At 65.5% G+C, this 57,671-nt stretch carries 48 protein-coding genes (2 of these 48 cut by a window edge); 22 read left to right on the forward strand and 26 right to left on the reverse strand.

Annotated features, from left to right (window positions below; translation table 11 throughout):
- Both IQ16_RS27155 and IQ16_RS27160 read right to left on the reverse strand, forming a co-directional pair.
- On the reverse strand, nt 1–229 hold the start of the coding sequence (locus IQ16_RS27155) for an outer membrane protein (protein ID WP_018640865.1). It extends 530 nt beyond the left edge of the window; only the first 229 of its 759 coding nucleotides appear in the window; its start codon is at nt 227–229; its stop codon lies beyond the left edge, outside the window.
- A 161-nt stretch (nt 230–390) separates the two neighbouring features.
- Nucleotides 391–657 (reverse strand): hypothetical protein, encoded by a 267-nt coding sequence (locus tag IQ16_RS27160; RefSeq protein ID WP_018640867.1) that lies wholly within the window; start codon nt 655–657, stop codon nt 391–393.
- A gap of 214 nt (nt 658–871) precedes the next feature.
- On the opposite strand from IQ16_RS27160, the gene IQ16_RS27165 reads away from it, so the two are divergent.
- Nucleotides 872–1,369, forward strand: a complete 498-nt coding sequence (locus IQ16_RS27165; protein ID WP_018640869.1) for a GNAT family N-acetyltransferase — start codon at nt 872–874, stop codon at nt 1,367–1,369.
- A 145-nt stretch (nt 1,370–1,514) separates the two neighbouring features.
- On the opposite strand, the gene IQ16_RS27170 is transcribed toward IQ16_RS27165, so the two are convergent.
- The gene (locus tag IQ16_RS27170) at nt 1,515–1,886 is read right to left on the reverse strand and encodes a cupin domain-containing protein (RefSeq protein WP_018640870.1); all 372 of its coding nucleotides are present in this window, start codon (nt 1,884–1,886) and stop codon (nt 1,515–1,517) included.
- Nucleotides 1,887–2,209: 323 nt separating this feature from the next.
- Between IQ16_RS27170 and IQ16_RS27175 the strand changes: the two genes are divergently transcribed.
- Nucleotides 2,210–2,443: a hypothetical protein gene (locus IQ16_RS27175; protein WP_026311679.1), complete on the forward strand. Its 234-nt coding sequence runs from the start codon at nt 2,210–2,212 to the stop codon at nt 2,441–2,443.
- Nucleotides 2,444–2,607: 164 nt separating this feature from the next.
- On the opposite strand, the gene IQ16_RS27180 is transcribed toward IQ16_RS27175, so the two are convergent.
- From IQ16_RS27180 to IQ16_RS27200, 5 genes are all read right to left on the reverse strand, one after another.
- On the reverse strand, nt 2,608–2,835 hold the full coding sequence (locus IQ16_RS27180) for a hypothetical protein (protein ID WP_018640872.1): 228 nt from the start codon (nt 2,833–2,835) through the stop codon (nt 2,608–2,610).
- Between the two features lie 321 nt (nt 2,836–3,156).
- Nucleotides 3,157–3,402 (reverse strand): hypothetical protein, encoded by a 246-nt coding sequence (locus tag IQ16_RS27185; protein ID WP_018640873.1) that lies wholly within the window; start codon nt 3,400–3,402, stop codon nt 3,157–3,159.
- A 40-nt stretch (nt 3,403–3,442) separates the two neighbouring features.
- Complete coding sequence (locus IQ16_RS27190) at nt 3,443–4,567, reverse strand: DUF2336 domain-containing protein (protein WP_018640874.1); 1,125 nt, start codon at nt 4,565–4,567, stop codon at nt 3,443–3,445.
- Between the two features lie 287 nt (nt 4,568–4,854).
- The gene (locus IQ16_RS27195) at nt 4,855–8,511 is read right to left on the reverse strand and encodes an AsmA family protein (RefSeq protein WP_145831846.1); all 3,657 of its coding nucleotides are present in this window, start codon (nt 8,509–8,511) and stop codon (nt 4,855–4,857) included.
- Nucleotides 8,512–8,665: 154 nt separating this feature from the next.
- Nucleotides 8,666–9,898, reverse strand: coding sequence for a cytochrome P450 (locus tag IQ16_RS27200; protein WP_026311680.1), 1,233 nt, complete (start codon nt 9,896–9,898; stop codon nt 8,666–8,668).
- A gap of 128 nt (nt 9,899–10,026) precedes the next feature.
- Here IQ16_RS27200 and IQ16_RS27205 point away from each other — a divergent pair, with 128 nt between their 5' ends.
- From IQ16_RS27205 to IQ16_RS27220, 4 genes are all read left to right on the forward strand, one after another.
- The gene (locus tag IQ16_RS27205) at nt 10,027–10,638 is read left to right on the forward strand and encodes a TetR/AcrR family transcriptional regulator (protein WP_018640877.1); all 612 of its coding nucleotides are present in this window, start codon (nt 10,027–10,029) and stop codon (nt 10,636–10,638) included.
- Nucleotides 10,639–10,903: 265 nt separating this feature from the next.
- Nucleotides 10,904–11,314 (forward strand): hypothetical protein, encoded by a 411-nt coding sequence (locus tag IQ16_RS27210; protein ID WP_018640878.1) that lies wholly within the window; start codon nt 10,904–10,906, stop codon nt 11,312–11,314.
- A 159-nt stretch (nt 11,315–11,473) separates the two neighbouring features.
- Nucleotides 11,474–13,285: a peptidoglycan-binding protein gene (locus IQ16_RS27215; RefSeq protein ID WP_145831847.1), complete on the forward strand. Its 1,812-nt coding sequence runs from the start codon at nt 11,474–11,476 to the stop codon at nt 13,283–13,285.
- Between the two features lie 351 nt (nt 13,286–13,636).
- Entirely contained in the window at nt 13,637–14,272 is a 636-nt protein-coding gene (locus IQ16_RS27220; protein WP_018640880.1) for a response regulator transcription factor, read from the forward strand.
- A 132-nt stretch (nt 14,273–14,404) separates the two neighbouring features.
- Here the strand turns inward: IQ16_RS27220 and IQ16_RS27225 are convergent, their stop codons facing one another.
- The 8 genes from IQ16_RS27225 to IQ16_RS27260 all read right to left on the reverse strand — a co-directional run bounded on the left by IQ16_RS27225 (nt 14,405) and on the right by IQ16_RS27260 (nt 27,029).
- Complete coding sequence (locus IQ16_RS27225) at nt 14,405–15,157, reverse strand: Crp/Fnr family transcriptional regulator (RefSeq protein ID WP_018640881.1); 753 nt, start codon at nt 15,155–15,157, stop codon at nt 14,405–14,407.
- A 368-nt stretch (nt 15,158–15,525) separates the two neighbouring features.
- Nucleotides 15,526–18,126: an EAL domain-containing protein gene (locus IQ16_RS27230; RefSeq protein WP_026311681.1), complete on the reverse strand. Its 2,601-nt coding sequence runs from the start codon at nt 18,124–18,126 to the stop codon at nt 15,526–15,528.
- Between the two features lie 156 nt (nt 18,127–18,282).
- Nucleotides 18,283–19,578, reverse strand: a complete 1,296-nt coding sequence (locus IQ16_RS27235; protein WP_018640883.1) for an MFS transporter — start codon at nt 19,576–19,578, stop codon at nt 18,283–18,285.
- Nucleotides 19,579–19,667: 89 nt separating this feature from the next.
- Nucleotides 19,668–22,094 carry a bifunctional diguanylate cyclase/phosphodiesterase gene (locus IQ16_RS27240; protein ID WP_026311682.1) on the reverse strand — a complete coding sequence of 809 codons (2,427 nt, stop codon included), beginning with the start codon at nt 22,092–22,094 and terminating at the stop codon, nt 19,668–19,670.
- A 229-nt stretch (nt 22,095–22,323) separates the two neighbouring features.
- Entirely contained in the window at nt 22,324–23,301 is a 978-nt protein-coding gene (locus IQ16_RS27245; protein ID WP_018640885.1) for a hydroxyacid dehydrogenase, read from the reverse strand.
- 12 nt (nt 23,302–23,313) lie between these two features.
- On the reverse strand, nt 23,314–25,167 hold the full coding sequence (locus tag IQ16_RS27250) for a TRAP transporter large permease (protein WP_035665886.1): 1,854 nt from the start codon (nt 25,165–25,167) through the stop codon (nt 23,314–23,316).
- A gap of 34 nt (nt 25,168–25,201) precedes the next feature.
- Nucleotides 25,202–26,233: a TRAP transporter substrate-binding protein gene (locus IQ16_RS27255; protein WP_018640887.1), complete on the reverse strand. Its 1,032-nt coding sequence runs from the start codon at nt 26,231–26,233 to the stop codon at nt 25,202–25,204.
- A gap of 352 nt (nt 26,234–26,585) precedes the next feature.
- Nucleotides 26,586–27,029: a DoxX family protein gene (locus tag IQ16_RS27260; RefSeq protein WP_145831849.1), complete on the reverse strand. Its 444-nt coding sequence runs from the start codon at nt 27,027–27,029 to the stop codon at nt 26,586–26,588.
- A 94-nt stretch (nt 27,030–27,123) separates the two neighbouring features.
- Here IQ16_RS27260 and IQ16_RS27265 point away from each other — a divergent pair, with 94 nt between their 5' ends.
- The 3 genes from IQ16_RS27265 (at nt 27,124) to IQ16_RS27275 (ending at nt 31,662) form a co-directional block, all read left to right on the forward strand.
- Nucleotides 27,124–28,044 carry a LysR family transcriptional regulator gene (locus IQ16_RS27265; protein WP_145831850.1) on the forward strand — a complete coding sequence of 307 codons (921 nt, stop codon included), beginning with the start codon at nt 27,124–27,126 and terminating at the stop codon, nt 28,042–28,044.
- Between the two features lie 143 nt (nt 28,045–28,187).
- Nucleotides 28,188–29,675: a caspase family protein gene (locus tag IQ16_RS27270; RefSeq protein WP_018640890.1), complete on the forward strand. Its 1,488-nt coding sequence runs from the start codon at nt 28,188–28,190 to the stop codon at nt 29,673–29,675.
- A gap of 301 nt (nt 29,676–29,976) precedes the next feature.
- Entirely contained in the window at nt 29,977–31,662 is a 1,686-nt protein-coding gene (locus IQ16_RS27275; protein WP_018640891.1) for a SulP family inorganic anion transporter, read from the forward strand.
- Nucleotides 31,663–31,843: 181 nt separating this feature from the next.
- Here the strand turns inward: IQ16_RS27275 and IQ16_RS27280 are convergent, their stop codons facing one another.
- From IQ16_RS27280 to IQ16_RS27290, 3 genes are all read right to left on the reverse strand, one after another.
- The gene (locus IQ16_RS27280) at nt 31,844–32,206 is read right to left on the reverse strand and encodes a hypothetical protein (protein ID WP_026311683.1); all 363 of its coding nucleotides are present in this window, start codon (nt 32,204–32,206) and stop codon (nt 31,844–31,846) included.
- Nucleotides 32,207–32,322: 116 nt separating this feature from the next.
- Nucleotides 32,323–33,672, reverse strand: coding sequence for a Spy/CpxP family protein refolding chaperone (locus IQ16_RS27285; RefSeq protein WP_026311684.1), 1,350 nt, complete (start codon nt 33,670–33,672; stop codon nt 32,323–32,325).
- Nucleotides 33,673–33,760: 88 nt separating this feature from the next.
- Nucleotides 33,761–35,185: an FAD-binding oxidoreductase gene (locus IQ16_RS27290; RefSeq protein ID WP_018640892.1), complete on the reverse strand. Its 1,425-nt coding sequence runs from the start codon at nt 35,183–35,185 to the stop codon at nt 33,761–33,763.
- 86 nt (nt 35,186–35,271) lie between these two features.
- On the opposite strand from IQ16_RS27290, the gene IQ16_RS27295 reads away from it, so the two are divergent.
- Nucleotides 35,272–35,778, forward strand: coding sequence for a thioesterase family protein (locus tag IQ16_RS27295; protein WP_018640893.1), 507 nt, complete (start codon nt 35,272–35,274; stop codon nt 35,776–35,778).
- 16 nt (nt 35,779–35,794) lie between these two features.
- Here the strand turns inward: IQ16_RS27295 and IQ16_RS27300 are convergent, their stop codons facing one another.
- Nucleotides 35,795–35,968, reverse strand: a complete 174-nt coding sequence (locus IQ16_RS27300) for a DUF1328 domain-containing protein (protein ID WP_008556598.1) — start codon at nt 35,966–35,968, stop codon at nt 35,795–35,797.
- A gap of 231 nt (nt 35,969–36,199) precedes the next feature.
- Between IQ16_RS27300 and IQ16_RS27305 the strand changes: the two genes are divergently transcribed.
- The 8 genes from IQ16_RS27305 to IQ16_RS27340 all read left to right on the forward strand — a co-directional run bounded on the left by IQ16_RS27305 (nt 36,200) and on the right by IQ16_RS27340 (nt 44,378).
- Nucleotides 36,200–38,797, forward strand: a complete 2,598-nt coding sequence (locus tag IQ16_RS27305) for an ATP-dependent helicase (protein WP_018640894.1) — start codon at nt 36,200–36,202, stop codon at nt 38,795–38,797.
- Between the two features lie 8 nt (nt 38,798–38,805).
- Nucleotides 38,806–39,093, forward strand: coding sequence for a type II toxin-antitoxin system HicB family antitoxin (locus tag IQ16_RS27310; RefSeq protein ID WP_018640895.1), 288 nt, complete (start codon nt 38,806–38,808; stop codon nt 39,091–39,093).
- Between the two features lie 88 nt (nt 39,094–39,181).
- A complete protein-coding gene (locus IQ16_RS27315) occupies nt 39,182–39,598 on the forward strand; it encodes a hypothetical protein (protein ID WP_018640896.1) in 417 nt (138 codons plus the stop codon).
- Nucleotides 39,598–40,269: an OmpA family protein gene (locus IQ16_RS27320; protein ID WP_018640897.1), complete on the forward strand. Its 672-nt coding sequence runs from the start codon at nt 39,598–39,600 to the stop codon at nt 40,267–40,269. The genes IQ16_RS27315 and IQ16_RS27320 overlap by 1 nt, the downstream gene beginning before the upstream one ends.
- A gap of 173 nt (nt 40,270–40,442) precedes the next feature.
- Nucleotides 40,443–40,961: an Mpo1 family 2-hydroxy fatty acid dioxygenase gene (locus IQ16_RS27325; RefSeq protein WP_018640898.1), complete on the forward strand. Its 519-nt coding sequence runs from the start codon at nt 40,443–40,445 to the stop codon at nt 40,959–40,961.
- Between the two features lie 29 nt (nt 40,962–40,990).
- Nucleotides 40,991–42,022, forward strand: coding sequence for an NAD-dependent epimerase/dehydratase family protein (locus IQ16_RS27330; protein ID WP_018640899.1), 1,032 nt, complete (start codon nt 40,991–40,993; stop codon nt 42,020–42,022).
- Nucleotides 42,023–42,049: 27 nt separating this feature from the next.
- Nucleotides 42,050–42,676, forward strand: a complete 627-nt coding sequence (locus IQ16_RS27335) for a methyltransferase family protein (RefSeq protein WP_018640900.1) — start codon at nt 42,050–42,052, stop codon at nt 42,674–42,676.
- 397 nt (nt 42,677–43,073) lie between these two features.
- Nucleotides 43,074–44,378: a PQQ-dependent sugar dehydrogenase gene (locus tag IQ16_RS27340; protein ID WP_018640901.1), complete on the forward strand. Its 1,305-nt coding sequence runs from the start codon at nt 43,074–43,076 to the stop codon at nt 44,376–44,378.
- Between the two features lie 262 nt (nt 44,379–44,640).
- Here IQ16_RS27340 and IQ16_RS27345 read toward each other — a convergent pair whose 3' ends face one another.
- Together IQ16_RS27345 and IQ16_RS27350 are read right to left on the reverse strand one after the other, a co-directional pair.
- Nucleotides 44,641–45,465 (reverse strand): aspartate dehydrogenase, encoded by an 825-nt coding sequence (locus IQ16_RS27345; RefSeq protein ID WP_018640902.1) that lies wholly within the window; start codon nt 45,463–45,465, stop codon nt 44,641–44,643.
- A gap of 36 nt (nt 45,466–45,501) precedes the next feature.
- Nucleotides 45,502–46,419 (reverse strand): LysR family transcriptional regulator, encoded by a 918-nt coding sequence (locus tag IQ16_RS27350; protein ID WP_018640903.1) that lies wholly within the window; start codon nt 46,417–46,419, stop codon nt 45,502–45,504.
- A gap of 155 nt (nt 46,420–46,574) precedes the next feature.
- Here IQ16_RS27350 and IQ16_RS27355 point away from each other — a divergent pair, with 155 nt between their 5' ends.
- Together IQ16_RS27355 and IQ16_RS27360 are read left to right on the forward strand one after the other, a co-directional pair.
- Nucleotides 46,575–47,873: an MFS transporter gene (locus IQ16_RS27355; RefSeq protein ID WP_018640904.1), complete on the forward strand. Its 1,299-nt coding sequence runs from the start codon at nt 46,575–46,577 to the stop codon at nt 47,871–47,873.
- Between the two features lie 21 nt (nt 47,874–47,894).
- The gene (locus tag IQ16_RS27360; protein WP_145831851.1) at nt 47,895–48,968 is read left to right on the forward strand and encodes a tartrate dehydrogenase; all 1,074 of its coding nucleotides are present in this window, start codon (nt 47,895–47,897) and stop codon (nt 48,966–48,968) included.
- A 36-nt stretch (nt 48,969–49,004) separates the two neighbouring features.
- Here IQ16_RS27360 and IQ16_RS27365 read toward each other — a convergent pair whose 3' ends face one another.
- Entirely contained in the window at nt 49,005–49,883 is an 879-nt protein-coding gene (locus tag IQ16_RS27365; protein WP_018640906.1) for a tetratricopeptide repeat protein, read from the reverse strand.
- 12 nt (nt 49,884–49,895) lie between these two features.
- The gene (locus tag IQ16_RS27370; RefSeq protein ID WP_244635862.1) at nt 49,896–50,519 is read right to left on the reverse strand and encodes a FecR family protein; all 624 of its coding nucleotides are present in this window, start codon (nt 50,517–50,519) and stop codon (nt 49,896–49,898) included.
- A gap of 458 nt (nt 50,520–50,977) precedes the next feature.
- On the opposite strand from IQ16_RS27370, the gene IQ16_RS27375 reads away from it, so the two are divergent.
- Nucleotides 50,978–55,069: a VCBS domain-containing protein gene (locus IQ16_RS27375; RefSeq protein ID WP_244635864.1), complete on the forward strand. Its 4,092-nt coding sequence runs from the start codon at nt 50,978–50,980 to the stop codon at nt 55,067–55,069.
- Nucleotides 55,070–55,096: 27 nt separating this feature from the next.
- Here the strand turns inward: IQ16_RS27375 and IQ16_RS27380 are convergent, their stop codons facing one another.
- Nucleotides 55,097–56,035, reverse strand: a complete 939-nt coding sequence (locus IQ16_RS27380) for a LysM peptidoglycan-binding domain-containing protein (RefSeq protein WP_026311685.1) — start codon at nt 56,033–56,035, stop codon at nt 55,097–55,099.
- A gap of 155 nt (nt 56,036–56,190) precedes the next feature.
- On the reverse strand, nt 56,191–56,805 hold the full coding sequence (locus IQ16_RS27385) for a CGNR zinc finger domain-containing protein (protein WP_026311686.1): 615 nt from the start codon (nt 56,803–56,805) through the stop codon (nt 56,191–56,193).
- A 133-nt stretch (nt 56,806–56,938) separates the two neighbouring features.
- Between IQ16_RS27385 and IQ16_RS27390 the strand changes: the two genes are divergently transcribed.
- Nucleotides 56,939–57,671, forward strand: the 5' portion of a protein-coding gene (locus IQ16_RS27390; protein WP_026311687.1) for an alpha/beta fold hydrolase. Its footprint extends 119 nt past the window's final position; the window shows 733 of its 852 coding nt (coding positions 1–733); the start codon lies at nt 56,939–56,941; its stop codon lies off the right edge, out of view.

Raw genomic sequence — 57,671 nt, forward strand, 5'->3', positions numbered from 1 at the left:
AGCGATCGGCGCAGCCACTTGCGACGGCGCCTGCGGGCGTTATCAGATCCGCACAGCCGTGGCTCCACCCATAACCTCCGTTGGCGCCAATATAGAACCCGGTCCAGTTGTAGACCGCCACCACCGGCGCCGGCGGCGGCGCTGCCTTGACAGCCATATCGGCCGCCATGGCCGGAGCCGCCATGCTCAGTGCCGCGAAACCGATCGCAGCGATCGAAAGCTTCTTCATTGTCTCGTCCCCTTTGCTCAAATTTCTTCGTCAGAAGCGAGCTCCTATGCCGGCTGGCGTGCATAAGTGCTGCAAACATCCTGGAGTCTATGCGCGAGGGGAGTTTCAACCCGTACCAAAATGGCAACACTCAAGCGTGACGGCTATGCACGAGAAAGTGCTTAGTCGTCACTTGAAGCGCCGGGCGCCGCGGCGCCGTCCTGTTCGTCGGCAAGCCACGCGTCGATGCCGGAGGACGGGATCAGCCGCTTCGGAAGGTGGGGGTTGATCGTGCCTGCAAAGACGGAGAGTCCCTCCTCACGCCTGGCGCGCGCAAACAGCTTCGCCTCATGCTCGGTCGCAAAGGTCTTCGTCTCACGCGGACTTCGTTGTCTCGGCAGAACGCCTCGCTGTCGCACTTCGAAGGTGACGTACCAGGTTGGAATCATTGCGCACACCAACAGATCACCAGTCCCTGAAGTCGCGTTGTGGTGTAGCCGTCATCCGCGTGCTTGATTCAGATCAAGCTGCCGCTCGACCCCTTTCATCCGAGCGCTGGACGCACCGGGATACGAACTGGGCGTCGGTTGACCCGCCGGGCAGAACAGGGGCACGATGGCATCATCAAGATCGCGACCAGCTCCAAAGCGACGAACTGTTTCCATGGATCACTTCAGCACCGACAGACTGACCGCCGAGCGACTGCACCAAAACCACCTCGCCGATCTCGTCGCGTTGCATCTCGATGCCGAGGTGTCGCGTTATCTCGGCGGCGTTCGCTCGGCGGAGGCGACGAAGACCTATCTCGACGTCAACATGGCCCATTGGGACCGGCACGGTTTCGGGCTCTGGGCGCTGCGCACGAAGGACTGCGCGTTCGCCGGGCGGGCGGGCATCAGGCACATCCTCGTGGATGACGTGGACGAGATCGAGATTGCCTACACCTTCAAGCGGGACTTCTGGGGCCAGGGGCTTGCGAGCGAGATTGCGACTGTGCTGACGCACATCGGGCTGAAGCAACTCGAGCTGCCGTCCCTCATTGGCCTTGTCTTTGTCGGCCACGGCGCATCCCGCCGCGTGTTGGAGAAATCAAACTACGTTCTCGAGAAGAGCACGATTCATCACGGCGAGGACGTCGTGATCTATCGTATCCGGCGGTGAGCGTACCCTCGCAGTCCTCGTAGGATGGGTAGAGCTCTTGCGAAACCCATCGCGCTTCGACACGCTCGGAAACAATGATGGGTTTCGCAAGAGCTCTACCCATCCTACGGACTACGGGCTATCTCCGCTCATTGGCGGGACAACCTCATGGCTCCATCGTGTAGGAGCGCCCGGGTTCGAGCACATAGATGGTCAGGAAGCGGAGCGGACGGTCCGGGTCGCAATTGCGAAAGTGGGTGTGCGGAACATCGGCCCGATCCTGCAAGGTCTCGCCCGCCCGGTATTGTCGCGGCTCATCGCTGCCATAGGCGGATTCGGCAACACCTTCGACGATGTAGATCGCGCCCGCAACGGGATGCCGGTGAAGCGGCGCGACGCCGCCGGGCGGATAGGTGACCTCGACGACCATGAGCTCCTGCTGCTTGCCGGGCAGCGGGAGACGTTCGAGAACCTTGCGCGTGACACCTGCAAACCCGGCTTGCCGAGCGCCTGCCTGACCGTCGCTACGTTCATTCATTAGGCACCTGTCGTTCGAGAGTTGTAGCCGTCGCCACATCGCGGTGAACGACAATGGAACGTTTTACGCAAGGCGACAAAGTGGAAGGCATAACCGCTCACTCAGCATTCTGCCTTATATGCGACAGGGCGTTCAAAGCCTCGTGTCATCAGGTCCACCCGGAACAGAGGGACTCGCCCTGGCGCGGTTCCGTCGGGAGCTTCGATGAAGCACTCGGATGCAACCGACCTGAACAGCCATTCAAGAAAGTTTCTTGCCCGTTCCTGCAACAGGCGATGGTGGCGGTCGTTGACTCGCGACGGACGCAAGCCAAGGAGGAACAGATGAAGAAGCTGACTTACGCTCTTGCAGCGCTAGCGACGCTTGCAATCGGTACCCCCACAATCGCCAACGCGGCCGGCTTCGGAGTCTATGTCGGCGGCGACAGGGGCTATTATGACGGCCCCCGCGCGCGCATCTACGAGCATGACCGCGGCTGGCACCGTGGCTGGTACCGTCACGACCGCGACTACGACCGCGGTGTCGTGATCCGTCGTTATCATCACTGGGACGATTGATGCGAGCCAGCACGATCGAACAAGGAGGCCCCGCTTCGGCGGGGCCTTTTTGTGTTTTGCACTCTTTGTATTTTGCGTTGGACGCAACGAAGACGCCGCCCAGCACGGCGGCCTCTTGGCCGACGTCAGATCACTTTGCGCGGTCTATCAAATCGCTTGTGCCGCTACTTCGTGTAACCCTGGCTCGTACACCACCACATGGCGTCGGCCGAGGTCGAGCCATGCTCGATGACGTATTTTCGGCACGCTTCGTAGTTGACGGCATAACGCTTGGCACACGGGACGGAGGAAATCGTGCCGCCGCTCCAGGAACACTTGTATTGAGCATTGGCTGCCGGCATCGACAGGGTTGCGACAGCGAGCCCGACGACGAGAAACGCGAAGGTCTTCATGACTATCTCTCCCAAATCCAGGGATTAGCGAGTGCTATCCCAGGTGGTACGATATCATGCTTTCGACTGCGCAAGCTCGACGCATGCCCATTCGGGATCGAAGGGGTGCCTTGCGGAAACGCCGACTCTCACACCCCACGGCGAGCTAACGAAATCCGGGCGCGATCCACGACGTGCCGGCCTCCGCCGTACTCGGTCATTGCGAGCGCAGCGAAGCAATCCAGGATCTTTCCACGGAGGCAGTCTGGATTGCTTCGCTGCGCTCGCAATGACGGTGTGGAAGCAGCACGGGTCCGCCAGCTCCATCCGGGCTGCAGCAGCTTACCTGAAATACCCCACGACGAGATCGACATCCGAGCTGCGGGCCGCCGTGCCGTTCAGCTCGGCATCGATGACGCGCCGGCAGGCCTCGATCGCGGCGTGGTCGCCGAGGTCGTTGGCGGCTTCGAGCACGAGCCAGGCGGCGTCCACCGAGGCCTTGTCGGGCGCTCCGCCGCCGAGATCGGTGGCGACAGCATTGTTGAGGTTCTTATTCTTGCGAACTGCGGTGCCGAATTGAGGCAACATCTGCAATACTCCCTCTCGAATTCCTGCTCAGTGAACCTGTTCAGTGAACCTGGAGCTCGGGCTGACGGCCCGAGGCGGAATCGGCACCCGCGCTGTTCTTGCGCGACTGGTAGAACTTCAGGATGCTGCGCGAGGTCTCGATCTTGAGCCGGCCGAACTCGCGCTCGTTGTCCTGGAGGTCGCGGGCCGTGATCAGATGATCCTTGGCGCCGAGGAAGAGCAGCGACATGGTGGTGTCCCAGGAGAAGTCGAGCGCCTTGCACAGCACCAAGATCATCTCGCGGTTGCGGTCCATCAGCGCGCGTTCGATGACGTCGACCGGCAGCGCCGACAGCAGCGACAGGCCGATCTGCACCTCGTCGAAGCGGTGCTGCCGGGCATAGTTCGAGATCGAATCCTGGTTGAGATTGCCCTGGCGGTACTGCGTCGTCACCACGCGCTTGGCGACGAAATAGCTGCGCGAGGACGGGCCGAACTTGGATTGCAGATCGCCGGTGACCTCGGTCACCGAGCTCTGGATCTGCGCCATCATCTCGGGGCGCTCGGTCTCGAGCCGGCGGCGGACGTCTTCCGACGCCTTGGCGATCAGCTGCTGGAAGATGTGACGCGGCACGTCCTTGCGCAGGCCAAGCTGCTCGGCAAGGATCGAGTCACCCTCGGCGCGGCGGACCATGTGCAACAGGCCGGAGCCGGAGAAGCGCGCGCCCTCGTTCTTCGCAACCGAGGTCACGACCTCCTGGTTGCCGCGCTTGACCAACACGTCGGTCACGGCCTCGCCGATCGACTGGCGCTGCGAGATCGCGAGCAGATGCGCCTGGCCTTTGGTCATGGCGCTCTCGACCAGAACCTTCTCGTCGATCCGCGTGGAATCGCGCAGCACGGGGCCGGCGACCTCGATCGCGTCGTCGAAAGCGAGCTTCTCGATGACGTTGAGCGGAGCGTGGTCGCAGGCCGACATCAATTCGGACAGCTGCACGCGGGCGGCGACCTCGATCTCGTCGGCGAGCCGGCCGATCACCTCGCCGAACATGCTGATCTCGTCGTCGACATAGCGGCCGGTGATCAGAAGATCGGTCGCGTGCCACAAGGCGCGGGCCCGGCTTTCGTCGGTGCCGCGCGCGATTGCGTCGTCCAGATCCTGCAGAAGCGATTTCGCCCCGTTCATCTCGATACCCCAGTTCTTGGTCGTTCTTTGGCGAACCGTTGCGCCTCAACTGGCGCGACGCCGAATTCCTCTGGGATCCAACGCTAGAGATGAAACGCGAGAATTCGGTAAAATCGGCAAATCAGTTTTGCCGACTAAAATTCATTCAAATGCGAGAGAATGGGTTAACCGGCGGGCAAGGGGCTGCGCGGGACGTGCGCCCCCTCTCCCGCTTGCGGGAGAGGGTTGGGGAGAGGGTATCTCCGCAACGGGACTATCCCCTAGAGGAGAGAGCCCTCACCCGCGCCTCACGGATTCTGCGGCGTCAGCACCAGCGGCGGCTTCGGCTTGGGTTTTGCGGGCGCAGGGCCGGGCGCCGGCCGCACCTCGATCGGCGGCGGCAAGGGCGCGACCTGCTGGCTCGCGAGTGGAGCACTTGTAAGTGGAGGGCTCGTCAGTGCAGGACTTGTCAGTGCTGGACTTGGCGCGGCGGGCGCGGCATGCGGCGCCTTCGGCGTCGGCGCAGCCTTCTTGGGCGGCGCGCGGCGCGGATCCTGGCCCGGCAGCGGCACATTGATCGGCGCCGGCTCGGGCGCCGCCTCCGGCGCCACCAGCGTCGGCAGAGCGGCGGTGGCCGGCGGCGGCTCGCCGCGCTCGATCGCATCGAGCCGGCGCGTCTCGCGGTCGATCGTGCGCACCGCGAGCCATGACGACAGCGGCGCCAGGTCGACGGTGCGGCTCAATCTGTCGGGCGGACCTGCCGCGAACAGCTGGATCTCGGGCGGCGCGCCGGAGAGCCCGGTCATGATCGGCGTCAGGCTGGCGCGGATGTCGGCCTGGTCGGCTGGAATGTCGTAGCCGCCGGAGACGATGGCGCGGGCATTCTTCGCCTCCAGCGGCGTCGCGCCGACGCGCAGCCGTCCGTCGCGGATCGTAAACGGGATCTGCGCCGAGGCGACCGCAATCGGACCTGCCGAGAGCGCCGGCTCGACCAGCTGCCGCAGGCGGTTGTCGTCACTGACCTGGCCGCCGTCGCTGGCGCGGATGGCGATCTCGAAGGCGCGCGGATTGAGACCGCTGATCTCGGCGGATTCAAGCGTCACGGTGCCGTTGCCGGCGAGCGCGCCGGTGAGCGCCGCGACGCTGCGGCCCTGGCTGGTCAGCGCCATCTGCACCGAGGCACGCCCCTTCGGCAGCGCGAGGTCGCGGTAGCGCAGCACGGTCGCATCGACGTTGCTGAGCTCGATGCGCGCGTTCAGCGCCAGGCCATTGGCGCCATTGCGCGCGTCGAAGCTCGCCGACATCTCGCCGCCGCCAACGCCACCCTTGAGGCCATCGAGCGCGAGCGACTGGCCATCGCTGCGGATCGTGCCGCCGAATGGGCGCAGCTCGATGCCGCCGGGCATCATGCCGCGCAGCGCCTGGAAGGCGATGCGGCCGCGCCAGCCACCGAGCAGCCCCGCACCCAGCGGCTCGCCCGCATCGCGTCCCGCCGCGCCGATCGCCATCGCGAGCGCGGGCCCAAGGTCGAGCGTATCGAGGCCCATCTCGCCGTCGACGCTCTTCTCCGGATCGAGCGTGACCGCGAGACGTCCGCGCAGATGCGAGCTGCCTGCGCTGCCGTCGAGATCGTTGAAGGTCAGGCGGTTGCCCGCCAGTGTGAGGCGCGAGGACAGGCTGACGCCCTGCACCGACTTGTCGGCCGTGCCAGTCCCGAACAGCGGCGCGAGGCTGACGTTGCGCACGCGCAGATTCACGCTGGCTTTTGGTTCCGACAGCTCGACAGTCCCTTGCGCATCCGCATCCAGCCCGCCACCGCTGATCTTCGCGTTCAATTGCAGCGGCCGCCGCCAGGCACCGCTGAGCTTGCCTTCGAACTGCGACGTGCCCTCGCCTGCGGCGACCACGCGATCGAGCCCGAGCAGGGCCAGCAATGCACCGGCCTGCGGTGTCGAGACTTTCGACTCCAGCGTGAAGTCGCTGCTCTGCAATTTGTCGAGATCGATGCCGTTGACGGCCGCTACCGGCGTTTGCGCGGCCAGCGTCGCGGTCGCCTTGAGCTGCGGCGCATCGAGATCGAGCACGGCGCGGGCGTCGCTGCGATCGGCATGCTCGGCGTTCCTGTCGAGGCTGAGGTCGAGCTTCAGGCGGGTTGCGCCCGGCAATGACGGGAGGGCATCGAAGCGCGCACGCACCGACGGCGCAAACGGCTCGATCAGTGCGGTGAGCTCGTGCAGTGAGTTGCCTGAGGATTTCAGCGCGAGCTTGCCTGTGGCCCTGGTGCGGTCGAAGCTGCCGCTCGCTTCCGTGGTCACGCCGCTGGTCTGGCCGAACCGCAACTGCTCCAGCGACAGCGAATTCGGCCCGTAACCGAGCTTCGCCGCGAACGGCCGCAGCTCCTGGCCGGCGGAGATGGCGCGGCCGACATCGAGCGAGAGCCTTGCCTCCTCCGGCCATTCACCTTGCGGCCCTGCGAGCGCGCGGAGAAAGCTCGCGGCGGCGTCGAGATCGAGCCGGTCGGCCTTCAGCTCGGCATCGATCCGCGAGCCCTTGCTCGCGCCGCTCTGGACGAAGGCAATCCGTCCCTCGATGGCGCCGCCTTCGATGTCCGCCTTCAGGCGGTCGATGGCGAGATGGTTGGCGGCGATGGTCACGTCGCCGGCAAGGCGCAGCGGCCGGGTGCTGCGGCGGTTGATCTCGCTGCGGCCCTGGAGCCAGGCCACAAGCGTGTCAGGATCGGAGGATTCGACATTGAGGCGGCCGCTGAAACTGTCGGCGCCGGGCGTTGCGCCGTTGAGCGAGAGCTGCGTCGTGCCGGGCGCGCGCAGCTCGAGCCGCCGGAAGGTCCAGGACCGGCCATCGGTCGCAAGCTCCGCCGCGATGTTCTGGAGCGGGCGGCCACCGAGCATGATCTGGTCGGAGTTGAACTCGATCTGCGCCGGGATCGGTGCCTGCGGGATCGCGGCGAGGCCCGCGCGCAGCGCCGGCAACATGCGCAGCGGCTCGGAATCGTTTTTGGCCGCCAGCCTGTCGGCATCGATCTGGCGGGCCGACAGCACCGCGCGCAGCAGCGGTGAAGCACCGAACCTGACGTCGCCGACGCCGCCGACTTTCAACGCGTTGTCATCAGTGCCGATGCTCGCATCGATCTGGTCGAACTTGGCGCCGGCCGGGTCGGCCTTGAGTTTTGCGGTGAGCTTCCACGGCGTCGGCCCCGCCTCGCCCGGCTTCTTTGCCAAAGGCACCGCGAGCGTCAATGCGCCGTCGAATTTCGGCAGGCGGTTGTCGAAGGCGAGCACGCCTTCGAGATCGGCCAGGATCGCGCGCTCGCCGGGATCGACGTTGAGATGCAGGCGCGTGGCGCTGCCGTCGGCGCTCGGGCCGGAGGAGACGCGGAACGGATAGCGCGTGCCTGACACCTTGAAACTGCCGTCGCCTCGCACCGAACCGGCGAGCGAGCGGACGTCGCCGGAGAATGCGATGTCGGTCAGCTCCAGCGTCGAACGGCTGGCGGCGTCATGCAGCGCGATGCGGCCGGTGAGGTTCAGCCGCTCGATGGCGAGCGAGCCCAGGTTGAAACTGCCGCTCGCGGTCGACGGTAAATCGACCCGGCCGCGCGCATCGAGGCCGAGATCGACCGCCATCCCGCCCACGCTCAGCTCGGTGGCGCGCCATTCGCCGCGCATGAGAGAGCCCAGGCTGAACTCGACGTCGAGCTTGTCGGCGCGCAGCCGGCCGAGATCGTTGTTGCCGCCGAAGGTCACGGAACGCAGCCGCAGGGTCGGCGCCGGCAGCAGCCGCGCGTCCAGCTCGCCCGCCACCCGTACCGGCACGCCGATGATCCGGCCGGCCTCCGCCTCGAACTGGGGCCTGAACTGGTTCCAGTCGATGAAGTAAGGCCCGATCAGCGCGGCGAGCAGCGCTAAGATGAAGGCAATCGCCAATCCGAGCAGCGTCGTCTGCACGGGTCTCCCCTCGGCCAAACCGGCACCCGGGCCAAACCTTGACCCCTGCAAACCTTGGCCTTGAGGCTTCAGGCGCGCCGGAACAGCCCCTTATATAGAGGGAAGTGTGGCGAAGTCACAGCGACTGTTGCGCGCGGAGGTTAACGGTGGGGCCTCACCAGCTCGCGGGGAGCTGCGTCAGGCCGCGCAGCACGAAGGTCGGGCGCCATTTCGGGTTCTCGACGTCGTCGATGCGCAAGTCAGGCAACCGCCGGAGCAGCGTGGCAATGGCGATCTCGGCCTCGATGCGCGCCAGCTGAGCCCCCAGGCAGAAATGGATGCCGCCGCCGAACGACAGCGGCTTGACGTTCTGCCTGGTGACGTCGAGCCGGTCCGGGCGATCAGGGTAAACGGCGGGATCGCGGTTGGCCGAGCCGAGCAGGCAGAGCACCGTCTCGCCCTTGGGGATCTGCCTGCCGCCGAGATCCTCGATGTCCTCCAGCGTGACACGCCCGGTCATCTGCACGGAGGAATCGTAGCGCAAAAATTCCTCGATCGCGCCCACCATCAGCTCCGGCCGCGCCTTCAGCAGCGCCAGCTGGTCCGGATTGCGGTGGAGCGCCAACAGACCGTTGCCGATCAGATTGACGGTGGTCTCGTGACCGGCGCCGAACAGCAGGATGATGTTGGCGGTCAGCTCCTCATTGGTGAGCTTGTTGCCGTCCTCCTCGGCCTGCACCAGCTGGGTGATGAGGTCGTCGCCGGGATTTTTGCGGCGGAGCTCGAACAGCTGCTGGAAGTACATCTGCGCCATCATGTTGCCGGCGTTGCCCTTGGCGATCTCCTCCGGCGAGAGCGGCACGGGGTCGAGCAGCCGGCCGCCGTCACGCGAGCTCTTGTAGAAGACTTCGCGATGGTCCTCGGGGATGCCGAGCATGTCGCAGATGATGGTGACGGGCAGGCGGAAGGCGAAATCCTCGATCAGGTCCATGTGGCCGCGCGCGATCACGGCATCGATCGCCTGGTCGACGATCTCCTGGATGCGCGGCCGCATGTCCTCGACCCGGCGCGCCGTGAAAGCTTTTACGACGAGGCCGCGCAAGCGGGTATGATCCGGAGGATCCGACTGCAGCATCCAGTGGCTCATGCTGCGGAACACCGGCTCGTCCATGATCTTTTCGCTGTACCGGCGCTTGGAGCGCTCGACGAAATCCTTGCCGAAGCGCTTGTCGCGCATCACGAGGCTGACATCGGCGTGGCGGCTGGCGACGAACTGGCCGAACGGCGTCACGTGGATCGGATCGATCGCGCGCAGCCGGTCGTAATGCGGATAGGGATCGCGGATGAAATCCGGCGACAGCGGATTGAACAGCGGATCACCGCCGGCGGGTTGCACTTGCTCGTTCATGGTGACCTCAATCGGTTGCCGCATGACACGCATACGCAAGGCAGCCCCTGCCCGGCGTAACCCATCCCCTTTTTTAATCAACTCGATACATTGTTGTATCGAGTTGCATTCTGCCCTAAGCTGCGCCGATGTCAAGGGTGAGAACCAGGCCGACCAGGGACGACACGCGCGACAAGTTGTTCGAGGCGGCCGCGCGCGTGTTCGAGGAGGACGGCATCGGCGGCGCCAGCATCGAGGCGATCGCGGCGGCGGCGGGTTTCACCCGCGGCGCGTTCTATTCCAACTTCAAGAGCAAGGACGAGCTGATCATCGCCATGCTCGAGGACCATGTCGAGCAATCGATCCGCCGCAACATGGACATCCTCGCCCAGCACGACAATCTCGACGATTTCATCGCGGCACTGAAGACGATGGACCGCAGCAAGCAGGACCCGCTCGGCCGCGCGCCCCTCCTCCACATGGAGATGATCCTCTACGTCGCGCGCGCCGAGAAGCGCCGGCCCGAACTTGCCAAACGCCTGCGCGCGCGGCGCAAGCTGGTCGCCGACATCGTCGAGGCGACATTGAAGGGCAACGCGAAGGGCGACACTCTGAACCCGCCCTGGATGGCCTCCGTCGTGCTGGCGCTCGAAGACGGCTTTCGCCTGCACCGGCTGATCGATCCGGAAACGACGCCGGCCGACAGCTTCTTACGCGCCATCACGGATCTGCGGCGAAGGACGGGGTTGGCGTCGGACTAGGGCGGCCACGCATGTGCCAAACCGCCGCAGCCTCGGGAACAAACGGCGCGACGCGATCAAGAAATGTCCGCGGAACAGCGTGGCTGATCGATCCCTTCAACCGACGCGATCAGTCCTGAAGCGACCGCCATCAGGGGACGCGAAACCATCGAGATGAACGCGCATTTATCTTCATGACTCTTTGCCTCTCCTGATTGCGCGTTTGCAACTTTTGCCCGTCGTTGATGTTGGCACGGCATCACAACACCAACGAGGAGGACAGCACATGAAGACCGCGCTAGTTCTGGCAACCGTCGGCACGCTCGGCCTGAGCGCGGTGGCAGCACCAACGCCCGCGGAAGCCCGCTGGCGTGGCGGCTTCGGTCCGGCACTGGCGGGTGGATTGATCGCAGGCGCCGTTATCGGCGGCCTGGCCTCTTCCGCTTACGCGTATGGGCCGGGTTACGGCTACTATGGCCCGGGTTACGGCTATTACGGCGGCGGCTACGCACCGGCGTATTACGGCGGCTACGAACCATATCCCTGGGGCGGCTACACCACGACCTACTACAGCACTGGTTATGCCCCCGCCTATTACGGGTACGGCTATCGCCGCGTGGTGCGTCCGGCCTACGCCTATTACGGCGGACCGTTCCCGCGGCGGCACTTCCATCGCCATCGTTGGCACCACTGGTGATGTGAAGCGCCAAGACAGGCCCAGCGCGGAACGCTGAGCCCTCAGGAATGATGATCAGGTCGAGGCCGTCCGGCCTCGACGGTGAAATTCAACGCGCGCGATCGCGTCAGAGCGGAACCTGAGCAATTGCAGCGAGCAAATCAAATCAAGGAGTCTCAGATGAATACGGGAAAGAACAAGTTTTTGCTGACCACGGCAGTGCTTCTCGCCGGCGTCAGTCTGGCATCGGCGCAAGGCATGCGTGAAGGTGCCGGCGGCAGTGCTGCAGAACACGGACGATCCGACGGCGCGACGTCGCAAGGCGCCGCTGGCGCCTCGCGCAGCGAAGGAATGACCCAGGGCCGCGCGGGCGGTCGGGCCGAAGGTTCCTCCGCGGCGCACGACAGCGGCCGAGCCGCGGACAAGAGCGACAAGCAGACCATCGGTCAGGGCCGCGACGGCGCGCGTCAGTCGCAATCGGAGCAAAGCAAGCAAGGCAAGGACCAGACGGTCGGCCAGAGCCGTGGCGACAGGGACCAGGCGCGTCAATCCAAGTCCGAAAGCGACAAGAGCGGCAAGCAGACGATCGGACAGAGCCGCAGCGACCGCGACCGTACGCAGTCGCAGAGCACCGAACAGAACAAGAGCACCACGACGGGCGCCAATGCCCGGGATAAGAATGCACAAGACAAGAATGCCCAGAGCAAGAACGCGCAGGGCCAGAGCACGACGACCACCGGCGCGAACACCAAGGGCACCGCCCAAGACAGGAACGCGCAAGACAGGAACGCCCAAGACAGGAACGCACAAGGCACGAACGCGCAGAGTCCGAGCACGACGACGACCGGCGCGAACACTGGTGGCAGCGCCCAGGGTAACGTCCAGAACCAGGGTGCCCAGCAGGGTCAGGGCACGACGACCGGCACCAACGCGCAAGGTCAGGCCAACGCTCAGGCTCAGACCCAGGGCGCGACCACCCAGAGCATGTCCGGTCGCGTGCAGGTGAATGCGCAGCAGCAGACACAGCTGCAGCAGTCGGTGCTCAGCTCACGCAATGTGGACCGCGTGCGGGTCAACACCAATGCCATCAACTTCCGGATCAATGCCGGCGTGGTCGTGCCCCGGAACATCTCCGTGGTCTCGGTCGCGGCTTATCCCGCGTTGATCGACGTCTATCCTGACTACCGCGACGACAGCTTCTTCGTCGTCGACGACGAGATCATCGTCACCGACCGCGGCCGCAGGATCGTCGACGTCATTCCCGCCGGGCCGCGGACGCACTATGCCCGCAGTGGTGGCTTGAGCGGAGGTGGCGGCAGCATCGCTGCGCTGGATCTCAGCCCCGACGAGATCCGCGTTGTTCAGCGGGTCCTGATCGAACGCCACATGCTGTCCGGCGAAGCCGACGGCGTCCTCGGGCCGGGTACACGCAGGGCATTGATGACCTTCCAGAGACAGGAAGGCTTCCAGGCCAGCGGCTCGATCGATACCCGCACCGTCGCTGCGCTCGGCGTGTCCAACCAGATCCGCGCCACGCAGGGCCAGTCGACCACGGTCGGCCAGGGCGGCAACAACCAGTCGGCGCCGCAGAACACGACCGGGCAAAGCACCGGCCAGGGCAACGCGCCGGCGCAGCAGAACCAGACCACCGGTCAGGCTCCGCAAAACCAGCCGTCCACAACCGGCCAGGCTCAGCAGAACCAACCGGCCACCTCGGGTCAGGCCAACACGCAACCGCCGTCGGGCCAGACCACCGGCCAGGCTCCGCAAAACCAGCCGCCCACAACCGGCCAGGCTCAGCAGAACCAACCGGCCACCTCGGGTCAGGCCAACACGCAACCGCCGTCGGGCCAGACCACCGGCCAGGCTCCGGCACAAAGCAGCACTTCGTCCACCAGTCAGCCCAGCACCAACCAGAACACGCAGACTGGACAGACCAATCAGAACAATGCGCCGCCGCCTTCGACGTCGAGTCAGCCAACCCAGAAGTAGAGCGGCTGACCACATGCTTCCGAGCCCCGCCTCCCGGCGGGGCTCTTTCGCTGCGGCCTGCAGCATTGAAGACGATGACCAACAGCAGGCAGAACGCGGTTATGTCAAAACGCAACGGCAGGTATTCGGACGACGACGCCTCATTCGGGCCTGTCTCGCGCGCTTGCGATCAAAAGGACACACCCGGCGTCCGGCGCCGCATACTGTCACAGATTTAATTTGCACCTCGCGATTGCAGGACGTAACTGCCATTCAAGAGCGACGTGATCCGGGAATAACCGGACGAGAAGGCGCTGCACCAACAAGCAAGAAAAGCAAGCACAGCAGCTACTTTTCGTTCAGGAGAATTCATTGCCCGGCATCGTCCATGTCGTGGATGACGACGCATCGTACCTATCGGCCATCCAACAAGTTCTAGAGGCAAGCGGATACCGCGTTGCCACCTATGCATCGGCGCAGCAATTGCTGGAGCAGCGGCCCGACGAAAGCAAGGGCTGCATTCTGCTGGATGTCAGGATGCCGGGCATGAGCGGGCTCGAGTTGCAGAGCCGCCTGACCGAGCGCGGCTCGACACTGCCCATCATCTTTCTGAGCGCTTATCCTGATGTCAGCATCACCGTGAAGGCGATCAAGGCGGGAGCGGACGACTTCCTGATCAAGCCTGTTGGCCCGGATGATCTCTTGAAAGCCATCGCACGCGCGATCGCGCGGCATCGCAACGCGCGCGAACTTGACGGCGAGCTTGAAGCGCTTCGGGCCCGGCTCTCGACGCTTACCCCGCGCCAGCGGCAGGTCTTTGAGATCATCGTCCAGGGCAAGACGAGCAAGCATGCCGCGCGCGAGCTCGGCAGCACCGAGCGGACCATCAAGGCGCATCGGAGCGCGATCATGGACAAGCTGCAGGTCCAGTCGGTGGTCGAACTGGTCAGAATCGCCGAGCGGCTCGGCGTGCTCGGCGAGAAGGACGAGCCGGGCACGGCGGTATGAGCATGACGCGGCGGTTCACGGTTTTGCGGGTCGACATCAGCGACGAGTCTCGCCGCCGCTCAGCGTGTGGCTGATCCGGGTGACGGTCGCAGCCCATTGCCTTCCCGGATGGTCGCTCACGGCAATCGCAATTCACCCGCTATGTCGGTCGGCGTAGTCAATGCGCGAGGTCGCGCCGTATTTCGTCGAGAAGATCTGCTCGACCTCGCGATGCATCGTGCCATGACATTCACACGCTGCGGCCGCGAGTCTTGCTCGGTCGATCTCGATGCGGCCTCGTCGATCAGATCTGATCGCGCCGGATGCACGCAGATTGCGCATCAGGAGCGTCACGGTCGTTCGGCGCACACCGAGCATTTGCGACAGCGCCTCCTGGGTGAGAGGCAGGACATCGTCGTCAATGCGGTCGCAAATGTGCATCAGCCAGCGTGCCATCCGGGCTTGCACCGGATGTAGCGCATTGCAGGCTCCGCCGCGCTGAAGCTGCACCAGCATCGCCCTGATGTGAATCTGGATCGCGTGCCGGATCGCGGAACTTCGCTGAAATGCCGCGTGAAATTGCCGCGCCGGGATTCGCGAGGCGGTCCCCGCCGCACGAACGATGGCGGTAAGAGCCGAGGACGACGGTCCAAACACGGAGAGAGTACCTATTGCCCCCTCGCGACCGATCAGGGCGCTGGCAACGGTCTGGCCGTCCGCCAAGTCGACCATCAGCGAGACGGCACCGCTATGAGGAAACAAGACATAGTCGACCGGATCACCGTTGTGCGAAATCGACGCGTCCTCAAGGAGCGCGACTGTCTCCAGCTCGGGCGCCAGCAGATCGAAATCGGCAGACGGTAGTGCTGCCAAGAGGCGATTACCAATTCCGCCAACTTGTCTCACTGCGGGTGAACCGCGAAGTATCCGCTTTCACCACTCCGAGCGGCGCGAAACAGCGGTCTCAGCATTTGCTCGGATCTGTCTTCGCGACCCGCACCAAGATCCAGTTCACTGACAAGCATCCTCACTCTCAACGACAAAACCGCTTGCCACGAGGCGAAAATTTCCTCGTGCGCTCAATGCGATCTAGATGCAGGCGAGGCGCGGATTACACAACTGCAAATCAGGTATGGGTAACACCGTACGGGGCAAGTTCCGTCGGCCAGCCGTTCCTCTCGGTCCTCGGGTTCCATTCGGTTGCGCACTCGGCAGCGGCCCGAAACAGGCGCCTTTCGGGGGCTGAAAGGACAAGCGGACGGGCCGATTGTCTTTCAGGAGTTCATACCTCCGCCGACCACTTTCACCGCAGCCACGCCAACCACCGCAACATCGAGTCTTCCCAGCATCGCCCTCGCCTGCTCGGCGCAATGCTCGATCAGCCAGCGCTCGAAGGCGACGGGTGCCAGCGCCGGCGCATAGAGGAAGCCTTGCACGACGTCGCAGCCGAGCTCGGCCAGCGTCCTGCGCTGGCCTTCGGTCTCGACGCCTTCGGCGACGACGGTCATGCCGAGGCCCTGGCCGACGCGCACCACGGCGGTGGCGATCGCCAGCGCGCCCGCGTCACGCTCGATATCGCGCATGAAACTGCGGTCGATCTTGAGCTCGCGGATCGGCAGATGGGCAAGGCGGCTGAGGCTGGAATAGCCGGTGCCGAAATCGTCCACCGAAAGCCCGACGCCCAGCTCGCGGATCGCATTCATGGTCTCGAGCGCGGCGACGCTGTCCTGCATGAACGCACCCTCGGTGATCTCGAGCATCAGGGCGTCCGGCGGCAAATCGTATCCGACGAGGATGTCCTTCAGGCGTGCGGCCAGCGTGACGCTGCGGAAGTTGATCGGCGACAGGTTGACGGAGACGCTGGGGATATTGAGCCCGGCGCGGCGCCAACTCGCCATCTGCCGGCAGGCCTCGCGCACCGACCACAGACCGATCTGGTCGATCAGGCCGCACTCCTCGGCAAGCGGGATGAATTTCGCCGGCGAGACATCGCCGAGCTCGGCGTCGTGCCAGCGTGCCAGCGCCTCGACACCGTGGACGGCGCCGTCGCAGCTGCGGATCTGCGGCTGATAGCTCAGCGTCAGCGCGCTGTCCGCGATGGCACGGCGCAGCGCCGCGATCAGCGCCAGCCGCTGCTCGGTCAGCCCGTTCATCTCGGCGCTGAACAGGCGATGGGTGGAGCGGCCGGCCTGCTTGGCCATGTACATGGCGGCATCGGCCTGCTGCATCAATGTGTCGATGTCGGTCGCGTGATCGGGATAGAGGCTGATGCCGATGCTGGCCGACATCGGCATCAGCTTCGATGCGAGCCGCAAGGGTGCGGCCAGCGCTTCGGTGATCCCGGCCGCAATGCGCTCGGCGGCCTCGGCGTTGCGTTGCGGCAGCAGGATGACGAATTCGTCGCCGCCGAGCCGTCCCAGCATGTCCTCGGGACCGATATGTTCGCGCAGGCGCTGCGCCAGCTGGATCAGGAGCTCGTCGCCGGCGGCGTGGCCGAACGTGTCGTTGACGTCCTTGAAGTGATCGACGTCGAGGAAGGCCAGCGCGACATGGCTGCCGGTCGGGCAGGCATCGATCGCGGTCGTGATAAGGTGGCGCAACTGTGCGCGGTTCGGCAGGCCGGTGAGGATGTCGTGATAGGCGAGCCGCGCGATCTCGGCGCGCGCTTCCTTGCGCTCGATCGCGAAGGCGCCGAGGTTGACGCAGGCCTCGACGATGCGGCGATGCCAGTTGCTCGGCGCGCGCGGCTCGCGATAGTAGAAGGCGAAGGTGGCGATGACGCGGCCGTCCTTGGCCTTGACCGGGGTCGACCAGCAGGCGCGCAGGCCGATTGCGAGCGGCATGGCCTTGTAGGGCTGCCAGCGCGGGTCGGTGTCGAGATCCTCGGCCAGGACCGGCACGCCGTAGAAGGCCGCCGTCCCGCAGGAGCCGACATTGGGGCCGATCGCGATGCCGTCCAGCGCGCGGGAATAATCCTCCGGCAGGCTCGGGCCGCCGAGCGGATGGACCAATCCGGCGGCATCGACGTGGAGCAGCGAGCAGACCACGTCGGGCGCGATCTCCTCGACCCGGCGACACAGCCTGTCGGCGATGTCGGTGATCGGGACCTCGTCGGCGAGCGCGCCCATGATCAGCTGCTGGAGGGAGCGGAGCTGCTTGGTCTCGGTGATGTCCTCGAGCAGCGCGAAGATGTGCTTGACCCGACCCTTCCTGTCGCGAAAGGCATCGATCCGGGCGCAGACCCAGATCTCCTCGCCGTCCTTGTCGTAGACCAGCGTCTCGATTTCGCTGCGATGGCCGCCGGTCAGCAGGCGCTTGACCAGCTTTGCGACGGCGTTGCGATCGGTGTGGCAGCCGGCGATGAGCTCGCCGGCGCGGCGCCCTTCGGCCTCCTCGCTGGTATAGCCGAACAGCGCTGTGAACGCGGAATTGACGTAGACGATGTTCTGCTCGACGTCGGTGATGATCACCGCGCGGTTGGTCTGGTCGGAAACGGCGTGGAGCAGCCCGATCCTGACGCGGCGTTCGGCATCAAGGGTGACGTCGCGCGCGAACACGATGCGATGGGGCGCACCGCCGACCGTCGTCGACGACATCGCAACCTGCGCCTTGATACGGCTGCCGTCGCGCCGCACGAGGCTGATCTCCTCGCGGAGATCCTCGGTCGCGCCGGCCTCGAGACATCCAAGGCTGAGAACGGCGGCATCGCGACCGAGCACCTCGGTGGCAGCGAGATTCCAGATCCGCTCCGCGGCCGGGTTGAAATGCGTGATGCGATGCGCCTCGTCGAGGATGACGATGCCGTCGTCGGCGCGCTCGAGCGCAGCGCGCAGCACGTCCTGAGTTTCTGTGACAAGGAGATCGGAGGCGGACATCGTCTGAACCGGCGGCATCGGGAAATGCGGCAATCAGCCCGAGAGTAACGCTCCGATGGTGTCCAAGACGTTTTTGCAATTCCGTCGCGCCGCGCCAAGGCGGGACATGCTTAACGTCCCGCGAAAACGGCAGACGTATCTTGATGCGTCCGGAACCTATTCGGATGCCGGTTTGAGCTTGTGCAGCCGCCCGGCTACGGCGCGCACCTTGCCCGGCGAGGCCCGCCACACCGACAGCGCCGACAAGCCGCTCACGACCATGGCGATGGCAAAGGCGAGCGTGTAGTCGCCGGTGCGATCGTAGAGCAGGCCCGTGAGCCAGGGACCTGCCGCGCCGCCCGCCAACGCCGCCAGCATGATGGTGCCGAAGATGCTGCCCTGGTGCCTGCCCTGGAAAATCTCGAACACCACCGCGCCCATGATCGAGGTGAGGCCGTAGCCGAGCGCGCCTTGCGTGAACACCATGACGTAGACGAGCCAGAGCGACGGCTGGAACTTGAGCGCGATCAGCGCCGCGAAACAGATCGCAAAGCCTGCGCAGCTGATCGCCCACACCCACTCGCGCCCGATGCGATCGGAGACGTGACCGAGCAGGATCTGGCCGGGAATGCCGAGCAAGCTGACGATGCCGAGCGCCCACACCGCGACGCCGGGGCTGAAGCCGATATCGAGCAGGAACTTGGTCTGGTGCACCTGCACGGCGTACCAGATGTACAGGCCGGAGAAATAACCGACCGCAATCCACCAGAACCGCGCGGTCGCGACGGCGCGTTTCAGCGTCCAGTCGGTGTTGACCCAGACGGGGTCGACCACGTTGGAGACCGGCTTTGCCGCGTCGGCGCCAGGTGCCGCATCGCCGTCCGGCCGCAGGCCGATATCCTCGGGGCGCTTGTGCAGCAGCAGATTGATCGGCGCCAGCGCGATCAGGACGAGCAGGCCCATCGCAGTGCAGGCGGTGCGCCAGCCGGTCTGCTCGATCATGTGCTGCACCCACGGCAGCAGCGTCACCGAGCCGATGCCGACGCCGGCAAAGGCGATGCCGATGGCAAAGCCGCGCTTGCGGATGAACCAGTTCGGCAGGAACAGCGACTGGCCGGAATAGCCGAGACAGACGCTGCCGGCGCCGACCATGACGCCGATGGTGAGATAGAGATGCCAGGGCTGGCTGGTGAGCGGTGCCAGCAGCAGCCCGCCTCCCATCAGCACCACGCCGAGCTCCATCACCGCGCGCGGACCGGCGCGGTCCATCAGACGGCCGATCAGCGGGCTCGCAACGCCGGATGCCACGAAGCCGAACGAGAAAGCGCCGGCGGTGACGCCGCGCTCCCAGCCGAATTCGGAGATGATCGGCGGAAAGAACAGAGAGAACGCGGTGCGCGCGTTGACGCCGATGGCCATGGTGACGAAGGTCACGGCGACCACGACCCAGCCGTAGAAGAACGGAAGCCGCATTTTTTCTATTTCATCCCTAGACGATCCTTCGGACCATCTGAGGGTGTCCGGGTCAAGCGCTTTTCGCGCATGCCCATCGAGCGGTGATGTCAGGCGGCGTCGAGCCGGGAGGATTCGGCCGCATCCAGCTCGATCTCGCCGACCGGCTGCGGGCGCCCGAACAGATAGCCTTGGGCAAAATTGACGCCGAGCGTCCTCAGCCGCTCGAACTCCTCGGCGGTCTCGACGCCCTCGGCGGTGACCGACATGTCGAGCCCTCGCGCCAGCGTCACGATCGAGGAGATGATGGCGGATGAGCGCGGCTGGTGCGTGAGGTTGCGGATGAACGACTTGTCGATCTTGATCTTGTCGAACGGGAACGCGACGAGATAGCTGAGCGAGGAATAGCCGGTGCCGAAATCGTCGAGCGCGAGCTCGATGCCGATGCTCTTCAGCCGCTCCATGAAGGCGAGGTTCTCGACACCGCGCTCCAGCAGAACCGATTCCGTGATCTCGATCTCGAGCCGCGGCGGGGGCAGGCCGGAATCGGCGAGCGCCGCGCAGATCATCTCGAACAGCTCGGCTTCCTTGAACTGAATCGGCGAGAGATTCACGGCGACCGTCAGGTCGGAGGGCCAGCCGGCCGCATCCGCGCAGGCGCGCCGCAGCACGAATTCGCCGAGCGGAACGATCAGCCCGGTCTCCTCGGCGAGCGGAATGAACTGGTCCGGCGGAATCAATCCGCGGCTCGGATGCCGCCAGCGCACCAGCGCCTCGAAGCCGCGCCGCACGCCACTCGCGGCATCGACGAACGGCTGGTAGTGCACCTCGAGCTGGCAGCGCGCGATGGCGTCGCGCAAGTCTCCTTCCAGCGTGTTGCGCGCCTCGAGCTCGGCCGACATCGCCTCGTCGTAGACGGTGAAGCAGTTGCGGCCCGCCGATTTCGAGCGGTAGAGCGCAAGGTCGGCCTTCTTCAGCAGCTGCTCCTGATCGCTGCCGTGATCCGGCGCGATCGCGATGCCGATGCTGGTGCCGATCTCGACGCGATGGCCGGGCAGCAGGAACGGCTGTGCCACGAGCTTGGCGACCCGCCCCGCGAGCTCGGTGGCGCAGGCGCGCTGATCCTCGCAAGCCCCCTGGATGATGGCGAACTCGTCGCCGCCGAGCCGCGCCAGCACGTCGGTGGCGCGCAGCGCAGATTTCAGCCGCTGCGCCACCTGGCGCAACAGCACGTCGCCGGCGCCGTGACCGAGGGAGTCGTTGACGTTCTTGAAGCGGTCGAGGTCGAGCATCAGGATCGAGAAGGTCGCGCCGTTATCGTCGAGCTGTCGGTTGAGCTCGTCGAGCCGTGCGAGGAAGAAGGCGCGGTTCGGCAGACCGGTCAGGATGTCGGTCTGGGCGAGCTCGAGCACCCGCCGGTTCGCCAGCGACAGCCGCCGCGAATTGCGGCTGGCGAGCATGAGATAGGTCGACAGCGACAGCGTCAGCAGCATGCCGACGATCAGGACCGCGACCGCGCGATCATAGGCCGTCTCGAGCGCGCCGCCGGCGGTCGGCATGGCGCGCACCTGCCAGTCGGTATCGCCGATCTTGAGACCGCCCGACCAGTGCAGGGTCCGCGCGACGTCGCGCATCGACTGCGGCGCGGTGGCGGCGGACGAATAGTCCGGCAGCATGTCCTCGAGGCTGACGATCTGGCCGGTGAAGGGCGGATAGACGTTCACGCTGACCGCGGGACTTGCGCCGGTGGTCACGCGAATGGACTGGATCAGCAGCGGCAGATCGAAGACGCCGACCACGAAGCCGGCCAGATTGCGGCGCCGGTCCGCGACCGTCTCGCGCGACGTTCCCTTGGCGTAGACGGGAATGGCGACGAGGACGTCGGGCAGCCGGCCGCCTTCCCTGGGCTCGTAGAGACGGGTGCGGACGGCCGCAACCCGATCGTTGTCGCTGGCACGCTCCAGCACCGCAAGGCGTTCCGGGATGCTCGCGTAATCCATGCCGTAGACCTGTGACGTCTTCGGCTGCGTCGAGTAGAACACCGGGAAATATTCGTCGCTCTGCGGCGCGGCCACGAAGGCATCGCCCTGGAGCGACTTGATGCGATAGCCCGACACGCCGTCCGCGACCGCGGCGGCCTCGTAGTCGGTGCGCTCCTTGCGGTTGACGCGCGGCAGCCAGGCGATGCGCAACATGCCGGGATGGCGCTCGAACAGGCGCGCGCTGAAGGTCTCGAATTCGCTGCGGGTGATTTGCTCGTTGGTGGATTCGAACAGCGTGCGCAGCGCGACGAGCCTGGAGATGTACTCGCCCATGCCGTGCTGCATGACGATCGCTTCGGTTTCGGCCGCGTTCTCGAACTCGATCCTGTTGACGCGGTTTTCCCAGCGCGCAACGGCGGCCGCGCCCACGATCGAGAACAGAAGCCCGACGGCGACAGCGACCAGCGCAGGGCGATAGAGCCCGAGCAGCGGCGCGGCACGCCACCATCCGGTCTTCCGCTTCCGATCCTGATCGTTCTGATCGCGGCCGCCCATCTTGATCCGCACGTCCCCCTTCGGCGCGGCGACACGAACTTCTGGTTGAGCCGCCGGAACTTCTATCGGACAAGGATCGGGGTTAAGAACTGCACAATTTCGGAACCCGGGCGTGCCGGATTGCGCGCCTTAGTTAACGACTGCCCTGCAAACCGCGGCAGACTGGAAATAATTTGCCGGTTTTGCCCGACGTCGCGGACGAGGACGAGGTTCAAGTCAGGCCGCGTTCTCAGGAGCGCCGCGTCCAACGCTCGGCGTTGACGGCGCCTTGCGGCACCTCGCCCCGCACGATGGCTTCGACCTGCCGCACGGTTTCCAGCGACTGGTACTCGATCGCCTGCGGCGTCAAACCGCCGACATGCGGGGTCGCGATGACGTTCGGCAGCTTCGCAAGCTCGGGCGTCGGCATCTGGTCCGGTGCACGGCCGACGTCCATCGCCGCGCCGGCGATGCGGTTCTCGCGCAGCGCGCGTGCCAGCGCGGCCTCGTCGACGAGATTGCCGCGGGAGAGATTGATGAACACGGCATGCTTCTGCATGCGCGCCAACGCCGCCTCCCCGATCAGATTCTCGGTCTGCTCGTTGGCGATTGCGAGGCAGACGACATAGTCCGATGCGGCGAGAAGCTCGTCGAGACCGACCTGCCGGATCGCAGCATCGCTGACATCAGCGAAGGGATCGGAGACCAGCACCTCCATGCGCAGCACTTTTGCGATCTCGGCGAGATAGCGCCCGATGCTGCCATAGCCGATGATGCCGACCTTGCTGCCGGCGAGCTGGCGGCCCATCCGCGCCTCGGGCTTGCGGCCGGCCTGGTACTCGGCCGTCGTCCGCGACACGCCGCGGGAGAGATCGATCATGAAGCCGAGCGCGAGTTCGGCGACGGCCTGCACGAAGCCGGGGCCGGCGCGGGTCACGAGCACGCCGGCCTCCGAGGCCGCTTCCACATCGACGTTGCGGATGTCGACGGCGCAGCGGACGAAGGCCCGCAGACGCGGCAATTGCGCGAAGATCTCGCCGCGCCCTTCCGTCATGCGATCGGCGACGATGATGTCGGCATCCTTCGCGGCACGCACGAGGCCGGCGGCGTCCAGCGTGTCATCGCTCTCGTGCAGGATCACCTCGGCGGCCGCGCGCAGGCCGTTCAGGCTGCGATCGCCGTAGTAATTGCGCCGCATCTCCGGGGTGTGCGCGAGCAGGACCTTCACGACAAAACTCCTTCAGTAGCCGAATGCCCGCGGCAGCGCGGTCGAGAGCCATGGCACGAAGGCGATGACGAGCAGGCAGAGGAACAAGAGGCCAAGATAGCCCATGATCGGCTTCACCGTCTGCTCGATCGGAACGTTGCCGATCAGGCAGGCACCGTAAAGCCCGAGCCCGAGCGGCGGCGCGAACAGGCCGATGCCCATCGCGATGACCAGCACGACGCCGAAATGCAGGGGATCGACGCCGAGCTGCACCGCCACCGGCAACAGCAGCGGCCCGAAGATGATCAGCGCGGCCGCGCCCTCCAGCACCGAACCCATCACGATCAGCACGACGATGGCGAGCAGGATGAACATCCAGACGCCCGAGGTCTTCGACAGTCCCAGCATGAAATCGCCGACCGCGTGCGGGACCTGCTGCAGGGTCAGCGTGAACGCCAGCGATTGCGCGGCGGCGACGATGAACAGCACGAGCCCCGCGCGCGTTGCGGCCTGGACGAAACTATGGGCCGCGGTCTTGAAGCTGAGCTCGCGGAACACGACGCTGCCGACGGCCAGCGCATAGGCGACGGCAAAGGCGGAGATTTCGGTCGCCGTGGCAAAGCCGCTCTTGAAGCCGAAGAAGATCATGAAGATCAGGCCGAACGCCGCGATCGCGCCGCTCCAGAGCCCGGACACCGGCGCCTGCGGCGCGACGTCTTCGGCTTCCGCCGGCGGCTTGCCGAAGATGATGGAGACCGCGATCAGCACCAGCGCCATCAGCGCTGCCGGCAGCAGCCCGGCCATGAACAGGCCGCCGATCGACAGGTTGGCGACGAAGCCGAGGATGATCAGGTTGATGCAGGGCGGAATGGTTTCCGCCATCACCGCGGAGGCCGCGAGCAGTGCTACTGCGCCACCGGGATTTTGTTTCGAGCGGCGCGCTGCCGGGATCAGCACCGAGCCAACTGCGGCGACATCGGCCATCTTCGAGCCCGAGATGCCGGAGAACAGCACCATCGAGGCCACCATCACGACGTTGAGGCCGCCGCGCATCCGCCCGACCGCACGCTGCAACAGCTCGATCAGGCGCACCGACATGCCGTTGGCTTCCATGAGGTAGCCGACGAGAATGAAGAACGGGATCGCCAGCAGCACGAAATTGTCGATGCCGCGCGCCATCTGCTGCGCGAAGATGACGCCGGGCAGCGCGCCCTCGACCCAGATGAAGATCAGCGCGGCGAGCGCCAGCGCAAAGCCGATCGGCAAGCCGCCGAACAGGGTCGCGAAGAAGCCGATCAGCATCAGCGTGCCCGCCGACGGCACCGAGGCCGGCGAAAGATAATCCCAGGCGAGATAAAGCCCGGTCACGACGATGATCGAAACGAGGCCCCTGACGATATCAGGCAGCGGCCGCGCGCAGAGATGATCGATCGCGAACACCGTCATGAACAGCGCACCGACGCCCATCGGATAGAAGGTCAATTCCAGCGGCAGGCCGGAGCCGGTGGTCTGCCCGGCGGTCAGCGAGCCCAGCTTGATGGCGTGATAGGCGACGTAGCCGGAGATCAGCACGATCAGCAGGGCGCTGGCGGCATCGACCAGCGTGCGCAGCCGCACCGGCAACAGGTCGCGAAAGAAGGAGACGCCGACATTCTCGCCGCGCGCGAGCGCGCTCGCCGCGCCGAAGAAGGCCGAGCCGACCATCAATCCGCGCGCGACGTCGTCGGACCATTCGACCGGCGCGTTGAAGAAGAAGCGCAGCAGCACGGAGGCGCAGACGACCACGAGATCGGCGGCGAGCAGCACGGCCGCGATCGCGTCGCTGATGCGAAGCAGAAGTATCATGCTGCCGTGGCGGCCGCCCGAAAGCGGCACGGCGGCTGTCATCGCCATTTCGGACTTGGCCATTGGGACTTGGCCATCAGGCTTGCGTCGCGCGGATCATGTCGATGACCGGCTTGGATTCCGGCCGTGCCTTGATGAAGTTCTCGTACTGCGGCGCGACGCGCTTCTTGAAGGCTTCGCGGTCACATTCGGCCACCGTCACGCCCTTCTCGCCGAGCGTCGCCAGCGCCTCCTTCTCGACCGCAAGGCCATGGGCGCGGGTGTCGACCGCGGCCTTCTTCGCGGCATCGAGAAAACCCTCGCGCAGCTTCGGATCCATGCGGTTGTAGGTCATGTCGCTGAAGTAGATCGCCAGCGGCGAGAAATTGTGCTGCGTCAGCGCGTAGAATTTGGCCGTCTCGAAGAACTTGCTTGCGAGGATCGTCGGCGGATCGTGCTCGAGGCCATCGAGCACGCCGGCCTGCAAGGCCGTGTAGATCTCGCCGAAAGCCAGCGGCGTTGCGGCCGCGCCCATCAGGCGCAGGCATTCGGTGATGACGGGATTGGGCAGCGTGCGGATCTTGAGCCCGGCGAGATCCTCCGGCGTCTTCACCGGCTTCTTCGCCAGCACGCTGCGCGAGCCGAAATTATAGGCCCAGGCGATGATGCGGATGTTGCCGCCCTTGAGCAGCGCGTCCTCGATCGGCTTGGCGGCGCCGGAGTCGAACGCCTTGGTCTGCTGCGGGAAGCTCGAGAACAGGAAGCCGAGATCGAAGGTGCCGACCAGCGGCACCAGATTGGCCGAGATCGACGAGCCCGACACCATGAGGTCGATGACGCCGAGCTTCACCGAATTGATGACGTCGATTTCCTGGCCGAGCTGGTTGTCCGGAAAGAACGCGACCTCGACCTGCTCGCCCAGCCCGTTGCCCTTCAAATTCTTGACGAGGTTGTCGTAATAGACGCGGCCATTGGCGAATTTCGGATCGTTCGGCAGCGAGGAGGAGCATTTCAGCTTCAGCGTCGCAGCTTCGGCACGGCCGATGATCCCTGGAGAGAGCACGAGGCCGGCGGTGACCGCCGCCGATGACTTGATGAACGCGCGGCGGTTCACGGGCACGATGGTCATGGTGCGGTCTCTCCCCAATTATTCTTTTTGCAGCCGCGATCATTGTCGCGGCGTGTTGGCTCGACTGTATGGCCAAAGCGACAACACAGGCAAGGGATGCGCCCGGCGGCGTCGCGATGGCGCGCGCAACAGGCGCACTGCAGAAATCGCGACGGAACGCCTTTATTTGTCGGTGTTTTCGCGCATGCCGCACGGCAGCGACGAGGCCTGCCATGCAGGATTGAGAGGGATCGATCCAATTCAGGTATGGATCAATGCCGAACGCATATCGATCGGATTGTACGAAGCAGACGAACGAAAGCCGCGGGATCGTGATCCCGCGGCTCGCAAGGTCGGAGCGAATGCGGTGACGTCAGCGCGAATGCGCGCCGCTGAGCTGGCCGCCCGCAGCCTGCACATCACGCGAGGGACGCAGCGCGTAGGCGCCGTCGCCGAGCAGGGCCTGCGCCGCGAGCGCGATCGCCCAGAAGGCGGGGAATTCCCAGCCGCCCTTCGGATTGGAGAAGAAGAAGCCGGCCGCGCCGTGCACCGAGAAGATCGCGCCGAGCAGGATCGGAATGCCCGCGAGCGCCGCGTAGCGGGTCCAGACGCCGAGGATCAGGGCAACGCCGCTGAGCACTTCCACGGTCATGATGAGATAGGCGAGCTCGGGCGGGAAGCCGAGGCTGCCCAAGAACTTTGCGGTGCCAGCCGGGGTGAACACGAACAGCTTCAGGCTGGCATGGGCGAGGAACAGCGCGCCCAGGGTCACGCGCAGCACAAGCGCGGCGTAGGGGGCGGTACGGGAATCGATCATGGCGGTCTCCTTTGCGGCGCACCATGATCTATTCTCAAATCGATGATAATCTGCTATTTTCGAAATATACTTCACACTAGAAGAGTGAAATAGTTTGCTCGACCGCCTGACCAGCCTGGAAGTCTTCGCGAGGGTGGCCGCAGCCGGCAGCCTCTCCGGCGCGGCCCGGGCCATGGGCCTGTCGCAGACCATGGTGACCAAGCATGTGGCTTCGCTGGAGACGCGACTCGGCACAAAACTGTTCCACCGCACCACCCGGCGGCTCTCCATCACCGAGGCCGGACGGAGCTATCTGGAATCGGCCGAGCGCATCCTCGCCGACATGGAGGCCGCCGACGCCGCGATCGCGCGCGAACGCGTCGAGCCGCGCGGGCTGCTGCGCGTCAACGTCCCCGTCGTGTTCGGCACAAGGCAGATCGCGCCTGCGATCGCGGAGTTTTCGGCCGCCCATCCCGAGGTCACCGTCGAGCTCGGTCTCAACGATCGCCTCGTCGACCTCGCCGAGGAAGGCTGGGACCTCGCGATCCGCATCGGCAGCTTGCGCGACTCCAGCATGGTGGCGCGAAAGCTCGCGCCGAACCGCCTCGTGGTCTGTGCCGCACCTTCCTATCTTGCCAGGCATGGCACGCCGCGCACCGTCGCCGACCTCGCCGGACACAATTGCCTCGGCTACACGCTCTCGCAGCAGGCGAGCGCGGCGGAATGGCTGTTCGGCGCAGAGGGCGAGATCCGCGTCCAGGTCAGCGGCACCTTGCGTGCCAACAACGGCGATGCGCTGCGCGCGGCGACGCTGGCCGGCCTCGGCCTTGTGCGCCAACCCACCTTCATCATCGCCGACGATCTGCGCTCAGGCGCGCTCGTCGCGCTGCCGCTCGATCAGCCGGAGATCCAGACGTCGGCGGTGCATGCGGTCTACCTGCCCGACCGCCGGCCGCCGGCCAAGGTGCGCGCCTTCATCGACTTTCTCGCCGCGCGCTTTGCGCCCGTGACGCCCTGGGACCGCGGACTGCCTTGACGGCGCACGGCCGGACGCGCCAGCCGGGCAGACATTCTGCCCGATTTGTCGCACGCCAAGCGTGAGCCAGCGCACAGACGGCGTCATGGTACGGATCTAGAAAAGGTGACATCATCGCGCGCATTGCCGATGGAGGTGACATCATGCGCCGTCCAGTCCTTTCCAATTTGCTGCTTGCGTCCGGCCTTCTTGCTCTCACACAACTGACGATGCCGACCGATGCCGCGGCCGAAGCGCGGCTTGCGCTGGTGATCGGCCAATCCGCCTATCGCACCGTGCCGGAACTACCCAACGCCGCCAACGACGCCAAGGGCATGACCGAGCTGCTCGGCAATGCCGGCTTCACCGTCACGTCGGCAGCCAACCTCGGCCAGAACGAGATGCGCGCGGCGATCTCGGATTTCGCCGGCAAGGTCAGCGCCAGCGGCGCCGACACCGTCGCGCTGGTGTTCTATGCCGGCCACGGCCTGCAGATCGACGGCGAGAACTATCTGGTGCCCGTCGACCTCGACCCCAAGCGCGAGGCCGACATTCCGCTCCAGGGCGTGCGGCTGAACGACATGCTCAACACGCTCGGCGCACTGCCGACGCGGGCGCGCATCTTCATGCTCGATGCCTGTCGCAACAACCCGTTCCCCGCGCTCAGCGGCGCCGGCCACGGGCTTGCGATCGTCGACACCAAGGCCGGCGCGCCCGGCTCCTTCATTTCCTATTCGACCTCGCCCGGCGCCGAAGCCGAGGACGGCAACGGCATCGACAGCCCCTACACCACGGCCGCGCTGACCGTCGCCAAGCAGCCCAATCTGCCGATCGAGGAGGTGTTCAAGCGCATCCGCGTCGCGGTGGCGCAATCGACCGACGGACGGCAGATCCCCTGGGAAAGCTCGTCGCTGACGACCGATTTCAGGTTCTTCGGCGGCGAGAGCAGCGGTCAGCCGGCTCTGCCGGGCGCATCCGCCATGGCGCTCGCCAGCGGCACGCGCAGCGTCGCGGACTGGCGCCGGGATTTGCAGGGCAAGGAGCCGAAGGCCGCCTATGAGCTTGTGATCACTGATGACACCGTAGAAGCGTATCAGGCCTATATCGAGCTGTACGCGCAGGACGCCCGCACCCCGCGCCTGCGCACGGTGGTGGAGCGCCGGCGCCAGATGCTGGCCTGGGAGCGCGCGGTCGCGATCAACACGCGCGCCTCGTTCGAGGCTTACCTCGCGAACTGGGACAATAGCGATCTGGCGGCAACCGCGCGCAGGCTGCTGCTCCGCGTGCAGAACCGCAACTATGCCTTGCCGGTTGCCGCCGCGGCCACTCCTGCTCCGATCGCCGTCGCGATGGCGCCGACCTGCCCGTGCTCGACACCTACGCCTCCGGCCTCTCCGGTCAATCCGGCGGTAGCGCCTGTCATCAAGAAGCGCGTCGACGAGACGCCGCCGAAGCGCAAGGTGGTCGAAACGCCGCCGAAGCCGCGCCGGCCGCCGCCTGAAGACGTGGTCTATGAGCGCGCACCGCCGCCGGATCGCGGCCCGCCGCCCGGCGCCATCATGCAAGGCATCGGCATCGGGATTGGCCTCGGCATGGGCATGGGCGGTGGCGGCCGCGGCGGCGATTATCACAACGACCGCGGCCGGTACTGAGGGGGACGCGCGCGAGCGAATGGATGTCCGCAGGCTCCGGCCTGCGGACATTCTTGTTGATGGTGACAGACTGACTCTTCTCGTGCCCCGGACGCAGCGCAGCGCCCCTTCGGCGGTGCGCTGCAGAGCCGGGGCCCATGCGGCAGCAAACTGTGCAGCATCCTGGGTCCCGGCTCTGCGCAGCAACGCTACGCGTTGCAGCGCGTCCGGGACACGCGAGGCGTGGATAGCCTTCTGTGCCCACTCCTGAAATGCTGTAGTCTGATCGGCCACCGCCAGCCTTTCCGGGGACGTCTCATCGATGCCGCACGACGCCGACGCCAAGAGCTCAAAAGAGCACGCATGGCCGCTGTTCCGCTCGCTCGCCTCCTATTCGCTGCCGGGCGACCTGATGGCGGGGCTGACGCTGGCGGCGATTGCGATCCCGGAGCAGATGGCCACCGCGCGGCTTGGCGGCTTTGAGCCGCAGATCGGCTTCTTCGCGTTCATGGCCGGCTCGCTCGGCTTTGCGCTGCTGGGCGGCAACCGCTTCCTGTCCTGCGGCGCCGACTCCACGATCACGCCGATCTTCGCCGGCGGACTTGCGGCGCTCGCTGCGGTCGGCTCGCCGGAATATCAGGGGTTTGCGGTCGCGCTGGCGCTGATGGTCGGCGCAATGATGCTCGCCGGCGGCGCCTTCCGACTTGGCGGCATCGCCAACCTCCTGTCGGTGCCGGTGATGGTCGGCTTCCTCGCCGGCATCTCCGCCCACATCATCGTGTCGCAATTGCCCGGCGTGCTGGGACTGAAGTCGCCGAGCGGGCCGATGCTCGATCGCATCGGGCTGCTCGCCGGCGAGCTCAGCCGCAGCAATCCCTTCACGCTGTGCATCGGCCTCGGTGTGCTCGCGACGGTCTTCGTCTCTGAGAAGATCAGCGCGAAAATTCCGGGCGCGCTGATCGGGCTCGTCGCCGCGACGCTGGCGACGATCGCGCTCGGCCTCGAAAGCAAGGGCGTCAGCGTCGTCGGCGTGGTGCCGGGCACGCTGCCGCGGTTGACCGTGCCCGAGCTTGCGCCGGAGCATTGGGTGCATCTGGTGTCGCTCGCCTTCGTGATCACGGTCGTGGTGATGGTGCAGACCGCCGCGACCACGCGGTCGTTCCCGTCCGATCCCGACAAGCCTGCCGACGTCGATCGCGACTTCCTCGGCGCCGGCGCCGGCAGCGTGCTGTCCGGCCTGTTCGGCGCGTTTCCGGTCAATGCCAGCCCGCCGCGCACGGGGATCGTGGCCGAGACCGGCGGACAATCGCAGCTCGCGGGGCTTGCGGCGGCGGTGATCGTGCTGGCGCTGCTCGCGTTCGGCACCGGACTGCTGCAACACGTTCCCGACGCAGCGCTCGGCGGCATCCTGCTGTTCGTCGCGCTACGCATCGTCCGCACGAAGCAGATCGTCACGATCTACCGCCAATCTCGAAGCGAATTCCTGCTGATCCTCGCCACCGCCGCCCTGATCATCATACTGCCGATCCAGCAGGGCGCGTTCCTCGGCATCGTGCTGTCGCTGCTGCACGGCATCTGGAGCACGACGCGGGCGCGGCTGGTCGAGTTCGAGCGCGTGCCGGGCACCACGATCTGGTGGCCGGCCCATCCCCACATCAGCGGCGAGCACATCGACGGCGTTGCCGTGATCGGGCTGCAGGCGCCGCTCTCGTTCCTCAACGCACCGGGCTTCCGCAGCGACGTCGCGAAGGTGCTCGGCACGGCGACGCCGCAACTCCTGGTGCTGGAAGCGAGCGGCATGGTCGAGATCGACTTCACCGCCGCGCAGATCCTGCTCGAAATCTTCAAGGCGTGCAACGAACAGGGCGTCACCGTCGCGCTGGCACGGCTGGAATCGGTGCGCGCACAGGACGCGTTCGAGCGCTTCAGATTGTACGACGCCCTGCCCCGCGAGCGCATCTTCCACAGCGTGGACGAGGCCGTGCGCAAGCTGGCCAAAGCAGAATAGTTGGGGACGCTGGCCGAGCCGCGGGCTCCCAACCTCTCCCGCTTGCGGGAGAGGTCGGCGCGGAGCGCCGGGTGAGGGCTCTCGCCTCTTGGGGATTGTCCCGTTGCGGAAGCACCCTCTCCCCAACCCTCCCCCGCATGCGGGGGAGGGAGCGCACCTTCCGCGTGGCAATGATCGGTCTTTACTGCGCCAGTGTCGGATGGTCCCGCTGCACCGTCTCGCGGATCCAGCTGGCATGGATCGCGCGAAACAGGATCTGCGCGGTCTTGAGGTCGCCCGCCTCCATGCAGAGATCGACGATGCGATGGACCGCATCATCGCGCATCAGTCCATCCGAGATCTTCATCGCGATCTCCATCGCGACCTTGGCCGCGCGCTCGTAGCGCGCGCTTTCGCGCCTGTCGTTGCGCGCCGACCCCGCAGCGCTCGCGGCCGCCGCCTCGCAGATCGCACGAATGCGCGCGGCGGCCTCGATGTCGCCGAGCGGTCCCTCGATGGCTTCGTCCCAGATGTCCTGTCGCATCTTGCGCGCGAACCAACTCATCGCCTCACCATCCGCGGTCTTCGCGCCGTCATATTGCCGCGCTGCCGCCTCTCCCCAGCATAGAGAGGCCTGCCGAGATCGGCGAGGCGGATTTTTCCGTCACACTTGATACGCATTCAGGACGTCCGACGTGGTCCGATGGCCTCGAACTGCGCCTTCTGTTCGTCATTCAGCGTGGCGTAGAAATCCTCCAGCGCCGCGCGCACCGATTTGACGCCGTCGAGCATCACATCGAGCCGCTTGCGGACCGCGGCCATTCGCGCCGGCGGCGTCATCACCTCGCTGGGCTGGCAGGCCGCCTTGAGCGATGCGCTGACCTTCGCACTGGTGTCCTGGAGCACCTGCAGCGCGGCGCGCTGCGTGTCGTTGGGATGAAGCCGGGCCTCGATGTCGGTGCCGGGCCAGTCAATCGCAGCGGGCGCAGCGCAGGTCTGCACTAGCGATCCCCCACTGCCGTTGGACGCCGTCGCACGACGCTGATCTTCAGCCAGCGCATTGAAGCGCGCCTTCTGCTCGTCGGTGAGCGAACCATAGAACCTATCGAGGGTAGGCTGAACGAGATCGACGGCTTTCACCATCGCCTCGACCCGCTGCTGCATCGCCGCCAGCCGGCCGGGTGCTGTCGCCGCGACCTGAGTCGGACAGGATGTGCGGATCAGCGCGGCAGCGTCGATCGAGGCACTGCCGAGTGCATCGAGACTGGCGCCTTGCGCCTCGGTCGGCTGCACCGCCGCGGCGATCTGGTCGATCGGCAGACCGACGATCTCGCGCCGGTCGCTGCCGCACAGCTGATCCAGCGCAACGCCGCGCGCTTGCCGCCGTCCCTGCGGGCGCTGCGGCAGATAGGCTGACAGACCATCATAGCCGTAGGGGCCGAAGAGGCCGGCATAGATGTCCGGATAGCCGTAGCCCCAGAAGCCGAGACCGTCGCCCCAGATCGTGTAGTCGTAGAGATCGTTATAGGCGAACGGCCAGAACAGCGGTCCGACCCAGCCGTAGCCGCCGCCCGTATGCTGCCACCATCCGCTGCTGGCGCCATGCCAGCCGGCAAGCGCGGCCGCCGCCGTGATCTGGGCGCGCGCCGCCGGGTTGCTGATCAGACGACCGTTGCGGAAGGCGCTGGAATGCAGGTTGAGAGCGTTGCGGAAGTTCGCAGGGCGCACGGACGCATTGCGGATCTGACCGAAATTCGAACCGTGTCGGGCGCCGGTTGCAAACCGCATCGCGCGATGATGACCTCCACCATGCGCATGCCCGAAGCCGTGGCCCCGGAAATGGCCGCCGCCGTGATGACCACCGCCATGGCCACCGCCGTGATGGCCGCCACCGTGATGGCCGCCGCCATGGCCGCCGCCGTGACCACCGCCATGTCCGCCACCGTGACCACCACCGCCCTTGCCCAGAGCCGTCCCCGCCAGCAGGCAGGCAAGCGCCATCACGGCAATTCCAATGACCGGTCGCAACATCGCATCCTCCCGCAAAGCCGCGCCATTGAGGCATCGGAAATTGTCGGGAATTGGAACCGCCCCGGCTGCCGAAAGTTCCCGGACTGCGTTACGCCTCCGGCACGATCTTGCCGGGGTTGAAGATGTTGAGCGGATCGAGCGCCTTCTTCAGTGCCCGCATCGCGTCCAGCGCCTCGGGGCCGAGCTCGGCCTCGAGGTATTTCTGCTTGCCCTGGCCGATGCCGTGCTCGCCGGTGCAGGTGCCGTCCATCGACTGGGCGCGCTCGACCAGGCGATGCATGAACTCCTCGCCGCGCGCCATCTCGGCCGCGTCATTGGTGTCGCAGACCAGCGAGCAGTGGAAATTGCCGTCACCGACATGGCCGACGATCGGCGACAACAAATTGAGGCGCTTGAGGTCCTCCTCGGTCTCGCTGACGCAATCGGCAAGCCGCGAGATCGGCACGCAGACGTCGGTTGCAACCACACCGATGCTGTCACCGGGGCGCAGCGCCTTCACCGACCAATAGGCGTCGTGCCGGGCCTGCCACAGCTTGGTGCGATCCTCCGGCTTGGTGGTCCAGGAGAATTCGCCGCCGCCGCAGTCCTTTGCGATCTCGCCGAACGCCTTGGACTGCTCGGCGACCTCGATCTCGCTGCCGTGGAATTCCATGAGGAGCAGCGGCGTCTCCGGCAGCGTCAGCTTCGAGTACGCGTTGCAGGCCTTCACCTGCGCGGCATTGAGCAGCTCGATGCGCGCGACGGGAATACCGGTCTGGATCGCCAGGATCACGGCCTGACAGGCTCCGTGCACGGTCTCAAACGACACCGCGCCGGCCGCAATCGTGTCAGGAATGCCGCGCAGGCGGATCGTCAGTTCCGAGATGATGCCGAGCGTACCTTCGGCGCCGACGAACAGATGCGTCAGGTCGTAGCCCGCGGACGATTTCTTCGCGCGCGTGCCCGTGGTGATGATCTCGCCGTCGCCGCGCACCACCTTCAGCGCCAGCACGCTGTCGCGCATGGTGCCGTAGCGCACCGCATTGGTGCCGGAGGCGCGGGTCGAGGCCATGCCGCCGAGGGAAGCATCCGCGCCGGGATCGATCGGGAAGAACAGGCCCTGGTCGCGCAGATGCTCGTTCAGCGCCTTGCGGGTGACGCCGGGCTGGATCACGCAGTCGAGATCCTCGGCATGCACCGCGAGCACCTTGTTCATGTCGCGCAGGTCGATCGAGATGCCGCCGGCGGGCGCGTTGACCTGGCCCTCCAGCGAGGTGCCGGTGCCGAAGGCGATCACGGGCACGCGGTTCTTCGCGCAGATCCGCACCACGTCCTGGATGTCGGCGGTCTCCTGCGCCATCACCACGCCGTCCGGCGGCTGGTTGACGATCCACGTGGTGGTATGGCCGTGCTGCTCGCGGACGGCCTGCGAGGTGACGAGGCGGTTGCCGAAGCGTGCGGCGAGCTGTTCCAGCGCGCTCGCGAGGGCTTTCGGCTCCGGCCGCGGCGGATTATTGGTGATGGTCGTACCCACGGAAATTCCTCCCGACAGAACAACCGTGGCAAAGGACACATAACCGGTCAAGTCAAGGGACCGGACGCATAGCTTGGGAAGGACACATGCCGGAGACTGCCGCCACGGCGCCCGACGCGGAGCCGTTCCGCTCCTCGATCATGCAGATCGAGCCGCAATGGATCGACTACAACGGCCATCTCAACATGGCCTATTACAACGTCATGTTCGACCGGGCGATCGACGAGTTCTGGCTCGAGCTCGGGATCGGTCCGGTCTACAAGAAAGAGCGTCACGGCTCGACCTTCACCGCCGAATGCCATGTGCGCTATTTGCGCGAGATCCATCTCGGCGATCCCGTGCAGATCCTGGTGTGGCTCTTGGAAGCCGACGACAAGCGGCTGCACACCTTCGAGGAGATGAGGCACGGCACCGAGGGCTGGCTGTCAGCGACCTCGGAGAACATGTCGCTGCACATGGACATGAAGGCGCGGCGCGTTGCGCCGTTTCCGCCCGACATCCAGCAGCGCATTGCTGGGGTCGCCAAGTCCCACAGCGCCCTGACGCGCCCCGAGGGCATCGGCAGGAATGTGGCGATGCCCTCGAAGCGGTAGTGCATGATCCGGCGCGCTATATCCTGTTGCGGCCGCGCGCCAAGCCGACCACGGCCGAGACCAGGAACAGGACGACCGCGATGAAGAAGATGATCTTGGCGATCTCGATCGAGGCGCCGGCGATGCCGCCGAAGCCCAGGATGCCGGCGATCAGTGCGATAACCAGAAACGTCACAACCCAGCCTAGCATGGTCAAACCCTCGTCTTGATGTCTCTCGGCACGGCTGGCCGCGCCACCTGCCCAGACAATCTCGACGCGGGAACGAGGTTCCGGGACGCATAACGGCGAAATTCGCACCTCGCGCAGGAACAAATCGGCCGGCCGCGTACGTGGAAAACCTCGCACCGGCGCCCCATATAGGCACCAATCCCTGTTAAGAAGGCTCCCTCCCGTCACCCCGCGGTGCCATCGTGGGGCCAAATGATTCGCATGACCGAGCCGAGCAAGATCACCAGCGTACCCGACCACCAGCCCGCAGCCGGCGGCATCGCCGCGCGCGCGCGCGCCTCGGTGGGCCCGAAATATTTGTCCGGGCTCAATCCGGAGCAGCGCGAGGCGGTGGAGACGCTGGACGGCCCGGTCCTGGTGCTGGCCGGCGCCGGCACCGGCAAGACGCGCGTGCTGACCACGCGCATCGCCCATATCCTGAGCCAGGGCCGCGCCCGCCCCGCCGAGATCCTGTCGGTGACCTTCACCAACAAGGCCGCGCGCGAGATGAAGCACCGGCTCGGCCAGATGCTCGGCCACGCCGTGGAAGGCATGCCGTGGCTCGGCACATTCCACTCCATCGGCGGCCGCATCCTGCGTTTTCATGCCGAGCTGGCGCAGCTCAAATCCAACTTCACCGTGCTCGACGTCGACGACCAGGTGCGGCTGCTCAAGCAGCTGCTCCAGGCCGAGAACATCGACGACAAGCGCTGGCCGGCGCGCATGCTGGCCGGCCTGATCGACGGCTGGAAGAACCGCGGGCTGATGCCCTCGCAGGTGCCCTCGGGCGAAGCCGCGATGTTCGCCAACGGCAAGGGCGGCAAGCTCTATGCGAGCTATCAGGAGCGGCTGAAGATCTTGAACGCGGCCGATTTCGGCGATCTCCTGCTGGAGAACATCCGCATCTTCCGCGAGCACCCGGATATCCTCAGGCAGTATCAGCAGCGCTTCAAGTTCATCCTGGTCGACGAGTACCAGGATACGAACGTCGCGCAATATCTGTGGCTGCGGCTGCTGTCGCAGGCGCCGTCTTCGGCCAAAGCCGTCATTCCGGAGCGCGTCGACGACGCGAACTACGACGCGCAATTGCGCGTCGGAGAATCCGGAGATGAGTCCTCAGCTCGAGATTCCGGGTCTGCGCCTTCGGCGCATCCCGGAATGACGGTGGCTGCTGCAGCCCCCACCAAAAACATCTGCTGCGTCGGCGACGACGACCAGTCGATCTATGGCTGGCGCGGCGCCGAGGTCGACAACATCCTGCGCTTCGAGCACGATTTTCCGGGCGCCAAGGTGATCCGCCTCGAGCGCAACTACCGCTCGACCGGCCACATCCTCGCCGCCGCCTCGCACCTGATCGCGCACAATGAGGGCCGGCTCGGCAAGACGCTGCGCACCGAGGACGTCGAAGGCGAGAAGGTCACCGTCACGGGCTCCTGGGATTCGGAAGAGGAAGCCCGCGGCATCGGCGAGGAGATCGAGCAGATCCAGCGCCAGGGCGAGAAGCTCAACGAGATCGCCATTCTCGTGCGCGCCTCCTACCAGATGCGCGAGTTCGAAGACCGTTTCGTCACCCTCGGCCTGCCCTATCGCGTCATCGGCGGTCCGCGCTTCTACGAGCGCGCCGAAATCCGCGACGCGCTGGCCTATTTGCGCGTCATCAATTCGCCGGCCGACGATCTCGCCTTCGAACGCATCATCAATACGCCGAAGCGCGGCCTCGGCGATGCCACCGTGCAGATGCTGCACGACCACGCCCGCAAGCGCCGCATTCCCCTGTTCGAGGCGGCGCGCGCCGTGGTCGAGACCGACGAGCTGAAGCCGAAGGCGCGTGGGTCACTTCGCGACCTCGTCGCCCAGTTCGACCGCTGGCGCACCCAGCGCGAGGTCACCGCGCACACTGATCTGGCCCAGATCGTGCTCGACGAGAGCGGCTACACCGAGATGTGGCAGAAGGACCGCTCGGCGGACGCCGCAGGCCGGCTGGAGAACCTGAAAGAGCTCGTGCGCTCGATGGAGGAGTTCGAGAACCTGCAAGGCTTCCTGGAGCACATCTCGCTGGTGATGGACCGCGACGGTGGCGCTGAGGAGGATGCGGTGTCGCTGATGACGCTGCATTCGGCCAAGGGCCTCGAATTCGACAACGTGTTCCTGCCCGGCTGGGAGGAAGGCCTGTTCCCGAGCCAGCGCACGCTGGACGAACAGGGCCGCGCGGGCCTCGAGGAAGAGCGCCGGCTCGGCCATGTCGGCCTGACCCGCGCGCGCCGCCGCGCCATGATCTATTTCGCGACCAACCGGCGCATCCATGGCACCTGGTCGACCACGATCCCCTCGCGCTTCCTCGACGAACTGCCGGCGGCCAATGTCGAGATCACGGAATCCAAGGGCGGCTCGGCCTGGGGCGGCACCGGCGGCTACGGCGCCTCGCGCTTCGACGACATGGAAGCGTTCGGCTCCAGCTACACGACGCCGGGCTGGCAGCGGGCGCAAGCCAACCGTAACCGCGGCGGTGGCCGCAATAGCGGCGGCAGAAGCGGCGGCTTCGAGGAAGAAGCCGCGACGTTCTCATCGTCCTCGTCATCCGGACCGGATTTCGGCAGCTTCTCCTCGCGCCGCCGCGGTCCCCTGACCATCGAGGGCGAGCTGGTCGCCAAATCCACAGGAACGACCTCGGAATTTTCGCTCGAAGACCGCGTCTTCCACCAGAAATTCGGCTACGGCCGCGTCACCAAGATCGACGGCAACAAGCTCACCATCGCCTTCGACAAGGCCGGCGAGAAGAAGGTCGTGGACAGCTTTGTGCAGCGGGCGTGAGGCCCGGTATGGCCCACTACGTCGCCATCATCGAGGACGCCGGCCCGGACGAGGCCGTCAGCCTGTGGTTTCCGGACCTGCCCGGCTGCATCTCGGGCGGCGACGATGTGGATGAGGCCCTCGAGAATGCACCCGAGGCGCTCGGGTTCTATGCGCAGGACCTGATCGAGGACGGCCGCCAGCTTCCCCCGCCGAGGACGCTGGAGGAGCTCAAGGCTGATCCTGCTGTTGCCGACGACCTCAGGAACCACACGGCCGTCCTGATCGAATGGCCGCCCCTCGCCGATCCCGAGTGAGGACTGTTCGCCGCACTTGCCGGACTCTCGACAGTTCTCCCCCGAACAGCCCTTGACCACCGCGAACTTCCCCGTATCAGATAAACCCATGGTCCGGGGCTCCATCACATTGATCGTGCTGGCATTGGTTATGCCGTCGCTTGCGGCGGCGGAAACCATGAGCTTTGGCGATTCGATCGGGAAGCTGGCGGCGAGCTGCGGCGCGGAAATCGTCGCCAATTGCCGCGGCGTCAATCCGGACTCGACCCGGCTGAAGGAGTGCCTGTCGCGCAACCGCGACGTGCTCTCGCCGCAGTGCCAGAGCGACTATCTCGGCGTCTTCGACGCCATCCAGAAGCGCGTCGCCGCGCGCGTCACCGTGGCGAACGCCTGCCAGCGCGAGATCGTCAAGGTCTGCGGCGGCTCGACCAAGGAGACCAGCAAGTCGATCCCCTGCCTGGTCTCGACGCCCAAGGGCATCAGCAACAACTGCCTGAAGGCCGTCGACGACGCGGGGTATCGCTGATGCGTGCCAAGGGGTTTTCCAGCGTCGGACTATGCGTCGCGCTCGGTCTCGTCTTGCTTGCGGGCGCCGCAAGCGCACAGACGGCGGCGCCGACCCGCGACGACATCGTCGGCAAGCTGAACCATTACGAAGAGGCCGGCGAGGTCGATCTCCCCGCCTTGAAGCAGCAGGTGATGGAGCGCGCCAAGGCCAGGATCAAGAACGATCCGGGTCCGGTGAACCGGCCGCCGATCGCGCCCGATCTCGCCAAGCTGTCCGCCTTCAACGCGCAGATCCAGTTCGATGCCGACACGCCGATCATCCAGCCGGCGTCCTACCAGACCGTCGGCCGCATCGCGGACGCGCTGGTTCACTCCTCGCTGCTGCCCTACACCTTCCTGATCGTCGGCCACGTCGAATCCAATTCGAAGACGCGCGAGGCCAACGCGATCCTGAGCCAGCGTCGCGCCGACGCGATCCGCGACGTGCTGGTGAACACGTTCAAGATCTCGACCAAACGACTGCATCCGATCGGGCTCGGCGAGGAGCAGTTTCTCGACCGGGCCAAGCCGACCTCGGCCGTCAACGGCCAGTTGCAAATCCTGACCTATGCGAAGGTGCCCGAGGACGCCCCCGCGCATCCGGCTGCGGCACCTGCGCCTGCGGCGAAAAAGCCCGCCAAGAAGCGGTAAGCAGACGCTCCCAGGCGTCCGACGGAACCCTTTGAAGTCCTGATCGTTTTGTGATCTGTCGCACAGCGCGACGGTATGGTCTTGCGCGACAATAGTGCCGGTTTGTGCACTGCTCTATCAGGTGCTATAGGCTCTGTTCGTCCTTCCCCGACCCCGTTCTGCATGAGACCAAGATGGGTGGCTTTTTTCAACGCCAACTTGCCGTTTATGTCGAGTACCATCGCGATCCCCGGAACACGGCGATGCATGTGGTGGGCATCCTCCTGCTGTTCACCGGCGCGGTGATGCCGCTGACGCTGGTGAAGGTCCCGCTGTTCGGGTCCGAGGTCAGCCTGGCGGTGATCCTGGCCCTGCCGGTCCTGATCTATTGGCTGCTGCTCGATCTGGCGCTCGGGGCCGGCATTCTGGCGGTCTCCATCGTGCTGTTCTCGATCGCGTCGACCATTGCGGCGCAAGTCAGCACCGTGACGATGTGGGCGATTTTTGCCGCCCTGGTCGCGCTCGGCTTCGCCGCGCAGGCCATCGGCCACAAGGTTTTTGAGGGGCGCGAGGCCTCGTTGTTCACGTTTCCCTCGCATCTTTTGCTGGGACCGATGTTTGTCATGGCAAAATTATTCATTGCACTGGGCTTCCGTCGCGACCTTGCCGCGATTCTGGCGCCTCTTCCGACCAATTCCCTTTCAACCCGATAGCTCCAGAAGCGAAACAGCAAACCTTCTTCATGGCTCTCGTACTGGTTACCGGTGGCAGCGGTTTCATCGGACATCATCTCGTAGAAGCGCTCCGCGCCCGTGGGCAGCGGGTGCGTGTTCTCGATGTCCAGCCGGCGGCCGCCGCCAACGCCGACGTCGACTACGTTCATGGCTCGGTGCTGGATAGCGCCGCGGTCGATACCGCGCTGTCCGGCGTCGATCAGGTCTATCACCTCGCCGGCCTGCCCGGCATGTGGGTCGCGAACAAGCAGGACTTTCACGACGTGAATTGCCGTGGCACCGAGGTCGTGCTGGCGGCCGCGATGAAGCACGGCGTGTCGCGCTTCCTGCACTGCTCGACGGAATCGATCCTGTTCCCCTATACCGACCTCAAAGGCGCTCCGGCCGAAGAGGCGCTGCAGCCGGCCGAGGCGATGCCGGGCGCCTATACACGGTCGAAGTCGCTCGCCGAGCATCATGCCGCCAAGGCCGCGGCCGAGGGCTTTCCGCTGGTGATCGGCACGCCGACCATGCCGATCGGCGCCGCCGACCACAATCTGACGCCGCCGACGGCGATGCTCTGGTACTTCCTGCAGAAGAAGGTGCAGCCGCATCTCAACTTCCTGGTCAATCTGGTCGACGTCCGCGACGTCGCCATGGGCCTCGTGCTGACCATGGAGCGCGGCCGCATCGGCCAGCGCTACATCCTCGGCGGCGACTGCGTGCCGCTGGGCAACATCCTGCGGATGATGTCGGCGATGAGCGGCCGCCGCCAGTTCCCGGTCGTCGTGCCCGGCAAGATCGCCGAGCTCTCCGGCATCATGCTCGAATATTTGTCCGACAACTTCACGCGCCGGCCTCCCAACGGCACCGCCGAGGGCGTGCGCATCGCGCTTGCCGCGAGCGATCTTTCGATCGGCAAGGCCCGTAACGAGCTCGGCTATTCGCCGCGCCCGATCGAGCCGGTCCTGCGCGAAACCATCACCCATCTGCTCGCCCGCAACGGCCAGCGGCCTTCCGGCGCCATCGAGCATCACGCGCTGTCCTCGCGCGCGGGCTGAAGCCGCCGCCTAACGCAAAGAACCTTCATGTCCTTCGATTTCAGCAAGCTTCTTTCTGTCGCCTGGGGTGGCTGGACCACGACCTGGCCGACCGAACTCCTGGCCCTGATCTGGCTCGCCTTTCTCCTCAGCTGGATCGGCGCCTCGTTCTGGCAGGGACGGACCAAGAAGCAGGTCATGACGTTGGAGTCGCAGCGCTACAGCCTGCCGATCCTGGTCGGCGGCATCCTGTACACGCCGTGGGTTGCGGAGCTCCTGGGCTGGAAGCCGCTCTGGGTGCCCGGCAACACCGGCGTCACCGTCGCCGCGATCCTCTCGATCGCCGGCATCGCCTTCGCCTGGTGGGGTCGGCTGCATCTCGGAAAGTTCTGGTCCAACACCATCACCCACAAGGAAGACCATCGCGTCATCGACACCGGCCCCTACGGCATCGTGCGTCACCCGATCTACACGGGGTTGATCTTCGGCATGCTCGTCACCGGCATCGCGATCGGCCTGGTCACGACGATCCTCGGCGCGATCCTGATCTCGCTCGGCATGTGGCAGAAGGGTCGGATGGAAGAGGTGTTTCTGTCGAAGGAGCTCGGCGAGGACGCCTACGGCGCCTATTGCCGCCGCGTGCCGATGATCATTCCGTTCACCTCGCCGCGGTGAGCGTGTAGCAGCGCTCGTAGCCCGCATGAGCGCAGCGACATGCGGGACCAGTCGCCCCGGATATCGCTTCGCTCATCCGGGCTACGGCAGTCTCTATACGGCTACGCAGCGTTGCTGCTAATCCCGTCATCCCCGCGCAATGGCGAAGCCATTGTCGCTGGATGACGGTGATGGAGCTTGCCATGCAAATTCGGCTTGCTGCCATTTGCGCCATAAACGGCCCGAAGCGGGCCCACATAGGTTGACCTTTTTACCGCCAGCCAGTTGGATGCGCGCGCAACGAGGCACGACGACATTCTATCGTGGATCTGGAGAGGTCGACGATCAGGCCTGAGCCCGCGCGGGGTTTTGGGCGATCCGCCGTGGACGGTGCCTCAGAGTTCGACAGGGGCTTCTCATGACCTTTTCCAGCATCTTCGCGCAGTTCGTTGCCCTCCTCGGCGGCATCGCGCTGCAATGGCGCAAGCTCTCGGGCACCGAGCCGCCGCCCGCCTGGGGCCAGACGCCCGCCATTCCCGAAGCCAAGCCGCAGGGCGCGATCCCGACGCTGAAAATGCCGACCGCGCGCGGCTGGAACGAGGGCCAGAAGCCGACCGTCGCGCCCGGGCTCAAGGTCAATGCGTTCGCAACCGGCCTCGACCATCCGCGCTGGATCGAGGTGCTGCCCAACGGCGACGTCCTGATTGCGGAGGCAACCCAGATCGCAGGTGCTCCGCGCAGCGTGTTTCACTACGCGATGCAGGCGACGATGCGGCGCGCCGCCGCGCTCGGCGTCTCCGCCAACCGCATCACGCTCTTGCGCGACCAGGACGGTGACGGCGTCGCCGAAGTGCGCGGCGCCTTCATGGAGAATCTCAACCAGCCGTTCGGCATGGCGCTGGTCGGCGACACTTTCTACGTCGGCAACACCGACGGCGTGATGGCCTTCCCTTACATCGCCAATGCCGACCGCATCACTGCGCCGGGCAAGCGGCTGACCACCTTCAAGCCGGCCGGGCACTGGACGCGCAGCCTGCTCGCGAGCCCCGACGGCAAGAAGCTCTATGCCGGCGTCGGCTCGCTCAGCAACATCGCAGAGATGGGCATGGAGGTCGAGCAAGGCCGCGCCGCGGTCTACGAGCTCGATCTCGCCGCCGGCACGCATCGCATTTTTGGCGCGGGCTTGCGCAACCCGGTCGGTCTTGCCTGGGAGCCGAACACAGGCGTGCTCTGGACCGTCGTCAACGAGCGCGACGGGCTGGGCGATGAGACGCCGCCCGACTATCTCACCTCGGTGCGCGACGGCGGCTTCTACGGCTGGCCCTATTGCTACTGGGGCAAGACGGTCGACGACCGCGTGCCGCAGGATCCGGCGATGGTCGCCAAGGCGATTCAACCGGACTATGCACTGGGCGGCCACACCGCCTCGCTCGGCCTGTGCTGGATGCCCGCGGGCACCCTGCCCGGCTTCGGAGACGGCATGGTGATCGGCCAGCATGGCTCGTGGAATCGCAGCAAGCTGTCCGGCTACAAGCTGGTGTTCATCCCGTTTGAGAACGGAAGGCCCTCCGGCCCCGGTCGCGACATCCTGTCGGGCTTCCTGTCGGCGGACGAGAAGGAATCCTACGGCCGTCCGGTGGGCGTCGTGATCGGCCCCGACAAGAAGTCGCTGCTGATGGCCGACGACGTCGGCAACGTGATCTGGCGCGTGACGGGCGCGTGAGACGAAATATGTGGAGATAGGCGCCACGGCGATCGCATATTCGTTCCGTCATCCCCGCGCGAGCGCATAGCGCTCGTCGCTGGAGGTGCGAAACACGGGGCGCAACGCGCCACGTGGGGAGCCTCGAAGGATGAACGGCCGCGATGCAGCCGGGCCGTCGTCCTTCGAGGCTTGCTCTGCGGCGCATCTGCGCCGCAAAGCAAGCGCCTCAGGATGACGGTGATAGAGCGCACCGCCGTCTGGGCTAGTTAAGCTTCAACCGTCACGTCCCCACACACAACGTGGCGCGCTGCTTGCGCAGCAGCGCGATCACGGACAGTGCGGTGATCAATCCGGTCTTGGGATTCTCGGACGGGATGTTCTCGATCGACATCGAGAAGCGCGCCGAATCCGCCTCGACCTCGACGCGATGAACGTTGCGCGTCACGGTCGGGTCGGCCCAAACCTGCATCTGGGTGCGATCGGGGCCGATGCCCGCCAGCGACAGCGCGACGGCGACGTTGACGTTCGCCGGAAAGCCCTTCGCCGCCTCGCGCGCGCTGCCCTCGAACAGTTTCAGCGGCTCGCGCAGATTGTCGATGTCGATGTTGTTCTGGACAATGAAGGGCGCGCCCTTCAGTCCGTCGATCGGCTTGCGCGTCACCATCTTCACCGAATGGATGGTGCCGATCGCGGCGGCGTTGACGGCATCGAGGCCGATCAGCGCGCCGGTCGGCACGATGATGCGGCCGCCATTGGCGCGGGCGAGATCGACCAGATCGAAATTGTCGAGCAGCCCGCCGATGCTGACCACGACCGCGGCCCTGCCGCGCTTCACCGCGGGCTCGACGATCGCACGCAGCTGGCTGCTCGGCGCGCATTCGACCACGATGTCGGCGGCGTCGCCGAGCTGGTCGAGCGGCAGGATTTTCGGCGAGCGGCGCAGGCCGTTGATGAAGGCCTGATGCTTGGCGGGGTCGCGCACCGCCACGGCCGAGAGCGACAGGCCCTCGATGCCCTGATCGAGCGCGGCCGCAACCTTGGTGCCGATCGAGCCCAGGCCCGCGATGGCCACCCGCAATTCGCTCGAAGCCTTCTGATCCGTCATCGCATCACCTTCTGTCCAGGCCGATGTCATAGCCTCTCAAGCCTCCCGCGCATAGCTGCGCAGGCGCGCCTCCAGCACGGCCAGCATGGCATCGCGGGCCGGATCGCGCGAGCCGCGCAGCCAGGCGGCGGCGAGCGGTAGGCGGCCGACCGGGCCGCCCTGCTTCGGCCGAAGCGGCACGAAGCGCACGCCTGAGACCGCCATCCGCGTGGTCCAGCGCGGCACAATGGCAACCCCGAGCTTCGTTGCCACCAGATGGATGATGGTCTGCTTTTCGTCGGCGACCTGCACGATGCGCGGCGTGAGGCCGGCCTGCTCGAACAGTTTTATCGTGAGGTCGTGGCTGTGCGGCCGCGAGCGGCGGTCCGGCACCAGCATCGCCTCGTCGGCGATCTGCGCCAGCGTGATCGACTTTCGCTCGGCCAGCGCATGCCGCTGCGGGAACGCCACGATGGCGGTCTCCTGGAGCAGGTCGCGGAATTCGAGACGCTTGTCCGCACTGTCGGGCGGGCGGACGAAGGCGAGATCGAGCGCGCCGGTCAAAATCTTTGGCAGCAGCCGGACCGTCTTGTCCTCGAGCAGCTGCACCGCGATGTCGGGATGCTTGTCGCGGAAGTCGCGCAGCAGCGGCGGCAGGAGCCCGGCCGCCGCGCTGTCGATGGCGCCGATCCGCAGCCGCCGCGCGGCTCCCGCACGCGAGCGATTGCGAAGGTTGTTCTCGACCGCCTCGACCTTGGCGAGGATGGCGCGGGCATCGCGCAGCAGCGTGGTGCCATCCTCGGTGAGCGAGACCGCGCGCGTGGTTCGCGCAAACAGCCGTGTGCCGAGATCCTCCTCAAGCAGCCTGATCTGGCGGCCGAGCGCGGAGGGCAGCATCTGGAGCTGCTGCGCCGCATGGCCGAAATGCAGCTGCTCGGCTGCCGCCACGAAGCATCGAAGCTGATGCAATTCCATTCCGGATCCTCTCGTCTCGCCTGGCGAGGATTATATCATTTTTTTGTATAAACTAGCGCCGATTGAGTCCCTCTCCTTCCCCCGCCTAGGCTTGTTGCAGGCAGGGCCCCTCGGGTCCGCCGACACAACAACAAGCCGGAACCGAGGAGGCCAGGGTGGCGAGCGAGATTCAGACGCGCGTGCTGCGCAAGATCACTTGGCGCATCGTTCCCTTCATCATGCTGCTGTACTTCGTCGCCTTCATCGACCGCGTCAATATCGGCTTCGCCTCGCTGACGATGAACAAGGACATCGGCCTGTCGCCGGCGGTCTACGGCTTCGGCGCCGGCATCTTCTTCTGGGGCTATTTCCTGTTCGAGGTGCCCTCCAACATCATCCTGCACAAGATCGGCGCGCGGATCTGGATCGCGCGGGTGATGATCACCTGGGGCCTGGTCTCGGCCGCGATGGCCTTCGTGCAAGGGCCGACCAGCTTCTACATCCTGCGCTTCCTGCTCGGCGTTGCGGAGGCCGGCTTCTTTCCCGGCATCATCCTCTACCTCTCCTACTGGTTCCCGGCGCGGCAGCGCGCCGCGGTGACCGCGCTGTTCATGGCGGCGGCGCCGCTCTCGACGGTGCTGGGCTCGCCGATCTCGGGCGCGCTGCTAGAGATGGACGGACTGCTCGGCTTTAGGGGTTGGCAATGGCTGTTCGTGCTGGAGGCGCTGCCGGCCCTGCTGCTCGGCTTCGTCGTGCTCGGCTTCCTCACCGACCGCCCCGAGAAGGCGAAATGGCTCACTGATGACGAGCGGCGCTGGCTGGTCGAGACCATGAACGTGGAAACCACCAGCAAGGCCGCGACCGCGAGCCACAGCATCTGGCGGGGCCTCGCCGATCCGCGCGTGCTGGCGCTGTCGCTGATCTATTTCGGCACCTCGGCCGGCCTCTACACGCTCGGCGTCTGGGCGCCGCAGATCATCAAGCAGTTCGGCCTGTCCTCGCTCCAGGTCGGCTTCCTCAATGCGCTGCCGGCGACCGCCGCCGTCGTCGCCATGATCCTGTGGGCGCGGCATTCGGACCGCACCGGCGAGCGCACCTGGCACGTCGTCTGGGCCTGCCTGATAGCGGCTGCGGGCCTTGCCTATGCAGGCCTGGCGGCGGGCGTAGTTGCCGTGCTGGTCGCGCTGACGCTCGTGAATATCGGCATCTCCTCCGCAAAACCTCCGCTGTGGAGCATGCCGACGCTGTTCCTGTCCGGCCCCGCGGCCGCGGCGGGAATCGCCACCATCAACTCCATCGGCAATCTCGGCGGCTTCGTCGGCCCCGCCATGATCGGCTGGATCAAGGACCAGACCGGCAGCTTTGTCGGCGGTCTCTATTTCGTCAGCGGCCTGCTCGTTCTCTCCGCCGTCCTGACCCTGCTATTGTCGCGCGCGAAAACCGCGCCCGTCGAACCCGTCCCGCAATCCCACTGATATCTCAAACGGAGCCTTCCCATGCGCACCCATTCGATTGCAGCCATTCCCGCCGACGGCATCGGCCCCGAGGTGATATCGGCCGGCGTCCGCGTGCTGGAGGCTCTGGCAAAACGCAGCGGCGATCTCGCCTTCAACGTCAAGACGTTCGATTGGGGCTCCGACTATTACAAGAAGCACGGCGTGATGATGCCGGCGGACGGCCTCACTGAGCTGAAGAAGTTCGACGCGATCTACTTCGGCGCGGTCGGCGCGCCTGATGTCCCCGACCACATCACGCTGTGGGGCCTGCGCCTGCCGATCTGCCAGGGCTTTGACCAATACGCCAATGTGCGGCCGACCAAGATTTTGCCCGGCGTCGCCTCGCCGCTGCGCAATGTCGGCGTCGGCGATCTCGACTGGGTGATCGTGCGCGAGAACTCGGAAGGCGAATATGCCGGCATGGGCGGCCGCGCCCACAAGGACCTGCCTGAGGAGGTCGGCACCGAGGTTGCTGTCTTCACCCGCGTCGGCGTCACCCGCATCATGCGCTATGCATTCCAGCTCGCGCAGTCGCGTCCGCGCAGATTCCTGACCGTCGTGACCAAGTCGAACGCGCAGCGCCATGGCATGGTGATGTGGGACGAGATCGCAGCCGAGGTCGCCGGCGAATTCCCCGACGTGACCTGGGACAAGATGCTGGTCGACGCCATGACGGTGCGGATGACGCTGCATCCGAAGAGCCTCGACACCATCGTCGCCACCAACCTGCACGCCGACATCCTCTCCGATCTCGCCGGCGCGCTGGCCGGCAGCCTCGGCGTCGCGCCGACCGGCAATATCGATCCGCAGCGCCGCTTCCCCTCGATGTTCGAGCCGATCCACGGCTCGGCCTTCGACATCACCGGCAAGGGCATCGCCAATCCGGTCGCGACGTTCTGGACCGGCGCGCAGATGCTCGAGCATCTCGGCGAGAAGGATGCGGCCAGCCGATTGATGGCAGCAGTCGAGCGCGTCTGCGCGGCCGGCGTGCTGACACCCGACGTCGGGGGCAAGGCGACGACGAAGGACGTGACCGATGCCGTGATCGACGCAATCCACGGCTCGAACGTCTAGTTGGCCAACGCGAGTTTCGGCCGGCCGATCGCGACGTCACCGCACGCCGTAGCGGGCGAACGCGTCGGCGATCTTGAGGTCGATGAGCTTTGCCGCCGAGACGTCACGATCGCCGCCGGCGTTGTCGCCCTGCCTGAGCCTGGCAAGTCCGCGTCCATAGAGCGCGCTTGCCAGGTTTGGCGCCAGCCGCAGCGCGGAATCGTAGTCGTCGATGGCCGCGGCGAACTGCCCCATCTTCAGATGGATCAGCGCGCGTGAATCGTATGTCGCGGCATCGTTGGATACCGACTGAATCACCTTATCGCAATCGTCGAGCCCGGCCTGCAGGTCGCCGATGATCGCTCGCGTCCAGCAGCGTCCGCTCCGCGCCCACGTCAAGTTCGGATCGAGGCGAATGGCCTCGTCGAAATCCCGCGCGGCCCGATCATACTGGTTCAGCTTCAGGTGGGCTTCGGCGCGGTTGGCGAAGGCGTTGCCATAGGCCGGGTTGAGCCTGATCGCCTCGTCGAAGGACTTGACCGCGTCCTCATATGCTCCCTTCCTCAAATAGGCGACGCCGCGATTATTGACCGGCTTGACATAGCCTTTGGCGAGCTCGATCGCCCGATCGAAATCGCTGATCGCGCGGTCGTACTCCGCCGCGGCGGCATAGGCGTTGCCGCGATTGTTGTAAGCCAGAGCCAGCGCCTCCGGCTTGGCATCGCCCGAACTGATGAGCGCCGTACAGCCGGCGATCCGAACCTGGGCCGGAATGCTGTCCGTACCGTTGCACTGCGCAATGCTCTGGAGATGACTTTTCTTCTGCGGCTGCTGCGCGACCGCGGACGAGGGCTGCTGCGCGACCGCGGACGAGCCGATCGACAGCAGCACGAGAACGGGCGCTACGCTGTCGATAATGGCAGCCCTGATCGTCATGTCCGTGCCGCTTCAGCATCCTCTGCAGATGTTCAGCCTGGGACCACCGCTCCCCTGCTCGGGCGCCGCAGCAGTCACGCGCTTCTTCACCAATTTGCTCTTGCCCTCTTCGATGAGGGTCGAGAACCTGACCGCGCCGTCATCCGCGACTTCGATATGCGGCGTGGTGCCCCGGATCCCCATCGTTGCAACGGGCGTATCGACTTTCATATCGCCGCTCTTCGCGATCTGGCCTGCAACAAAGGTCGCCGTTCCCTTGGCCAGATTGAAGAACGTTGCGTTGGACTTGCCCTCCGGCTCGTACACGTACTCGTCCAGGGTCATGCGCGCGTTGCTCGACAGATTGAACGACGAGCCGTCGCTGAAATTGATGCTGACCCGGCTGTCCGCCCCGGTTCGCACGACGTCGCGCAGATACACGACATCGCCGACCTTGGTTTGCGCAGCCGGATCGCCGAGCTTCGCCTGAACGACGACCGCACCTGCATGCTCGATCGAGACCGAGCCTGCAACGGCGACGACCTTGCCGATGGGTTTCGGCACAACGTCCTCGGGGCCGCGTGTCGCGGGATTGACTTGAGCCTGCGCTGGCGCAGCGAGAACGCTCGCCGATGCCCAAATGAAGCCAGTGACCAAAACTGCAATCGTATGCCTGCACATGACCCGCCCTTTCCGAGAAGATCTGCATGGCGCTTGATGGGAGCTATGTGAGCTTCGACCAAGCTCGCAATTCGTGCATCGTGAATATCTACAACCTGGGTCGGTCCTAACGGACCTGCCCTCCAGAAGAAGCAATTCTTCCGCGCTCGATCTTAAGCCCAAGCCGTTTGCCTGGCCAGCGAAAGTGCGCTAGATATCGCATAGCTCAAGCGTCAACTTCTTGAGAGCGCAAATTGCTGTGGCGGAGAGATATCTCCGCTGAACCTGCCATCACCTTGGCAATACCTATAAAGTTCGCATTTCATATCAGACGTTTTCGGCGTGCAGGCCTGGGGTTGCTAGCGCCAAAAATTGCGCCCGCGGCGTAGCAAAACCGACAAGAAGACCGCGGCACCGCGCCGAGCCGGAATTGTTCGGCGCGCGAGGCTACGGCCATGTCAGTTGCGTTTGGCGTTGGACCCCAGAACGGGGTCACTCAGACTTTTCCCCTCCAGATCATCGGCATCGTTCAAAGCACGTTGGGATACATTACCCTCACGCGCGAGAACGGCCCGGCCACGCAGGTCAGCATTGGCGACCTAATCTGCCGCCATGACGTAATCGAGACGGCTGCGGATGCGCAGATCGGTATTCGGCTTCTCGACGGCACCATATTCAGCGTCGGCAGCGGAGCTCGCGTCGAACTGCGCGAGTTCGCTTGCGAATCCGACTGCGCTTCGCGTTCGACCATCGTTGCGGTCACAAGCGGAAGCTTTGCGTTCGCGGCCGGGCGGCTGCCAAACAGCGGCACCCTGACGGTCGACACACCCCTAGGCAGCGTTCGCGGCCGCTCCCATGCGACCGGCTTCGGCATCCTGACGATGGCGGCGCTGACGTTCTCGATGGTGAAAGAAGCGCAGGGATCGGACCCCGACGCCACGTATCTCGATAGCGATACGCTCACTTACAAGGACCTTCAGCACGGCGCCTTCGAGCTCATCACCAAGGAGCGGGTGCCGCGGCACATCATCGTCGACGATCCAGGCGAAACCGTCATCCTGAACAGGATCGGCTCCTCGGTCAGTGTGAATCAGGTTACCAACAGCGCTGCTCGCATGGAGGAGCTGCGCGCAGCCCAACAGGACGTGCTCGCCAATCTCACGCAAGGTCCGACAGGGTCCAGTACGCCACCTGGCGTCATCGCCCCCTCGCTGCAGCACATCAACTTCAACCCGGATAACGGGCCTGCGCCGCCAAACCTGCTTCCGCCACTGCCGCCGGCCGACATCCCCTTGATCGTACGTCCGCCGCCGTCACTGAACGTTCCTGCCGGGCCGACCGAAATCGACACGATCGCATTCAACGACACGTTCGCCGCGACAACCGGCACTTTCTCCGCCAGCAGCCCGATCGGTGCCGTCCTCACCTACGGTCTCAGCGGCGGGACGGCGGGCACCACGGTCCTGGATGGACAGACCTACGATCTCTCGCAAACCGGTGCATATGGCACCCTCTATCTCAATAGTGCGTCCGGCGCCTACACTTTTGTTCCGAACGCGGATGCCATCAATGCCCTGTCGTCGCCGACGACCATGAGCTTCATCATCACGGTCTCGGACACCGGGTTCTCGACGAGCCGAACCTTCGTCGTCAACATCCACGGCGTCAACGACACTGCCATCATCTCCGGCAACGCCGCCGGCACAGTGGTGGAGGCGGGCGGCGTCGCCAATTCGGCGCCGGGCGCGCCGAGCGCAACCGGCACGCTGACAGACGCCGATGTCGACAATCCGCCCAACACCTTCACGGAGGTCAGTTCGCCGACCAGGAGCGCGGGCGGCTACGGCACGTTCACGATGACAGTCGGCGGCGTGTGGACCTACACGCTCGACGATAGCAACGGTACAGTACAGTCGCTGAATGTCGGCGATACCCTGATCGATCGGTTCACCGTGACCACGATCGACGGCACCCCGCAGCTGGTGACGATCACGATCAACGGCACCAATGACGCCGCAATCATCTCCGGGACGACGACCGGTTCAGTCGTCGAGGCGGGCGGCACTTCGCCCGGCACGCCGGTCGCGACGGGCACGCTTCTCGCCGCGGACGTCGACAATCCCGCCAACACGTTCGTGGCGGTCAATACGCCGACGGCAAGCGCGCACAGCTATGGCAGCTTCACCATCACCGCGGCCGGCCTGTGGATCTACACGCTGGACAATAACAGTACCGCAGTGCAGGCGCTCAACAATGGCGCCACGCTGACAGACAACTTCACGGTGACCTCGGCCGACGGCACCGCACAGACAGTGACGATCACCATCAACGGCAGCAACGATGGGGCGATCATTTCCGGAACGACGAGCGGCGCGGTGATCGAGGCCGGAGGTGTGGCCAATGGCACGCCCGGCACGCCGACCGCGACCGGCACGTTGACCGATCTCGACCCTGACAATGCGTCGAACACCTTCACCCCGGTCACCACGCCAAAGGCCAGCGTGGGCGGCTACGGCACCTTCACGATGACGGCGCTTGGCACGTGGACCTACGCGCTCGACAATAGCAACGCGACGGTACAGGCGCTCAATGTCGGCAATACGCTGAACGACCAGTTCACCGTGACCACGGTCGACGGCACGCCGCAGCTGGTGACGATCACGATCAACGGCACCAATGACGCCGCTTCAATTTCCGGAACGACGACGGGTTCGGTGCTCGAAGCCGGCGGCATCGCCTCCGGCACGCCAGTCGCGACCGGCACCCTCACCGATACCGACCTCGACAATCCCGCCAACACCTTCACGGCGGTGACCTCGCCCCGGGCCAGCGACGGCGGCTACGGCACTTTCACGATGACCGCGTCCGGGCTGTGGACCTATACGCTCGACAACGGCAACGCCGTGGTCGACGCGCTGGATGTCGGCGACACGATCGCCGATCATTTCACGGTGACGTCAATCGACGGCACCACGCAAGAGGTGACGATCGCCATCCATGGCGCCAGCGACGCCGACCCCAACGACTTCGACAACCTGGCGACGGGATCGACCGTCGTCTCCGATCCCCCGTTCGTCTTCGGCACGCCTGGACACGACAGCGTCGCCGGTGGCGGCAGCGTTTCCCAGATCGTCTACGGCGGCGCCGGCGACGACACCCTGAACGGAACCGGCGTGAACGACACCATCTACGGCGGATCCGGCAACGATACGATCAAGGGCAACAACGGGGCCGACATCATCTACGGCGGCTCCGGGCAGGACACGATCGCCGGCAGCAACGAGAACGACACCATCATCGGCGGCTTCGGTGCGGACAATCTCACGGGCAGCAACGGCGATGACGTCTTCGTCTATCTGTCGGCGGTCGATTCCAGAGCCGGCCAGTTCGATACGATCACCGATTTCAGATCGGGAAGCGACAAGATCGATTTGACGGCGATCGGCGCGCTCGGATTCGTGATCCTGGCATTGAGCTCGACAAGCTCGTCCGTGCCGCCGCACACCATCGCGTGGATCTACGACAGCTCGGCCAACGAAACCATCGTGTATGTCAATCCGACCGATCAAACCCTCCAGATCGGCGATTCCAGCCTGGTGGAAGTTCATCTCCAGGGTGTCGCGACCATCGATTCCTCGGACTTCATCGTGGATCAAGCCGCGGCACCGGTCCAAGCGGTGAGCGACAACCTCGATCCGGCCGCCGCCACGCAAGGCGATGCGGCGGTCATGGCCTTGAGTACCTCCGATGCCTCCACGGAGGCGACGACAAGTGGCGGCTCTGTTTCGTTGGTCGGAAGCTCGCCCGCAATCGATGTGAGCTATCCCTTCGATATCAATCGGGATCACAGCGGGTGGAGCCACGAGATCACCGCTTCCACCCCGGACGAAACTGCAGCACTCCCCGGCCTGTCACAACCGGCAATCCATTCGCTATCGATCGAGCCCGTCAAATTTGTCTTCGAACCACCCCGGACCGACGACAGCATCCATCCGAACGTAATCGGCGCGATCGGCATGACGGAGCAAAATCAGGTCGTCGCTTTCAGCATGCCGGAAGCGCTCCTTGCCATCGACCAGCATCCAGAGAACGGCAAGGCTGCCGAGGCTCATGGCCATGCAAGCCTTGCCGATACCGCCAGTGCGCTTCTCGATATCGCCTCGCAGAAAGGCCTCGGGAACGGCGGCAACCCTCATTCGAATCAATCTCAAGAAAGCAAACACAGTCATGCTTCGATGGAGACGCCCGACAAGTCCAATGGACAACCTCATTCTGCGGCAGACGACACGCACGGCCCACACGGAAACGCGCAGGCCCATCCGTCCGGACCGGGCGATTCCTTCAAGTTCGTGAATCCGGCGATCGAGAAGTCGGGCGTCGCATTTGTGGACGATCTCACGGCGCCGCCCGATCATCATGAAGGCGTGGCACATGCCTACGGACATGGTGGCGCCGCTGCAGCGGACGAGGTTCCGCAGCTGGACGATGGCGCTCACGGCGTGGGCGGCTCAGGCGGGCCTCATGGACAGCACGATCTCCTGGTGTGAGCTCGATCTGCTGAAACCGCTCTTCCTTTACTTCCGCCCGGCGGGCGGCGGCGTCGCCATCGCGGCGGCAGGCTCCGGCGGCGTCAGATGGCGCGGGACGATGATGGTCTGGCCCGGGGAGAGCTGCGCGTTCTCTGCAAGCGAGTTGCTCTGCGCGAGCGTCCACAGCGGCACGCGATTGGCTGCGGCGATGCTCTCCATGGTGTCGCCGCGGCGCACCGGCACCCGCACGCCGCTATCCCACAACTCGACCAGCGTATCGGCGGGCACGAGATAGCGCAGCGGCACGGCATCGGCCTGGGTCTGCGGCGGAATGCGCGGCAGCTGCGTCACCATCTCGACGATCTGGCGATGGATGTCGTCGGACTTCTCGATGTTGATGTGCGAGACGCGGCTGTTTTCCTTAAGATCGTAGCTCGCGTAATGGCCGCGATAGCCGGGCACCGCCACGACGTCGCCGCCGCCGAGCACGCTGTCGGACAGGAAGATGTTGATGAAGCGCTCGACATTGAGCGGCACGTCGCCGGTCGCATGCGCGGGATCGATGGCGATCACGAGGCTGATCGGGATGTTCTCCTTGGCCGCCATCTCGGAGATCACCACCGAGCACAACCCGCCCATGGAGTGGCCGATCAGCACGATCGGCGCCGGGCTCTCCTTGTAGCTGGCGATGGCGCGGTTGCCGATCAGCCGGCAGATCGTGAATTCATAAACGTCGGCCGAGAAGCCGGCCTGCGTCAGTTTCTCGCCGAGCCGGTCCATGCCGGTCGAGAAGATCGGCCCCATGGCGCCGCGGAACAGGTAGATTTTCGGCGGCGGCAGCGGCTCGGCGGGCGGAGCCGGAGGCGGCGCTGTGGCCGTCACGGCCGGGCGCTTCGACTTGGCGGGTGAGGCCACGGCTATGCCGTTGCCCAAGGCGAGCAGCGCCACCGCTGCCAGCACGACTAGCCGCCTCAAATCAATCATCCGTCCAGCAGTCCCACCACGGGAGGCAAGGGCCTCTCCCAAACCGGCTTAGTGACGACCGATTTGGCGGATTTTGGGGCGCGGGAACCGGGACGCGACGCACCGCCGCGCGCATCAAGGCTATGTGACCTGCCGGATGGGCCACGCTCCCGACCTCACTGCCTGCCCTTGAGCCGACTGCGATGCGCGGCCTGCTTTGCCCGATTGCCGCAGACCGCCATGATGCACCACCGCCTTGCGCGCCTGCGGGTATGGTCGGCGAACAGCATCGTGCAATTGTGGCCCTCGCACGCCTTCACGTCGGAAAAATCTTCCTCGCAGACGAACTTCGCCATCGCCTCAGCAACGGGCAGCAGCAGAGCTTCGGCCGATTGCCAGCGCCGCATCCTCTGCAGCGCAAGTCCTTCCTCGCCGTGGCGGGGCGCGATTTGCAGGAACGCCTCATCGCGCTGCAGGATGCTGTTCAACGGGCCAAGCTCGTGCAACGCCTTCGCGGTCAGCGGCCGGCCCGCATGCTCCAGAACAAAGCCCCTGAACCATTCGCGCAACGCGCGGGCCTGATCGGCGACCTTGTCGAGCTCGGCCGGCCTCGCACGCGCCTTCAGCGCGTCGAGCTCTTCCGCCGGCACCAGCTTCGCTTGCGACAGCCAATCGATCAGGCCGTCGCCATCGTCGAGCCAATCGACGGGCGTATCGACTGGCGTTGCCACCGAATTGAGAAAATCGAGGCCGAGCGAGTCGGCGATGAACATGGCGGGCGGGCGATCCATGAGCGCGGTCCTTGGCCGTCAAAACAAGGCTACTCGTAGTAACCAGTAAAAAGCCTATTGACAAGTTACTCGCTAGCTACGTAACCTGCAAATATGATTTTAACTGGTTACATCCAGCAAAATGGAGATGGCCATGCCCCCAACCGCCTATCGCACCGCCGACGTCGATGGCTTCAAGGTGTTCTATCGCGAGGCCGGCTCTCGAGGTGCGCCGAAGCTGCTGCTGCTGCACGGCTTCCCGAGCGCCGGCCACATGTTCCGCGACCTGATCCCGCTGCTCGCCGACAAATTTCACATCGTCGCGCCGGACCTTCCCGGCTTCGGCCAGTCCGACATGCCGGCGCGCGAAAGCTTCCGTTACACCTTCGACAACGTCGCGCAGGTGATCGAGCGCTTCACCGAAGTGATCGGCTTCGACCGCTTCGCGGTCTACGTCTTCGACTACGGCGCGCCGACCGGCTTCCGGCTCGCATTGCGTCACCCCGAGCGGATCACCGCGATCATCTCGCAGAACGGCAACGCCTATGAAGACGGTCTCAGCGGCGGCTGGACTCCGATCAAGGCCTATTGGCAGGATCCCTCGCCCGCCAACCGCGAGGCGCTGCGCGCCTTCCTCACGCCGGAGGCGACGCGCTGGCAGTACACCAATGGCGTTCCCGATCCGACGACCGTGTCGCCGGACGGCCAGAACCTCGACAATTTCTATCTGGCGCGTCCGGGCTCGGACGACGTGCAGCTCGACCTGTTCGGTGACTACAAGAGCAACGTCGCGCTCTATCCGTCATTCCAGGACTATTTCCGCAAGCACAAGCCGCCGTTCCTGGCGGTCTGGGGCAAGAACGATCCCTTCTTCATTCCGCCCGGCG

The sequence above is a fragment of the Bradyrhizobium huanghuaihaiense genome, assembly GCF_007830635.1.
Lineage (GTDB): Bacteria > Pseudomonadota > Alphaproteobacteria > Rhizobiales > Xanthobacteraceae > Bradyrhizobium > Bradyrhizobium huanghuaihaiense.

Excerpts from the sequence above, each read along its gene's own strand:
- IQ16_RS27330 (WP_018640899.1), top strand. The coding sequence starts at position 40,991 with ATGGCTCTCGTACTGGTTACCGGTGGCAGCGGTTTCATCGGACATCAT.
- IQ16_RS27215 (WP_145831847.1), top strand. The coding sequence starts at position 11,474 with ATGAATACGGGAAAGAACAAGTTTTTGCTGACCACGGCAGTGCTTCTC.
- IQ16_RS27255 (WP_018640887.1), bottom strand. The coding sequence starts at position 26,233 with ATGACCATCGTGCCCGTGAACCGCCGCGCGTTCATCAAGTCATCGGCG.
- IQ16_RS27180 (WP_018640872.1), bottom strand. The coding sequence starts at position 2,835 with ATGAAGACCTTCGCGTTTCTCGTCGTCGGGCTCGCTGTCGCAACCCTG.
- IQ16_RS27350 (WP_018640903.1), bottom strand. The coding sequence starts at position 46,419 with ATGGAATTGCATCAGCTTCGATGCTTCGTGGCGGCAGCCGAGCAGCTG.
- IQ16_RS27305 (WP_018640894.1), top strand. The coding sequence starts at position 36,200 with ATGATTCGCATGACCGAGCCGAGCAAGATCACCAGCGTACCCGACCAC.
- IQ16_RS27345 (WP_018640902.1), bottom strand. The coding sequence starts at position 45,465 with ATGACGGATCAGAAGGCTTCGAGCGAATTGCGGGTGGCCATCGCGGGC.
- IQ16_RS27165 (WP_018640869.1), top strand. The coding sequence starts at position 872 with ATGGATCACTTCAGCACCGACAGACTGACCGCCGAGCGACTGCACCAA.
- IQ16_RS27325 (WP_018640898.1), top strand. The coding sequence starts at position 40,443 with ATGGGTGGCTTTTTTCAACGCCAACTTGCCGTTTATGTCGAGTACCAT.
- IQ16_RS27185 (WP_018640873.1), bottom strand. The coding sequence starts at position 3,402 with ATGTTGCCTCAATTCGGCACCGCAGTTCGCAAGAATAAGAACCTCAAC.
- IQ16_RS27380 (WP_026311685.1), bottom strand. The coding sequence starts at position 56,035 with ATGATTGATTTGAGGCGGCTAGTCGTGCTGGCAGCGGTGGCGCTGCTC.
- IQ16_RS27340 (WP_018640901.1), top strand. The coding sequence starts at position 43,074 with ATGACCTTTTCCAGCATCTTCGCGCAGTTCGTTGCCCTCCTCGGCGGC.
- IQ16_RS27190 (WP_018640874.1), bottom strand. The coding sequence starts at position 4,567 with ATGAACGGGGCGAAATCGCTTCTGCAGGATCTGGACGACGCAATCGCG.
- IQ16_RS27175 (WP_026311679.1), top strand. The coding sequence starts at position 2,210 with ATGAAGAAGCTGACTTACGCTCTTGCAGCGCTAGCGACGCTTGCAATC.
- IQ16_RS27360 (WP_145831851.1), top strand. The coding sequence starts at position 47,895 with ATGCGCACCCATTCGATTGCAGCCATTCCCGCCGACGGCATCGGCCCC.
- IQ16_RS27385 (WP_026311686.1), bottom strand. The coding sequence starts at position 56,805 with ATGGATCGCCCGCCCGCCATGTTCATCGCCGACTCGCTCGGCCTCGAT.
- IQ16_RS27320 (WP_018640897.1), top strand. The coding sequence starts at position 39,598 with ATGCGTGCCAAGGGGTTTTCCAGCGTCGGACTATGCGTCGCGCTCGGT.
- IQ16_RS27205 (WP_018640877.1), top strand. The coding sequence starts at position 10,027 with ATGTCAAGGGTGAGAACCAGGCCGACCAGGGACGACACGCGCGACAAG.
- IQ16_RS27285 (WP_026311684.1), bottom strand. The coding sequence starts at position 33,672 with ATGTTGCGACCGGTCATTGGAATTGCCGTGATGGCGCTTGCCTGCCTG.
- IQ16_RS27230 (WP_026311681.1), bottom strand. The coding sequence starts at position 18,126 with ATGTCCGCCTCCGATCTCCTTGTCACAGAAACTCAGGACGTGCTGCGC.
- IQ16_RS27365 (WP_018640906.1), bottom strand. The coding sequence starts at position 49,883 with ATGACGATCAGGGCTGCCATTATCGACAGCGTAGCGCCCGTTCTCGTG.
- IQ16_RS27310 (WP_018640895.1), top strand. The coding sequence starts at position 38,806 with ATGGCCCACTACGTCGCCATCATCGAGGACGCCGGCCCGGACGAGGCC.
- IQ16_RS27250 (WP_035665886.1), bottom strand. The coding sequence starts at position 25,167 with ATGACAGCCGCCGTGCCGCTTTCGGGCGGCCGCCACGGCAGCATGATA.
- IQ16_RS27300 (WP_008556598.1), bottom strand. The coding sequence starts at position 35,968 with ATGCTAGGCTGGGTTGTGACGTTTCTGGTTATCGCACTGATCGCCGGC.
- IQ16_RS27210 (WP_018640878.1), top strand. The coding sequence starts at position 10,904 with ATGAAGACCGCGCTAGTTCTGGCAACCGTCGGCACGCTCGGCCTGAGC.
- IQ16_RS27170 (WP_018640870.1), bottom strand. The coding sequence starts at position 1,886 with ATGAATGAACGTAGCGACGGTCAGGCAGGCGCTCGGCAAGCCGGGTTT.
- IQ16_RS27235 (WP_018640883.1), bottom strand. The coding sequence starts at position 19,578 with ATGCGGCTTCCGTTCTTCTACGGCTGGGTCGTGGTCGCCGTGACCTTC.
- IQ16_RS27295 (WP_018640893.1), top strand. The coding sequence starts at position 35,272 with ATGCCGGAGACTGCCGCCACGGCGCCCGACGCGGAGCCGTTCCGCTCC.
- IQ16_RS27335 (WP_018640900.1), top strand. The coding sequence starts at position 42,050 with ATGTCCTTCGATTTCAGCAAGCTTCTTTCTGTCGCCTGGGGTGGCTGG.
- IQ16_RS27280 (WP_026311683.1), bottom strand. The coding sequence starts at position 32,206 with ATGAGTTGGTTCGCGCGCAAGATGCGACAGGACATCTGGGACGAAGCC.
- IQ16_RS27315 (WP_018640896.1), top strand. The coding sequence starts at position 39,182 with ATGGTCCGGGGCTCCATCACATTGATCGTGCTGGCATTGGTTATGCCG.
- IQ16_RS27275 (WP_018640891.1), top strand. The coding sequence starts at position 29,977 with ATGCCGCACGACGCCGACGCCAAGAGCTCAAAAGAGCACGCATGGCCG.
- IQ16_RS27240 (WP_026311682.1), bottom strand. The coding sequence starts at position 22,094 with ATGGGCGGCCGCGATCAGAACGATCAGGATCGGAAGCGGAAGACCGGA.
- IQ16_RS27160 (WP_018640867.1), bottom strand. The coding sequence starts at position 657 with ATGATTCCAACCTGGTACGTCACCTTCGAAGTGCGACAGCGAGGCGTT.
- IQ16_RS27270 (WP_018640890.1), top strand. The coding sequence starts at position 28,188 with ATGCGCCGTCCAGTCCTTTCCAATTTGCTGCTTGCGTCCGGCCTTCTT.
- IQ16_RS27375 (WP_244635864.1), top strand. The coding sequence starts at position 50,978 with ATGTCAGTTGCGTTTGGCGTTGGACCCCAGAACGGGGTCACTCAGACT.
- IQ16_RS27200 (WP_026311680.1), bottom strand. The coding sequence starts at position 9,898 with ATGAACGAGCAAGTGCAACCCGCCGGCGGTGATCCGCTGTTCAATCCG.
- IQ16_RS27260 (WP_145831849.1), bottom strand. The coding sequence starts at position 27,029 with ATGATCGATTCCCGTACCGCCCCCTACGCCGCGCTTGTGCTGCGCGTG.